We start from the raw sequence: 57,671 nt of genomic DNA on the forward strand, positions 1-57,671 counted from the left end.
CTTCCCGAACCAGCGCGCCAACGCCGGCTCATGATCGGACCTTCGGATATTCAGATCATCCTCGGGAAGGTGCGCCCACTTTCACGCCCCCTCACCGAGGCTCATCCACAGGTTCTGATCATTGCTCACGCCGCCGGTGGGTTCGGTAGATCCAGCCAATCCCATTGTGTCTCTTCACCGGGCGGATGTTCGATGACGGCGTTAGGTCGCTCGGTCGCGGTCAGGCAGGCCTGGCACACCGGGCGCAGCTTGCGGTCGCGGATCTGGCGGGTCACCGTCTGATACGACATCGTGTACCCGAGCTCTTCGAGTTCATCGCACAGCGTGCGCACCCAGAGGTGCGGATCGTCGAGCAAACGTGCGGTGATGTAAGCGACGAACACCTCGAACGCGTCCACCGCGGAGCGTTTGCGCACTCCAGGGGTGCTGGTGCCGTTCAGATACGCCCGGACGGTCTTGCGGTCACGCTTGGTATGCCTGGCGATCGCCGAGATCGTCCAGCCTCGTTTGCGCAGGGCATGTACTTCCACATCTTCCTCCCATGTCAGCATGAGAAAGCGGGTCTCCTTTGATAGCAGATGCGTGGTCAGAGACCATCAGCATCAAGGGAGACCCGCCCTCATTGGCGGTGCCACACAGGTGGGGAATTTCAATGAGCGTTACTGGGGAATTTCAGCGAGCGCCGTCAACGCCACGGCCTCGCCGGCACACCGCTGGTGGTGGCTGCTGATGCCGGGATGCTCTCCGCGGCGAACCTCACAGCCCTCGATGAGCTGGGGCTGTTGTTCATCGTCGGCTCCCGAGTGACCAAGGCGCCCAAAGACTTAGAGTCCCACTTCCAGAGCAATGATCAGAACCTGTGGATGAGCCTCGGGATGGGGGCGTGAAAGTGGGCGCACCTTCCCGAGGACGGTATGAAGGCCTCTGGGAAAAACTCCACGCCACGCTGCCGAAACTTCCTCCGTCGAGATTCAGATCGTCAAATCTTGGCGGAGGATCGACGAGAGTGCCTCGAGAGGGATATGGGTTTGAACGGCCCCGCCGTCCATCGACCACACCAACTGGTTGTGTGGCATCGGGTTCTCGCGCGACATCGGTCGATCAGGCATGAAAAGAATCAGTTCACTCGATGTCAACGCAAATGCTCGGTAATTCTCTGAGTAGCCTGAGCCATCAACCTGCGGTTCGAACCGGTCGACGATGAAAGGGTATGCGCCGACAACGTGTGGCGGCCGTGCCGTGGCGAGCGATTCTTCGAGAAACGGCCGGGCCAGGGGCGGTAAGGCCGTGAGCGGGTCGATTCCGGGCTTGAACAGGTCGGCAAGCGATAGTTGATTGCCGGTGCCGAGGTCAAAAACGAAACTCCTGACAGCATTGTTTGCGTTGTTGCCTACGGTCTGCTGAGTCTCGCGAAATACGACGGACCTCAGAGCTCGATGGGAGTGCGCGCTGTAGTCTATTGAGACATCGCTAGCACGAACCATGCTCGAACCCGCTGTGCGCCAGGACAAGACGCGATCACGCAAATACTCTACGATTGGTGGCCCCATGTGCGGATGGCCGACCAGGTCTTGTGGAACCACAACTTTCAGAGCGAGGACAGCTTCCCGTTGCGAACGAATGAAGGTCGTACAGTTGTCGTCCTGCGCTTCCCATTGGCCTCCGAACACCGCGTTGCACAGGGTGTCGGCGTGAGCTGATGATGCGCCGGCAACCGCAGTGACGCATGCAATAGCGAGCGCGATCCGTAAGCCAGTTGTACCCATTGCGCTACTTGATATCCACTTTACTTGCGAGCCAGCGGTTATCGATGCGTTCGAGAACGATCGTAACCCGGCTACGGTCGATCCGCGGCTCTGGGTTGACTGCATTGCTTATTGATTGATCTATGAAGAGGAGCACTTCCACCTTGTCAGGGGTGACTGACTTGACCGCTGAATCCACGACCACGCCGTGGCTTACAGCTTTGTTGTCGATAAGCAACTGCCGAAGTTGGGCAGCCGACTGGGTGTAAAGATCCTTGAACTCGCCAGTTGCACCCTGGAGTACCTTCGCGTAGTTCTCATCGACCTTGGCGCTGTCGATACTCGTCAGGGTAACCCCATAATCATTGGCAACTGCGAGTGCTTCACGACCCGTCGCGACTAGATCGTGTTGGCGTTTGACCTGCCACCCAAAGAAAGCCGCCGTGCCCACTGCGAGGAGCAGCGCCACTAGCAACACGGCGCCGATGAGGGTCGTCCGGGAACCCCGACCAAGCCGACTCTCGGTAGCAGGGTCGTCTAGGTCGACAGATTGGTGTTGATCATCGGGATCGTCCGTGGGATCAACGCCTGTCACCTCACCTGCATCGTGGTTCTCGGGTGATTGATCGACGTCCTTGTCGCCGGAACTATGCTCATTCTCGTCACAGTCGTTGCTCCCGTTGATCTGATCGAACACATCCTTGGTTCTGGTCCGGCTGAACATCGTGCCTCCTATGCGTTTTACTTCGGCGGTGGCGCCAGGTTCTTGGGCGGCCCCCCATAGGGTGTCGGGATAGTGTTGGGCCCCACGGGTGCTGGGTCGGTGGTTGCGAGGGGATCGTGGCCTGGCGGTGGCCGATCAGTGTCGTCGCCGGGAGGCCGCGGCGCATTGCGCGCGCCCCGAATAAGTACCGCGGGATCAGGATTATTGCAGTACGTATACCTGTACGGCTCGGGAAAGTCCGCCTGTGATGGGGGACGTCGCGGCAGGTTGTAGTCGCAGGAATAGCGTGGGTAGGGGTCGACGATCTCCCAGACTCCTCCATCGCGGAAAGTCGACGCTACCGCATCGATCACCGAACCCCGTTGCTCCAGTGGCGGGAACAGAGCTTTGAGCGCAGGTACCCTCACATAGGACAACTGCGCGATGGTGGTCAGGTTGCCGAGCAACTGGACCATGGTTTCGGAGTTGTCCGCAATGACAGCGTCCAGAGCGGTGAGTGGCCGACTTCCCGTACCGACCAATTGACGGTAGCCCCCCTCCATCCGGTTGGCTCCCGCTACGATTTCACGGACGTCCGTCGCCGTTTCGAGCAGCTCGGAATTGGCGTCGGACACCATCGTGAAAATCGTACGGCTATTGCGAATGACCCGAACGGTTTCTGGGAGGACAGAATCCAGTGTCGAAATGAGGAAAATTCCGCCATCGAAGATGGCCGAAAGCTTCTCCGGTCCTGCCGCCCCTACGCCCATCTCCTTCGTCATTGCTGAGAGCTTCGCTGGATCAAGCTGTGCAAGAAGGCCTTCAGCGTCTGTCACCAGACGATGAAACTGCACGGGGATGTCAGTCTGAGTTGCGCTGACCGTGTCGCCGTCACGAAGGAACGGCCCGGTACCGTTTGCGGGCCGGATGTCTAGGTACTGCTCGCCGGCGGGAGAAAGGCCGGAGACCCGGAACGCCGCGTCCTTGGGAATCTGGAGGTCTGGGTCGATCTCGATCTCGGCTACCACTCCATCGCCATCGACTTGTACAGCAAGGACTTTGCCAATCTGGACGCCTCGCAGTGTCACATCTTGACTGGCGAGGAGCCCGCCTGACTCTGACAGCTGAATGCGCAGACCAACTGTCGCGCGGACCGGATTGTATCCGAACGTACCCAACGATATGTAGCCGAATGCAGCAGTGAGAGTGAGGAACAGGCCCGCAAGAGCGACCGCTGTACGACGGGCGCGTATGGCTTGCACTGAGTCGACGGCGGCACCGGCGCATCGCTGGAAGATATTCGGCACGCTCATCGCTGAGGCCCGTAAATTCTATTCAGCAAGAGATTCCATTGATACCGCAAACTACCGATCATCGCATGCCAGTCGGTGCCGTCCGGACCGTGCGTCATCGGATCACCTGGATAGTTCATATCTGGTAGAGCGCCAAGTGCGATCTGTTCTACGTCCCCTGCGGCATGGAGGTTGGCGCCGGAGGTCAACTTGAGAAGCCTTGGGACGATTCGATTGAAGGTCGTCAGCGACGTGTTGGGGTCGATGCTTGCGTCGTTGAATGCGTCACTCAGCCTATTCAAGTCGGCAATGAGGCTGCGGGAATCAGTGCCTTGTAACGACGGAAATCGCGATAGTTGCCGCGTAGTGCGGGCAACAGAACCGATCAAAGTCACGATCTGATCGCGGTTATCGGAGATCACTGCGATCGCTGGATCTGCAGCTGCGAGCGCAGCATTGATCGTGTGCTGACGTGCGGACAAGCTAGACGCCAGTTCGGATGTGCGGTGCAGGGCCTCTGTGATCTCATCTGAGCGTGCGTTGAGTTGTGCAATCAATCTGTTCGACTGATGGAGCAGGTCGGCGATCTTCGTTCCACTGTCCCCGACGGCCGAGCCGGCGCCGTTGAGGATGTGGGTTAAGCTGCGGATCACCCCGCCATTGACAAGCACAGCAGCTGAACTGAGCAACTCCTCGACGGTGGCACCAGCCGATGTTGCAGCCAAGGGAATGACGTCTCCGTCGGCCAACGGTGTGCTAGCCGACTGTTGGTCCGGATGAGGCTGGACTGCGACGAAGAGATCGCCGAGGGGCGTGGCCGACCTAAGCTCAACGGTTGCGCCGTCGTAGATCGAGACGTCCTCACGTATGCGCATAGTTATCTGTGCGGTGAACTCCTTGGCTTGAATCTTCTCAACCACGCCGATGTCAGCGCCACCGACCTTCACCTTCGCATGAGCCGGCAAGTTTAGTGCATTAGTGAAAACCGCAGTCAACGTGTAGGTCTCGCCACCTACTGAAGGAGAACTCAGCGGGAGGCTTTCTAGTCCGGACGAACAACCGGACAAGACCGCGATCAGCCCGATAGACAGTACGTTGCGATAGCGGCGAGTTACGTGGGTGCCCAGCAGAGACGTCATTTCTCCACTCCCGCCATGAGTTCCAGCATTCCGGTGAGGCCGAAATCGGGTCCGTAGTCGCGGAGTGTGCCTGTGGCGCAGCCGAGCTGTTTGAGGCCGATGAGATTACACATTTCTTTGCTGAGCTGGCTGTCGAAGAGAATCTTGTCGGCGAGGGCGTGCAGTCGGACGGCGCCATTGTCGGCGTCGATGGCATTCCAGACGTTGTCGAGTGTCATTGGCGCGAGGTTGAAGAACTCTGCGACCTCACGTTGGTAGTCGACCAGTGCTTGGGTGATGGCCCTTGAGTCGGCGGCAGTCGTCTTCAGTCCGTCACGTCTGGATTCCAGCACCGATGCAACTTGCATCAGAATTTGGTTGATCTTGGAGCCCGTCGTGCCAGTGCCTAGGCTTTCGTCGGCCAGGATGTCGCTGAGCTGGTGCACGTTTGATCCGAACTCTCGGATCGTCTGCTCGTTCTCTGCGGCGGATTGCGTGAGTATGTCGAGGCTGGTGGCAATCGTATTAATGTTCTCTTTGGTGCGGGCCCCGTGATCGGTCTCGAGCCGTAGGGCTGATGACAGTTCGCTCAGCGTGCTCTTGAGATCCTCACCGTTGTCCGTCGCGATCTGCGCGCCGACATTCACCAGATCGGCCAACGGCCCAGAGCCCTCGCCGTTTCCGCGGAGGGCGACTGCTAGCCGGTCGATCATGGCAAGTGTCCTGTCGAATTCCACGGGAGTACGGGTACGCCCGAGGCCGATGACGTCTCCGTCGCCTAGCTTCGGACCTCCGCGATAGGGGGGCGTAAGTTCAACATGTCGGTCTGTGAGAATCGACGTGGACACAGTGACTGCCTGAACATCAGCGGGTATGTCGACCCCGTCGTCGAGCACGAGCGTGACTTCGACGGAATCACCCTTCGTCGTGATGCGGTCAACATGTCCGACCTGCATACCTAGCACAGCAACGGTGTTGCCTTCGTAAAGCCCGATCGCGTCCTCGAAATGAGCAGTCACCGTGATTGGTTGGGTGCCAGCGCGGTTGGTTATCAAAGTCGTGGCAACGGCGAGGGCGGCGGCAATCACGGCAGTGAGCCAGACCAATGTCCTTCTACTCATGCGCAATCCTCGAAATACTCGACCAATCCGAATTGTTCGGCACGGCCGCTGATTGCGCACATCCATGAGTCGATGAGTGGGCCGGATGAAAATGTTCCATCGATTCCGGTGCCACTCCCCGTAGCGTTGGCGATGTTACGCATGGCGATCGGGAGGGCCTGCAGTGTATTGCGGAACAGCGCGTCATGCTCGGCGATCATTCGCGTGAAGTCGCGCACACTGTCTAGCATTTCGTTGAGAGCGTGCTCGTCCGTCAGGATTCGGGATAACGTGTGCGCCAAGGCAGTCGTGCCTTCGAACAGTCGTTCAATGGCCGCGCGACGAGTCGTGATCTCGCCGATCAGGTCTCGACCTTGCAGGACGAGCATCCCCAGGTTGGCTTTCTGGTCCCTGATTGTTGCGGCGAGCTTGTCGGTGCTGGAGAGTAGTGTGCCAATCTGACCCCGCCGATCGGAGATGATGCGGGACAGCGACTTCAGATTCCGCAGTGCGTCAGGCAACGCTTGAGGAAGACCGTCAAGGCTGCGCGACACAGTGGTCAATGAGTTGGCGATTTGATCGGCATCAACCTGATCGAACGTCGTTGTGGCATCGGCTAAGGCAGTCTGTAGGTCATAAGGCGCCGACGTATTGGAGAGAGGGATCGTGTGGCCTTGGAGGCTGCCCGAACGGCCGGGAGTCAACTCGATGTAGCGGGACCCCAGTAGGGTAGTGAGTTTGATAGCCGCCTTCGTATCGCTGCCCAGGTAGACGCCCTTGTCGATCGACAATCTCATCTCAACCCGATCGCCGGCCAACGTGAGGGCATCGACATGGCCGACGGAGATACCGGCGATGGTTACCGGGTCGTCCTCGCGTACAGAGGCTGCTTGAGCGAATTCGGCACGATATATCGTCTTGCCGAGATTCAATGCGCCCGTTAAGGCAACTGCGCCCACTACCGCAACCATGACGACCAGTGCGACCGTGCCGATGGCAATCTTGTTGTAGTCCTCAATGGGGCGCGTGAGGCTTAGGCGCCCGAGTGCTCGTCTGATGATCATTCTGGACCTACCTGCAGATCGGGGTGTTCTTGATGGTGTTGCCGGGGGTCGCAGCTCGCACGATTCGAGGGACGAGCCGACCGAGGAAATCGAAGATCGTTATATTCATGTCGCACGCATACACGTCGACGTAGGCACCGGATTGCATAGAGCGAGCGACACCTTTAAGCATGGCTGGCAAATTTGCGCCGAAGTATGAGAACCGCTCACGAGCGTCGGCGGTGAGGTGTGCGGAGAGGCCGGGCTCTCGTGTCATCATTGCGCTGAGGTCTGGCTGTATGCTGGCCGATATCGCCCCAAGTCTGTTCACAGTTGTGGCGATAGAACCGACCGCTGCAGCCAAATCTGCGCGCCGGTTCCCCAGCCCTACCATCAACTCGCGGGTATGGGTGATGATCGATTGAAGATTGGCGTTTTGGTTCGCCAGCATGGTCATCGTGTTATTCAGATTGGCGATGACCTCGCCCAGGAGCTGATCGGGGCCAGCGAACAGCTCAGCCAGAGCGGATGTCTGCGTGATCAATGCAAGGACCGAGCCACTATCCCCTTGCAAAGCTTGAATAATTCCGTTGGTGAGATTTTCTACTTGACTCGGATCGAGCAGTGCGAAGAGCGGTTCAAATCCACGCAATAGGTGAGTAATGTCAAATGATGGCTCGGTTTGCTCGACGGGTATCTGACCGTGATCACCGAGGATGCGCCGACTAATGTCCTGGCCAGGAGACAGGCCCATATAACGCTGTCCGACGATATTTTGGTAGGTGACGGATGCAACGGTGTCGGTGTAAAGGGTTTGCTCCCGCTGGACGCGGAACGTTACTTTTGCCAGGGCATCTTTCTCCAGTGAGATTTCATCTACACGGCCGACGCGTACACCCGCGACTCGAACGTCATCTCCAGGATGTAGGCCGGCGACATTCGTGAATATCGCCGAATAGGTAGCGACTGGCCCGCTGACCTGGCGCAGCAACGTCACAGATACGAGCCACGTGGCCGATATGCACAAAACCAGAAAGATGACAAGACCGATCGATGACTTTCGGATGCTCAATCTTCTACCTTCCTGTGTCCGGAGTGATGTGTACCGCCGCGCCCCGCAACACCGGTCCGAGTAGAAGTTGAACTGCCGAATCGGCCTCGCGGCCTACTACTTGGCTCAACTGGGAGTTCTCGGCGACGCTGCCGACCGGGCCGACACTCCCTCCGTACTCCTGTTCGTAATTCTGTGGCAGCCCGAACGTTTCGGACGAGGCCTCCTCGGGCTTATCAGAAGGAGTCGTAATCACTGTTTCTGGGGCCGATGCTTCCGTGGGCGCGAGCGAACTGCCGGGATCTGAGATTGGCGGGCCAGGGGTGGGGTGAGCGCTCGGAGGAATCCCGCCAGGTACGTCGCCGGCGTGCCGAACCGAATCACGCGGTGGAGCAAGATTCGGTCGATTCTCCGTGATCCCATTCGGTGGTGGGATTCCCATTGATCCTAATGCCGGCAACAGATCGGGCGCAGTCGGTACCTCTGGCGCTGTTTGACAACTTGGCCCCTCGAGTTCTCCGTAACGGGGGCAATCAGCGCGGACGTATTGTCGGAAAGGCGCCAGACTGACGATTGCCTTGATGACGTAGTTGTGTCTTTCGGTGTCGTAATTGGCCTCGACGCGTTCGGCCGTTCTCGTCATCCTGGTTGCGATCGGTGTGAATTCATCGGAGTTGTCGGCGAGCGTGCCGATAACAGGGGTCAACTGGGTGGTAATGGCAATAAGACGGTCGGTGTGGTTATCGAACGCCTCACCAAGTGTTGTAGTCGTATTGGTGCCTGCCGAGATCAAGTTAGTCAACTGAGATCGCGTTTCGGTCAGTGCACGCATGGGTGCGATCGCCTCGTCGAGAGCGTCGCTCAGAACTGGCTCAGCTTGTCGTAGCGCATTGGCCGCAGTCGCGAGTGCCGATATGGTGGTGGGGTCATTGTTATCGCCGACAACATTATTCAGCTGCGTAACAATGTGGTGGAGGTCGCTGCCCGCCGCACGGATGCTACTGCCGCGGCTTTCGGCCGCGCCGCTGAGAGCTGCGAGCACACCGATGGTGTTGTCGTTGTCATCTCGGCTCACTGACTTGAGTAATTCGCGAACTTTGGTTAACAAAGACTGGAACAAAACCGTGGGTAGGGTGTGATCCTCGCGTATCACTGAGCCAGAGCGCAGCGGAGACAGGTCCAGCCCGTTCGAGACCAATTGCACCGACGAAACCGCGAAGACGTTGGACGGAACAACTCGCGCCGTGACCGTGTCGGGGATGCTGGATGCATGATTGGGTTTGAGGTTGATTCGAACAATGTACGGTCGTCCTACGCCGGAAAGCTCGACGTCGCTAACTTCGCCTACAAGTACGCCTCGAAACTTGACATCTGACTTCGCAGGAAGACCGTCGCCCACGTTCATCAGCTCAGCGGTCACACGAACTATGTTGTCGAGCCTTCCTTGAGACTTCATGAGACACAACGCGATGACGCTACCGATGACGGTGAGAAAGCAAACTCCCGCGACGAACAGACGCCGATTGGATGGGCCGCGGGAGTCAGTGTCGAAGGAATTTGTCACGCTACCCTCCGAACCTGGCGCCAGAGTCGACGCTCCAAAGCGCCATAGTGAGAAGCATGTTCACGATGATCACGACAGTGATGCTGGCGCGCATCGCCCTCCCGGCGGCGACACCGACGCCGGCTGGGCCACCGCTCGCGTAGTAGCCGTAGTAGCACTGCATCGTGGATGCTGCGAAGACAAACACCACGGCCTTGACCACGGCAAAGAAGACGTCACGTCCGCTTGCACCCAGACTGAAGTAGTGCATATAGGTACCGACAGAGTGGTCGCTTACCGCCGCCGCAACCATTTCAGCCGAAACGTACGCCGCCGCAAGACATACGAGAAACAGCGGAACGGCGGCTGTGACAGCCGCGGCCACTCGGGTTGTTACCAGGTATGCAACTGAGTTGACGCCAAGGGTGTCAAGGGCATCGATCTCCTCGTTGATGCGCATTGCGCCTAATTGTGCGGTAAATCGACAGCCTGCCTGGGTCGCGAATGCCAACCCAATCATCACAGGCGCCAGCTCACGGGTACCGACAAACGAGGAAATCAGCCCGGTGGCTGGGCCCAGCCCAAGCAGATTCAAGGCGTTGAATCCCTCCACGCTGATCAGCGCGCCCGCTGTGGCGCCCAACACGATCGCAACGCCTATGGTCCCGCCACCAACCACAATCGAGCCGTTGCCCCAGCTGATATCGACCAGTACCCGCGTGAACTCTTTTCGATAGCGGCGCACGACAAGGGGGATCGATAACAGGATGTTGCGGAAGAAGTAGCTGATGTGGCCGGCTTTTGCCACGACCAGTCCTGCGACGAGCGCGGAGCTTGCCACCATCTGCGTCACTGGCGGGCGGAACCGGGTGGGTGCCGTCATGGGCTAGAAACTCGCTTTGGGGAAAACGATGATATACAGCTGGGTCATGACCACGTTGACAGTCATCAGTAGCAGTATCGACTCGACGACTGCTGCGTTCACCGAGTTGGCGACTCCGGCGGGCCCACCGCGAGTGCTCAAGCCTTTGTGGCAACTCACGATCGCCACAATGGCGCCGAAGACCACTGCCTTGGCGAGCGCCAACAGCAAGTCGCCGATCGTTGCGAACGAGGAGAACGTCGCGACAAAAGATCCCGGCGTGCCGTTTTGCATGTAGACGTTGAATGTGTAGCCGGCGAGGAAGCCTACAAAGCTGGTTAAGCCAGTCAGTGCTATTCCCACAATGATCACAGCCGCAAAACGCGGAACTACCAGGCGGTGGATCGGCGAAACTCCCATCACCGTCATCGCGTCGATCTCTTCACGCATCGTTCGGGATCCCAGGTCTGCGCAGACTGCCGAACCTACCGCGGCTGCCAACAAGACAGCTGCAACGAGTGGCGCACCTTGGCGGATGACTGCGAGCCCTGTGGCAGCTCCCGCCAGCGACGTTGCGCCCACTTGTCCTGCCAACAAGCTGAACTGGATCGCCAGTGTTACACCGATCGGAATCGTCACGAATATTGTTGGGACAAAGGCTGTTGAGGCCATGAATGCGGCCTGCTGTATGAACTCTCGGAACTGGAAGCGGCGAGCGAGTGCATCGGTGAACAAGCACTGAACAGTGCGCACCGCTAGTACGGCCTGTCCGCCCAATGTCCCCAACGACATCAACGGGTGGGACGCAATGTACCTGCGCGCCCCATCCGCAACCTCGCCTATGGCATCGCGGGTTCCCGTTGTCGCGGAGCCGGATTCGGAGAATGTCATAGGAAGCCGCAGCGTAGACCAAACGGGGTGGAAGTGAACATTGTTGGATCCTCCTGATTGCTACGCGGGGCATCAATGCCTGCGCGTCGGGGACGTCCGCGAGACCAATTGCCCGAGTACCGACCGTGCGTACGGTTAGTATGCACAGGTGCTGTTGGGCATGCAAGCGTTACGGCAAATATCTACATGCTGGAACCGCCGCGACTTTGATCCGCCTCGGCGGGGGTGAATGCTGTCGACCTCGGAGTGGCGCCGACATTCGGGCTATGCCAAGGAAGGTCTAGAGTTTGGCTTCAGCGGTGACAATTACATTCGAAACGTAGTGTCCCGCATGGCTGGTGGTCGAACCATTAGTGACAACGCGCGGGTGATATACGGCCTGCCCTTCACTGCGATGGCACCGCGACTCCAGTGCCTCAAATGACCGGTTGGTTCCGTCATTGAACAGGCGTCGAGGCGCAGGCGGCGGGTAATGATGGGATCGCCTCGCGCTCGCCAAAGTCGGGAGAGCAACCATCTCGCAGCAAGTGATTGCAAACGCGAAGGCTATCGCAAAACCACATAGGCCGTGGCCCGATGAATGGTCGCCACCGCTACACGGCGCGTATTCAGGTGACGCCTCCTGGTCAAGCAATGCCGCGCAATCCGTGCAATCCGCGACATCACCATCGCCAGCGATGTCGAACTCGCCTCTACCACCACGGATCTGACGAAACGGCCATCGGTGAGAACTAACGCCGCCGTCATGTGGGGACTGAACCACAAGTGCGACGTTGTCGAACTCGATCTCGATGGTCCCTATTGCGCTGCGGGTACCGCGTCGATGCCGATCTGCGCCAGGAATTCGATTCTGTCATAGATCACCCGGTACTCGCTGACCTTACCTTCGGTGAACTTCCAAAACTCGCTGATAGTCAGTTTGAGTGCGCGACCGGTCGGCGGGAGGACGTTGCCGTCAGACAAGGCCAGTGAGCCGGTGTGGTTGCCGGTTATCTCGATGAGGAATGCGGCTTGGTCGTCGTCTGCGAGGATCTGGAATGGCCTGTGCTGCATGTCGGGAAACGCCCGCATAAAGCTGGACATCCAGTCCACGACTGCTTGGGGTCCGCGCGCGCACATGCCGGGGTCGGCGATGAGGCAGTCATCGGCGAGTTGCGCCTTCACCCAGTTGAACTCCTTGGCGTCCACATGGGAAAAGAACTCTGGGATAAACGCGGAACGATCCATCGCGCGCTTGTGCGTCATCCGGCGCCTGCGCCGGGCCGGCCCGGCGCGCTGAGCGCAACCGGCACACCAGCCCGGGCAACAATTCCCTCAACCGGGTTCGTCCGGGGAGGACGGAGCCACGGGCGCCGCGATCTCTTTCACGGGCACATCACGCCCAGCCGAAAACCGCCGCTGTCTTCGGCCCCTCTCCCAGAGCCCACCGTGGTCGCCGGAAACCGGACACGAACAGGGGGGCCACTTCAAGAGATACAGGCCAGTTTGTCCGCGATCGCGGTGTTCGACTCGCACGCCGAAGCCAGCAGCACGATCTGGGCGCGCTGCGCCAATCCGGCACGGACTCGAAGACCCCGTCAAGCGGGATAGTTCCCCAGGATCACCATCAACGACGCGTCGCATAGCTGGCGCTGCGACGGCCTGCGTAGTCCGCCAGGATTCGAACGAAGTCCTCGGTTCGCTCCGCGAAGACGTTGTGGCCCGCGGTTCCCAGGATGTGCAGGCTCGTGGTCTCCGAGACGAGGGCGAGCTTCTGGTAGAAGGCGATGCCCAGGTCAACCGGCGCCGAGCGATCGTCGCGGCCCCAGACGACTTCGACGGGAATATTGACCTCGCCGGCGAAGAGGCGAGCGCGGATGTCGTCCTTCGCCGCCTGAAGACTCGGCTCCCAGTATTTCTTCTCAACCATCGGGTAGGTCTTGAGGGCGTTCTGGTGGTTCTCCTTGACGTACTTAGCGGCGGCCGCATTGATTTGTTCCTGCGGCACCGGGGTCACGTACAGCGCACGGAAGTAGGCTCCGCAGATCTCCTCCGGAGACGCGTCCGCCGGAAGCGAACGCGTGATCGCGTCGTAGAACTCAACGTCGCGGAACTTAGCGTCGGTGCCAGCGAGCGTCGCGCTCGACACGATGAAGAGACCTTTGGTCGACTCCGGCATGTCAAGAGCGAGCTTGCTCGCCAGCAGGCCACCGCGCGAGTGCCCGACCAGAATCATGTCCTCGAGTCCCAGAGCGTCGATGAAGCCCCTGGCGTGCTTGACCACCGCATCGAACGTCCACTCGGCATGCGTCGGCGCGAGGTCAGTCTCTCCCTGCCCCAGCTTGTCGAAGGTCACGACGCGGAAGCCCTTGTCGACCAGAGGAGCGATGACGGGAGCCCAACCATCCCCGCCGCCCGGCATGCTCATACCCGAGTGGCCACCGTGGATCAGGAGGATGACCGGACCCTCGCCCTGATCGATATAGCGCGTCCTGATTCCGCCGACGGATATGTAGTTCACGGACAGGTCTGTGTTCAACTCAAGCCTCCTGATCAAAGCAACTGGCTCGCCTATGGGGCGAGTATCTGCCATTTCTGTCACACAGAGAAGCCTTCTGTCAAGAGGGATCCGTGATTCAACGCCGGTGACAAGTTGAACGCCCGCGATCGCCGTCGACATCCCGGTCGTCGGTTGACGCTCGTTGTGCGCCAGCTGCTGATGGGGCCCGCCGAGCCCATCCCGATTGGTACGCCTTGGTTGACGTGAATACACGCCGATACAACAGCAACCACAACCGGCTGGCTGCCAGGCGCCATACCAACATCCGTGCGCCTACTCGACATTGGCTCTCCACGGCTCCACTGGGCCGCCTGGCCAGCGTCAACGCGATCGAGTAGGCGGGCGACCGCCACGAGCTGCGAAGCCCGGATTGAGCGGAACCATTGACGAACGACGAGCGAGTGGATAGCACCCATCAGAGTCACTCTCTGCCTAACAGAGGGCAGTGGCCCACAGGCCATCATGCTCCAACTGGAATGCAGCGCCAGGTCAATCTCCCCCAGGAAGAGAGATTGACCTTCGACGTGAAAATGCTCTCGAGCGAGACAAAAAGCTTCTGCGACGCGACATGCCGTCGCGTGTTCGACACAACTTCGCTTCAAGTGGTCGGATGCATCAGTGATCGCGAATTAGACACATGGAGAAGTTCGACATTCTCACCCTCCGCCTATTAGAGAAGGAAGACTGACCAATGAAACAAACACTGTCCAAATTCGAGTCTGAGTCGGTACGTACCCACTCTCGCCGTGCCGCCATCGCCGCCGCAGCCGGTAATGTCTTGGAGGGTTATGACATCGGGATTTATGGCTATTCGGCGGTTATCCTCGCCAAGCTCTTCTTTTCTGACAACGGAACCGGCGCGTTGATCTTAACCTTTGCCGTCTTCGCCTCCGGCTACCTCACGAAGCCACTGGGCGCCGTGCTGTTTGGCCACATTGGAGACCGTTACGGCCGGCGCTTGGCTCTCGTTACTTCAGTCCTGCTCATCGGTATTTGCACGGTACTTATTGGTGTGCTGCCAACCCAGGCCTCCATCGGAATTTCTGCGCCTATCCTACTTACAATTCTCCGCCTGCTCCAGGGCATCGCAGCTGGAGGCGAATCATCTGGCTCGGCCATCTTTATGGTTGAGTCGGCCCCGCCCGCGCACCGCGGCCTCTACGGAAGCTGGCAGCAGGTAAGTACAGCTGGAGGTCTATTGCTTAGCTCGGGAGCGATTGGTGTCCTGTCAGCCGTATTCACTCAGGAAGAAATTTTCGTTTGGGCATGGAGGATCCCCTTCCTTCTCGCCATATTCACAACTCTCGGAGCCCTGTGGCTGCGCCTCGGAGTCGAGGAGACCCCCACGTTTGAGGCACTCGAAAAGAGTGATGCAGTTGTGCACAACCCATTGATGGTTAGCATCAAAAAATTCTGGAGAGAGATAGTCGTGACCATCGGGGTCGCGAGAGCAATGATCAGAACCTGTGGATCCCGGGCGGGCGTGCCTTCCCGGAAGATGATCTGCAAGGAATCCGAATTCTGATCAAGACCAGCGTTGGCGCGCTGGCGGGAAGGCACGCCCGTGCTCACGGTAGTAGACAACAACGACGACTCCAACGAGACCCGCAATGCGGCCGGTGCGGGCCGGTCGTTGCTCGACCAGATCGTCCGCGACGGTGCCCGGCAGATGCTGGCCGCGGCGTTGCAGGCCGAGGTCGCCGACTATGTAGCCCGGTATGCCGGTGAGGTCGACGAACACGGCCACCGACTGGTGGTCCGCAACGGATACCACGCCGAACGTGAGGTCGTGACCTCGGCGGGTGCGGTGGCGGTGAAGGCGCCCCGCGTGAACGACAAGCGGATCGACCCCGATACCGGCGAGCGCAAGCGGTTCTCCTCGGCGATCCTGCCCGCCTGGGCTCGCAAGTCCGAGCAGGTATCGGAGGTGCTGCCGCTGCTGTACCTGCACGGCCTGTCAACCAGTGACTTCGGGCCGGCGCTCGAACAGTTCCTCGGCACCGGCGCCGGACTGTCCGCATCCTCGATCACCCGGCTCACGGCCCAGTGGCAGGACGAGGCGAAGGCCTTCGGCACCAGGGACCTCTCGCAGGTCGACTACGTGTACCTGTGGGTCGACGGCATCCACCTGAAAGTCCGGCTCGAGCAGGAAAAGCTCTGCCTGTTGGTGATGCTCGGGGTGCGGGCGGACGGCCGCAAGGAACTCGTCGCCCTGGCCGACGGCTACCGAGAGTCCACCGAGTCCTGGGCGGACCTGCTGCGGGATTGCCGCCGCCGCGGGATGCGCGCGCCGGCGCTCGCGGTCGGGGACGGAGCTTTGGGATTCTGGCGGGCACTGCGGGAGGTGTTCCCCGCCACCCGCGAACAACGCTGCTGGTTCCACAAACAAGCCAACGTTCTTGCTGCACTCCCGAAATCGGCGCATCCGGGTGCGTTGGCGGCGATGAAGGAGATCATCGGGGCCGAGGACATCGACAAGGCGCAGTTGGCGATCGCAGCGTTCGAACGTGACTACAGCGCGAAGTACCCGAAAGCGGTGAAGAAAATCGTCGATGACGCCGACGTGCTGCTCGAGTACTTCCGGTATCCCGCCGAGCACTGGGTGCATCTACGCACCACGAACCCGATCGAATCGACCTTCGCGACGGTTCGGCTTCGGACCAGGGTGACCAAGGGCCCGGGATCACGGGCGGCGGGCATGGCGATGGCCTACAAGCTGATCGAAGCAGCGCAGTCGCGGTGGCGGGCGGTCAACGCACCACACCTGGTGGCGTTGGTGCGGGCCGGCGCAGTGTTCCACCAGGGCAAGCTCCTCGAACGTCCGGTCGACATCACCCCGGAACCATCGCCCGACACCCCAGTGTCCGAGGTCGCCTGACGACCCTCGATCCACAGGATTTGACTATTTCTCCGCTTGTCGACCCTGCCGACTGCCGATTGGTGAGCATCGACAATCTGGCCGGTGAGCCGCGCGACGACCTGGCTGCCGATGAAGTCCGGATACCCCGCTCAGCGCTTGCCGAAGTTCCGCCAGGCACCGCGGGCCACCTGCGCCGACTTGGTGCGCTCGCCCGCGCGGTCCAACTCTCCGGTGCCCTGGATGCAGTGCTGGACGCGACGGTGCGCTACGCCGGGGAGCGGGTCCAATTTGGTCGGCCCATCGGGCAGTTTCAGGCCGTGGCCCATCAGATCGCGGAGTTGGCCTGCCTGGCTGCGGGTGCCGGCGCTGCCGCCCAGGCAGCGGTCGCCGCAGTGGCTGCCGATCCGCACAGCGCGACCTTGGCCATAGCCGCGGCCAAAGCGCGTACCAGCGCCGCGGCCGGACCAGCGGCCCGGATTGCCCATCAGGTACACGGGGCGATCGGGTTTACCCAGGAACACCGCCTACATCACCTGACCCGCCGGCTGTGGGCCTGGCGCGAAGAGTGCGGCTCCGCCGAACACTGGGCCCGAGAGCTGGGCCGCGCTGTCATCGCGGGCGGCGGCGACGGGCTGTGGCCGACGATCACCGGCATGTAACCCGCCTGAACGGAGGAACATGGAGATCGAGCTCACCGTCGAAAGCGGCGTGGCCACCCTCACCCTGGCCGCGCCCCAGCGGCGCAACGCGCTGACACCGGAGATGTCCCGGGAACTGGTCGCCGCCGCCGATCGAATCGACGCCGACGACTCCATCGGCGCGCTGGTGATCCGCGGCTCCGGCGGATCGTTCTGCGCGGGAGCGCACACCACGACGCTCGGCGACGCTGGATCAGACCCCGCCGAAGAGAGCACCTATGCCAGCCTGTCCGCCATCTATGCCGCGTTCACCCGGATCGGGTCGATCCGGGCGGTGACGATTGCCGCCGTGCGCGGCCCGGCCGTCGGCGCGGGCCTGAACCTCGCGTTGGCCACCGACCTGCGGATCGTCGCTCGCACCGCGCGGCTGATGTCGGGCTTCCAGCGCATCGGTCTGCACCCGGGCGGGGGACACTTCGTGCTGCTCTCCCGCCTCGCCGGCCGCGAAGCGGCCGCCGCGATGGCGCTGTGTGGCGCGGAGATCGATGGAGACCGCGCGGCGCAATTGGGCCTTGCGTGGGAATCGGTTGCCGACGAGGCCGTCGAGGAACAGGCGTTCGAACTTGCCCGCGAAGCGGCGAAAGACCCTTCGCTTGCCCGCGCCATGGCGCGCACCTTCCGGCTGGAGACAGGGCCGCCGGCACTGGGCTGGGACGTGGCTGTACAGACCGAGCGCGCCCCGCAAATGTGGTCAATGCGCCGACGGTAGACGTAAAGCGAGCACGAAACCGGAGTTGGATCCATCACGTCAGAGGTGATCATCACAATGCTTATTAGAGATTATTCGGTAATGGGTATGGGAGGTTGGCATGCCTGAGGCGGTGATCGTCGAAGCGATACGGACGCCCATCGGCAAGCGGGGCGGTGCGCTGGCAGATGTGCACCCAGTAGATCTGTCCGCACGGGTGCTGGAGGCGCTGGTCGAGCGCACCGGGGTGGACCCTGCCCTGATCGACGACGTCATCTGGGGTTGCGTGAACCAGGTCGGTGACCAGTCGGCGAACGTGGGCCGTTCCGCGGCGCTGGCCGCCGGCTGGCCCGACACCGTGCCCGGCACCACCGTCAACCGGGCCTGCGGCTCCAGCCAGCAGGCGCTGGATTTCGCGGCCGCCATGGTGATGTCGGGCCAGTACGATCTCGTCGTCGCCGGCGGCGTGGAGTGCATGAGCAGGGTTCCGTTAGGCGCCGGTCGCGACGTCGGGCTGCCCTACGGGCCACGGCTGCTACGCCGCTACGAGACGGCCCTCGAGGGAGGGACCTTCCATCAGGGCCGTGGAGCCGAGATGATCGCGGCGAAATGGGGCTTTTCTCGGCGCACACTCGACGAATTTGCCTGCGCGAGCCACGCCAAGACCGCGGCGGCTATCGACGCCGGCGCCTTCGACGGCCAGCTCGTCGCGGTCCCGGAAGCCCCCGGCCTGGCGGCCGACGAAGGGGTGCGCCGCGGCAGCACCGTCGAGAAGCTGGCGAAACTGACACCGTCCTTCCTCGAAAACGGGGTCATCCATGCCGGTAACGCCTCCCAGATCTCGGACGGGGCCGCCGCCGTGCTGGTCAGCTCGCCGGAGCGGGCCAAAGAACTCGGCCTGTCCCCCGTCGTCCGCTACCATGCCGGCGCGGTGGCGGGAAATGATCCGGTCGTGATGCTGACGGGACCGATCCCGGCGACGGCGAAGGTGCTCCGCCGTGGCGGGTTGTCCATCGGTGATATCGGGGCGTTTGAGGTGAATGAGGCGTTCGCGGCGGTGCCGCTGGCCTGGCTGGCGGAGACGGGTGCCGATCCGGCGCGGGTGAATCCGCTGGGCGGCGCGATCGCGGTCGGGCATCCCCTGGGCGCGTCGGGGGCGATCCTGATGACCCGGCTCGTGCACCACCTGCGTGATCAGGGCATTCGTTTTGGGCTGCAAACCATGTGTGAAGGCGGCGGCATGGCCAACGCGACCATTGTCGAGCTCATCGACTGATCAACCGCGCGCGGATGGGGCGTCGGTCTCGGCCGGCGGGTGGTCTGTGGTCGGGTTAGCTGTCGAGCAGCGCCTCGGGGATGTCGACTATGCGGCTTCGTAGGTACTCCCCCAGCCCCTTGGCCTGCGGGTCGGGCCTGGTGCAGGAGGCCACCCCGTCGCCGAGCAGGCCGTGCACAACGATGTTGATCGCGCGCAGGTTGGGCAGGTCGAACCGGTCGATCTTCAGGTCGGCGACCTCGGGGCCGAGCAGCTCGCGTATCCGCTGCACGGTGAGGTACTCGCGCAGCCACGCGTACCCGTTGTCGTGGCGTGCCCAAAGCCCGATGTTGGCGTCGCCGCCCTTGTCACCCGAGCGGGCGCCGCAGACCCGGCCGAGCGGGGCGCGCCGGGTCGGCCCGGCCGGCTGGCACGCCGGCGGGGCAGCAACGGGGTCCACCACGAGCGCGGCGGCTGCGGGTGGATCGGGCACTACACGGCGCTCGCCGTCGGGCAGCACCACGACATGCTCGACCATCGCGCGGGGCACCGCCGCGGGCCGGTAGACCCCGTAGGCCGACTCCGAGGTGGGCGGGCTGGTGGTGTGGAAACCTGCGTAGCCGGCCAGCGCCAGTTCCATCACCGCGTTGGAGAAGCGGCGGCCCACCTTCGCGGGGTCGTGGTCTTTGACGGTGACCCGCAGGTGAGCGGTGGCCTGCTCATTGGTCGGCGCGTCGGCGGTGTCGAAGCGCAGCAGCCGCACGTCGACCTCGGCAAAGCGGTCGCGTCCACCCAGTACGTCGAACAGCATCGCTTCCGCGCGGGCGGCCTTGTCCTCGATGTCCAGCCCGGTGAGCACCATCGTCATGGTGTTGCGGAACCCGCCGGCGTCGTTGAGCGCAACTTTGAGGGTGGGCGGTGGGGGGCTGCCCCGGGTGCCGCGGATCGCGACCCGGTCCGGGCCGGCCTGGGTGAGGGTGATGGTGTCGAAGTGCGTGATGACGTCGGGCCCGAGGTAGGCGGGCGGGCCGATCTCGTAGAGCAGCTGCGCGGTGACCGTGCCGACCGACACGAGGCCGCCGGTACCCGGGTGTTTGGTGATCACCGACGACCCGTCCGCGGCGACCTCGGCGATTGGAAAACCCGGATAGCGTGAGTCGGGCAGGTCCTCGGCGAACGCGTAGTTGCCACCGGTCGCCTGCGGCCCGCACTCGATGACGTGCCCGGCGACGACCGCGCCGGCCAGCGCATCCCAGTCGTCGCTTCGCCAGCCATGCCACCACGCCGCCGGCCCGAGGACCAGCGACGCGTCGGTGACCCGGCCGGTCACCACCACATCGACACCCGCGTCGAGGGCGGCCGCGATACCCCACCCCCCGAGGTAGGCGTTGGCCGAGACGGGCTCCCCGCCCACCGGCGGGGTGATGGCCGTCAGTTTGCCGCGCAGGTCGTCACCTTGCACGTGGGCCACCCGCGCGTCGAGCCCGAGCTCAGCCGCCACGTCGCGGACAGCGCCGGCAAGGCCCGCCGGGTTCAGCCCGCCGGCATTGGCCACGATCCTGATGCCGCGATCCAGGCAGGTGCCGAGCACCTGCTCGATCTGGGTGAGAAACGTCTTCGCGTACCCGGCGCCCGGATCCTTCCGCTGCGCCTTGGCGAGAATGAGCATGGTCAGCTCGGCCAGATAGTCCCCGGTCAGCACGTCGATGGGGCCGCCCTCGACCATGTCGCGCGCGGCAGCGATGCGGTCGCCGTAGAACCCGGAACAGTTGGCGATCCGCACCACCGAGGCACGATCGGTTGTCGCCGTCATCGGAACTGTCCCCTCTTCCGGCCCGCTCCCGCGGGTCCGGCGAACGCCTGGGCGATGGCCATCCACTCCCCCGCCGCACACCCGCTGATCACCAACGCGGTGTCGTCGCGGTGCCGCCGCTGGGTCACCACCAGACAGAAGTCCAGCGCAGGCCCGCTCACCCGATCCACGGCGTCCTGGGGGCCCCAACTCCACATCGCGCCACTTGGTGCGGTGAGCTCGACCCGCACCGGCAAATCCGGCGCCTGACGCCCGTTGGCCGTATAGCTGAACGCCCGCGCGCGCACGCCCAGGTGGGCGACGTGGCGCAGCCGGTGGGTGGGTTCGCGGCCGATGCCGAGCGCATCGGCGATGTCCTGGCCGTGCGCCCAGGTCTCCATCAGCCGAGCGGTCAGAGACGACGCGGCGCTCATCGGTGGGCCGAACCACGGCACTCGTGTGGACGGGTCGAGCGAGCTGTACACGGCCAGCAGGCGGCTTCGCGCCTGGTCCAGCCAGGCCAGCAGCTCCTCGCCGGACATCTCGTGATAGCGCGTGGCGATCGAATCCGGGTTGACCCCGCCGTCGGCGTTCAGCCGGGCCAACTCGGCGAGGAAGCCGTCTGCGTCGGTCGCCGCTTGCACGGCGACGTCATCGAAGTAGGCCAGGTGCGATACCTGGTCGCCGATACACCACCCTTCCGCTGGCGTAGACCGGCGCCAATCGGCGTCGCTCAGCGGCAGTAGCAGGTCGCGCAGGTCGGCGGTCTCGGCGGCCAGGTCATCGGCCAGCGCATTCATCGATACCGCCACGCTCAGCGTCCCTTCCACACCGGTGCCCGCTTCTCCCGAAACGCCCGCGGCCCCTCCTGCGCGTCTTCGGAGTGATACACCGGCGCCCAGATCTGCTCGGCGCGCGCGTAGGCCTCATCGAGCCGGTGGTGCGCCGACAAATAGGCCGTGCGCTTTGCGGCCAGCACCGACAGCGGCGCGTTGGCGGCGATCCGCTCCGCGAGCTCCTGGGCGCGCTCGCGCAGCCGGGCTGCCGGCACCACCTCGTTGACCAGCCCCACCTCGTGTGCCCGGTGCGCGCTGAGCGAATCCCCGGTGAGCAGGACCTGCAGGGCGATCCTCGGCGGCACCAACCATGACAGCGGGGCGGCCCAGGGCGCTCCCCTGCCGACCTTGACCTCGGTGATCGCGAACGTCGCGTGCTCGGCGGCCAGCACCAGGTCGCACTGCTGGGCGAGCAGGAACCCACCGGCGAACGCGACCCCGTTGACAGCGGCGATGGTCGGCTTGGCGACATCGATGTTGCGGCCGAACTGCGGGGCGAAATCCGGCGGCGGCACGGTCAGGCCGCCCTGGGCCATCTCCTTGAGGTCCCCGCCCGCGCAGAACGCCTTGTCCCCCGCCCCGGTCAGGACCAGAACCTGGGCGTTCGCGTCGTCGTTGAACCGACGGATCCCATCCCACAGGCCCTCGCGCACGGCGGCGTTGAGCGCGTTGCGCGCCTCGGGCCGGTTGATGGTCAACCAGGCCACGCCGTCGACGACCTGGTAGGTCACCGGATCGCTCACTGCTGCCCTCCGTCACTGGCCGCGCTGCTGTCCTCGACAATGGCGAGTGTCTGGCCGGCGTCGACCTGATCACCGGCCGCCACACAGACGTCGACGACGGTCCCGTCGGCGGGCGCGGTGACGGTGTGCTCCATCTTCATCGCCTCCAACACGATCAACCCCTGCCCGGTGGCGACATCCGCGCCGGGGGTAGCCAGTACCCGCACAACCGTTCCCGGCATCGGGGCCACCAGCGAGCCGGCGTGCCGCGCCGACGACGGATCGGGGAACCGCGGCACCTCGACCAGAACCGTCGAACCCAAAGCGCTATCCACATACGACACACCGCAAGCGCGATGCACACTGATCGAGCGACGCACGCCATCGATCTCCAGGACGACCCGCTGCGGCGCCGCCGCCTGCACCCGTACCCCAGACAGCGGCTCACCGTCCACCTCGATCAGCACCCGATCACCGACTTGGCGGTGGGCGACCCCGATAGCACGCTCACCGCAACGGTAGCTGGCGCGTTGGGACGTCCTCACAATGTTGCGCCACGCCGCAGGAAGGGTCCGCAACACCGGGCTCGACAACCTGTCTAGCACCTGGGCGGCCAGCGCCGCCGCGGCCGCATGCACGGCCAGCGCGCCAGGCACGCGCGCCGCCAGCACCGACGGGTCATGGCGAGTGAGATAGCCCGTGTCGGTGCTGCCAGCCAGGAACTCCTCCTCGCGCAGGATCCCGACGAGCAGGTCGCGGTTGGTGGTCACGCCGTGCAGCTGAGCGCGCGCCAGCGTCCGCGCCAGCCTTCGTGCGGCGTCGGCCCGGGTGGGTCCGTGCGCGATCACCTTGGCCAGCATCGGGTCGTAATGCGGGCTGACCACCGAGCCGTCGGCCACGCCTGTGTCCACCCGCACGCCCGGGTCATCCGGTACGGCGAAGCGGTGCAGCACGCCGGTGGCGGGCAGGAAGCCGGCGCAGACGTCCTCGGCATACAGCCGCGCCTCGATCGCATGCCCGCGAATGCGGGCATCGAACGCCTCCGGTGGCAGCGGCTCGCCGTCGGCGATCCGCAGCTGCAATTCCACCAGGTCCAGGCCGGTGATCAGCTCGGTGACCGGATGTTCCACCTGCAGCCGGGTATTGACCTCCAGGAAGGCGAACCCGCCCGCCCACAACACGAACTCGACGGTGCCCGCGCCGACATAACCGATTGCCTTGGCCGCGGCCACCGCGGCCGCACCGAGTTCGGCGCGCAGTGTGTCGTCGACGGCCGGCGACGGGGACTCCTCGACGATCTTCTGGTGGCGGCGCTGAATCGAGCAGTCGCGCTCGAACAGATGCACCACCGCCCCGTGTGTGTCGGCAAGGATCTGCACTTCCACGTGCCGCGGATTCACGACGTAGCGCTCGAGGAACACCGTCGCATCGCCGAAGGCCGAGGCCGCTTCCCGGCGGGCAGCCGCCACCGCGTCGGCCAGCGCGTCGGCGGATTCCACGATCCGCATGCCGCGCCCGCCACCGCCGAACGCCGCCTTCACCAGCAGCGGGTAGCCCACCCGCTGACCCTCGGCGGCCAGATCGGAGTCCTCGTCCAGGGTTGCGCCGGGCAGCACGGGCACGCCGGCCTTCTCCATGAGCGCTTTCGCCTCGACCTTTGAGCCCATCGCGGCGATGACCGCCGGCGGTGGCCCCACGAACGTCAGCCCGGCCTCGGCGCAGGCGGCCGCGAACCCGGCGTTCTCCGAGAGGAACCCATAGCCCGGATGCACCGCATCGGCCCCCGTCAACCGGGCCGCATCGATGATCGCCTCGGCGTTGAGGTAGGTATCCGACGGCGCGGCGCCCGCCAGCCGCACAGCCTCATCGGCCAGGCCGACAAACGGCGCGTCGGCGTCAGGGTCGGAATAGACCGCGACGGTCCCCAGACCCATGGCGTGCGCGGTGCGCATCACCCGGGCGGCGATCTCGCCGCGATTGGCCACCAACAGTTTCTGGATCATCTGCCTCACATCCGAAAGACGCCGAAGCCGCGGCGGCCGGCCACGGTGTTGGAGTGCACCGCCGACAGCGACATGCCCAGCACGGTGCGGGTGTCGCGCGGATCGATGATCCCGTCGTCATACAGCCGGGCGGTGACAAAGAAACTGTGCGACTCCGTGTCGATCTGGGCCTCGATCGCCGCTGTGCGCTCGCGGTTGGCCTCCTCGTCGAACGGCCGCCCCATCGACGCCGCCGACTCCCGCCCGACGATCGACATCACCCCGGCCAACTGCGCCGCGCCCATCACCGCCAGCTTCGCCCCGGGCCAGGCGAACAGCAGCCGCGGATCATACGCGCGCCCGGACATGCCGTAGTTGCCGGCACCGAACGAACTGGCCATGGTGATCGTCAGGTGCGGCACCGTGCTGTTGGTCACCGCGTTGATCATCTTGGCGCCGTCCTTGATGATGCCGCCCTGCTCGTAGCTCGCACCGACCATGTAGCCCGTGGTGTTCTGCAGAAACACCAACGGCGTATCGGTCTGGTTGGCCAGCAGGATGAACTCGCTGGCCTTCTTGGCCTCCTCGGAGAACAACACGCCTCGATGGTTGGCCAGGATCCCCACCGGATAGCCGTGCACCTGCGCCCACCCGGTGACCAGCGATGTCCCGTACAGCGGCTTGTACTCGTCGAACTCCGAGCCATCCACCACCCGCGCCAGCGCCTCACGCGGGTCGAACGGCACCTTCACATCGGCCGAGACGATCCCGAGAATCTCCTCCGGGTCATACAGCGGCGCCGCCGCGCACCCCACAGGAGCGGGGCCGAGTTTGCGCCAGTTGATCCGCGACATGATCTGGCGGCCAATCCGTATCGCATCGCGCTCGTCCGCGGCGAAATAGTCCGACAACCCCGACACCCGACTATGCATCTCGGCACCGCCCAGCGCCTCATCGTCGGCCACCTCACCTGTCGCCATTTTGACCAACGGCGGACCACCCAGAAAAACCTTGGCCTGCCGGTCCACCAGGACCGCGTAGTCACACATCCCCGGCACATACGCCCCGCCCGCCGTCGAATTCCCGAACACCAAGGCGACCGTGGGGATCGCCAGCGCCGACAACTCCGTAAGCTCGTGAAAGATACGGCCGGCCGGCACAAACAGGTCGGCCTGCTGGGGCAGGTCCGCCCCGCCGGACTCCACCAGGTTGATCACCGGCAGCCGGTTCACCCGCGCGATCTCCAGCGCGCGCAGCGTCTTTCGCAGCGAATACGGGTTCATCGCCCCACCCCGCACCGTCGGGTCGTGCGCAATCACCATGCACTCCACGCCCGACACCACCCCGATGCCCGTCACCACGCTGGCGCCGACGGTGAACCCGGTCCCCCAGGCAGCCAACGTCGACAACTCCAAAAACGGGCTGGCCGGGTCCAGCAACAACTCGATACGCTCCCGGACCAGAAGCCGCCCCCGCTCACGATGCCGCCGCCGATACCGCTCACCACCCCCGGCGACCGCAAGTGCAACCTGCTCGTCGAGCTGTGCAAGCAGCGCCAACTGCGCCTCCCGGTTGGCCTGATAAGCCTCGCTCGACGTATCGAGCTGCGATGTCAGCACCGGCACAGTGTTCCCTCGAGAAGCACGGTATGTGATTCACTGTTCACGTAGGAGACTGTACGACATGCACGGCGAGGAGGGCCAGATGGGGGACGGTGCGACGCACGCACGGCAGCGCGACCCGCAACGAAAGGAGCGGATCCTGACCGCTTCGGCCGAACTGGTCGCCGAGCGCGGGTACCACGGCGTGGCCCTCGTCGACATCGGAGCCCGGGCGGGCATCGTGGGCTCGGGGATCTATCGCCACTTCCCCAGCAAGGACGCGATCCTGGTAGCACTTCTCGACAGGGTGATGCGACGGCTCAGTCACGGTGCCGGGGCGATCATTTCGACAGCGCCGAGCGATGCCGAAGCCCTGTCGGCGCTGGTCGACGACCATGTCCGGATAGCCGTCGAAGACCGCGCGGTGCTGGCCGTCTACCACCGCGAGGGGCACAACGTTGCGCCGGAACAGCAGCGAAGACTGCGCCGAGACCAACGACACTACGTGGAGGAGTGGGTCCACGTGCTCGGCCACCTGCGTCCCGACCTGGCCGACGCCGAGTTGCGGGTCGCGGTGCATGCCGCCATCGGCGCCATCCAGTCGACCCTGTTCTTCCGCAGCGGACTACCGCCAGTTCGGCTCGCCGAGCTGCTCAGGACGGCCGCGCACGGCTGTCTCGGGGTGGCGCCAGCACCAGACATTGTGAACCAGGAGTAACTAGAGCATTGATCGCGCGGCATCGGCGTGACATTCTGAACGTGACTCGCGCACAAGGAGCTGCAATGGACCCGGATGTGACCACCCTGCGAGGCAGGCGAGCAACGCGCCGCTGGGAACGGACATCGGTAGGTGATGTGCTCGAACGGCTCACCTGGAGCTATCCCGACCAGATCGCGATCGCCGGATGGCCCGGTGCCTATGGGGACCGGCGGTTTGCCCGGCTGACCTATCGTGAGGCAGACCAAACCGCAAACCAATTCGCGCACGCGCTCGCCAGCGCGGGGCTCCAACCTGGCGCGCGGGTGCTGCTGTTCTGCGAGAACTCCGTCGAAGCCTGTCTCGCCAAGATCGGCATCGCGAAGGCGGGAATGGTGGCCGTCCCCCTCAACCCCAACCTGGCTCCCGATGTGGTTGAACACCTCATCGGACAAACCGAACCGGCCTTCGCGGTGGTGGACGCCGAGCTATGGCCCCGCGCCGAACGCGGATTCAGCGCGGCCGGCCTGCGCCCAGGTGTGACGATCACCATCGGCGGCGCCCCTGTGGTTGGCTCGCCAAGTTTCGCCGAGCTGATCGACAGCAAACCCGACACCGAGCCCGACGTGGAGATCCACGGCGACGACATCTGGGAGCTGTTGTTCACCTCCGGCACCACATCGATGCCCAAAGGCGCAATGATGTCCCACCACTGCACCTACCTGGCGGCGATGAACTTCGCACTCTCGCTGACTCGCGGTCTCACCGTGGAATCCGACCTGCGCCTTGCCACGTTCCTGCCGGTCACCTATCACGTCGGCGACCAGATCTTCATGTTCTCGGCGTTTCTCAGCGGAGGCCGCCTGCTCATCGGCCGAAAGCCTGTACCCGAGGTGGTAGCCAAGGCTGTCGACGCCCGGCGGATCACGGCGCTGTGGGCCGGCTCACCGCAGTTCGTTGCGTCCCTAGCCGACGAGTTCGAGGCCCACCCGGAGTTCGACCCAACCAGCCTGCGCGTGCTGGTGTACGGGTGGGGAGCACTGGCCCCGGAGCTGCTCGACCGGCTGGTGCAGCGCTGCGGCCCAGAACTGGTGGCGATGGGCATCTTCGGTCAGACCGAGGCGATCGCATGTCACCGGTTCTGGCCCGCAAAATGGCCCGAGGCGCACCGCGCCACCGCGCCGCAGGCCAACTACGTCGGTGTGCCCAGCCCGCTGCTGGCCTCCGACGTCGTCGACGAATCTGGCCAACCTGTGCGCGGGCAGCCCGGTGAGGCGGTCTACCGATCGCCCATCATGACCGCCGGCTACTACCGCAACCCAGCCGCCACCCGCGAGGCATTCCGCGGCGGTTGGTTTCACTCCGGCGACAGCGCATCGATTGACCGCGACGGGCTGCGGATCATGGTCGATCGCTACAAAGACATCGTCAAGACCGGTGGAGAGAACGTCTCGAGCATGCGCGTAGAGGCTGTGCTGCACACCCACCCCGACGTAGCGCGTGCGGCGGTCATCGGACTGCCCCACCCCCACTGGGGTGAAGCCGTCACAGCAATCGTCACGTCCCACGCCGGGCGCGCGCCCACCGAGTCGGACATTGTCGCCTTCTGCCGCCAGCGGCTCGCCGGTTTCGAGACCCCTAAGCGCGTCGTGTTCGCCGAAAAGCTACCCGAGACCGTCGGCGGCAAAATACTCAAATACCAGCTCCGCGAGCAGTTCGCTGCGCTCTACCAAGCTACCAAGCCGGTTAGCGCCAGCCGCTGATTCTGCGGTCTACAACCGCTGCCAAGCGAGCAGTAGAAGTGCCGGCCCGACCGCCGACGGTCGCCGTCTGACCACGGCAGCGGGGTAGCATCCGCGACGGTCATGCTCGTATGCCTCGTTTATGTGTGCCTCGGTTCGCTGTAGGTCCGGCCAGGCGGACCACCGCGGTTCTGTTCCGCTGCTTCGCGCCCGGTGAAGTTACGGGACGGCATGCGGTGATTCCCCTACCTGACCACTTCGCTGACATGACAAAAAACGCAATCCTATACGCGGAGGGCTGTAGAGGGTGACGATCAGTCCACCATGCTGTAGCCACCGCTGACGCTGAGGATCTGACCGGTGATCCACGAGCTGAGATCCGAGCAGAAGAACAGGATCGCGTTGGCCTGGTCGATAGGTTCGCCGAGTCGGCCCAGCGGGTAGGCCTTGACCAAAGTCTCCTCACCACCCCACTTTTCGATCAGTGCGCTGGCGCCTGGGGTCTTCGTGGTGCCCGGCGACACCGCGTTGCATCGGATGCCGTAGCGGCCGGCTTCTTTGGCGAATGCCTTCGTAAAGCCGACGACCCCACCTTTAGCGGCGCTGTAGGAAACGAGGAATGGTTCGCCGATCCGGCCGGCGTCTGAGATCAGATTCACCACCGTTCCCGATTTCTGCTCACGCATGTGGTCGTAGGCCGCCTTGGTCATCACCATCGTGCCGATCAGGGTGACGCCGACGTCGAGTTGGTACTGCTCGTAGGTGAGGTTCTTGAAGAGATCCACACTCCAGGCCGCGGCGTTGTTGACGAGGATATCCAGACCACCGAACTGCTCTACCGTGGCGCTCACCGCATCGCGCGCGCGCTGGGGGTCGCGCACATCCACCGTGACGGCGATCGCAGTGCCGCCCGCCTGTTCGACGATCGCAGCCGTTTCCTTGGCGGCAGCCTCGTTGACATCCGCCGCCGCAACTTTCGCGCCGGCGCGCGCGAGAAGAGTTGCTACCTCGCGCCCGATTCCGCTGCCCGCGCCGGTGACGATCGCGGAGCGCCCGGTCAAGTCGATCTCGACTGCCATGATTGTTCCCTTCATCCCTGTTCGATGTGCCTCTTGATGTGACCATCCCGCGCCCGGAAAAGCGCGAACGTTGCTGTGCCGCAGTACTCTCGGATCAGTCGGCAAGTCCGAGTTGGGCGGCGATGATGTTCTTCTGAATCTGCGACGTGCCGCCGAAAATTGTCATGACCAGAGCGTCCCTGACATAGGACTGCATCTCGCTTTCCATGCTGTACCCCATACCGCCCATGAACTGCATACCTTGCAGTGCTACGTCCTTTGCGGTCTCCGTCGCCTGCAGCTTCGTGATGGAAGCCTCACCCGGCGCTGGGTCTCCGGCTGCGAGTAACGCGGCGGTGTGCTCCACCAGCAACCGGGTGGACAGCAACTTCGTCGCGCTCTCGGCAAGGCCGTGTTGGAGTGCTTGGAAGCGACCGATAGGTTGGCCGAACTGGCGCCGCTCCTTTACATAACGGAGCGTGTCGTCGAACGCGCGCTGCCCGATGCCGAGGGCCTCGGCCGCGATGATGAGCCGCTCGCTGTTGAGGCCGCGTACCAGCACCCGCCACCCTTGGTCGATTCCTCCGACGATCTCGTCATCGCCGGCATCGACATCCTCATAGCGAGTGATGTTGGTGTCGATATGGCCGAGCATGTCGAGCCGTTCGAAGCTGATGCCGTGCCGGTCCATCGGCAGCAGAAACAGGCTCAGCCCTTGATGCTTGGGCGCTTCGGTGTTGGTGCGGGTCACCACGAGTACCCAGCGGGCATGGTTGGCGTTGCTCGTGAAGGTCTTTTCACCGCTGAGCGTCCACCGCGAGCCCTCCTTGCGGGCACGCGTCTTGACCGCAGCTGCGTCAGAGCCGGTGTCGGGCTCGGTGATCGCGATGGACAGGATGTCGCCGGCAGCGACGCCGGGCAAGACGGCACGTTTCTGCTCTTCTGACCCGTACTTGATCAGCGCCTGCAGTGTGATCACCGTGGTCAGGTACCCGCCGACCGGGACGCGATGGTAGGCCAGGCGCTCGGTCAGCAGCGCGACCTCTGACAGTGTTCCCCCGACCCCGCCGTACTCCTCGGGGATCGTCAGTCCGAGCCAGCCGGTGCTGGCGAGCTTGCCGTACAGCTCGTCATTGTGGGCGACGGTCCCGCCCTTGGTCAGCTCGCGGAGCTTGTGCGGTGGGCATTCGCGCTGGCAGAAGCCATCGACGGCTTCGACAAATGCCGACTGCTCCGGTGTCGGCTTTCCGCGGAACGTGAGCATTCGGAACTCCCTTGTTTCGGTCATGACGACCACCCGGCGACTACACGCCCCCTGGTGTGGTGCAGCTGGCATGCGTGCAGTCCTGCGCCTCCCGGTTCAGTAGGCGGCGCGGATAGCCACATTGCCTTATAATCAGTACTACGATAAGGTCTGGCGTGCAAGGGTGCAAGCGTCAGCGCTACTGGAGGTTCGATGGTTATCGCCGTAGGCGACACGAAGTTCGTCCGCGTCGAGGTGGATAGAGGTGTCGCGCTGTTGACGGTGGACCGCCCGCCGGCTAACGCGCTGGATCTGCAGGTGGTACACGAAATCAGCAGGGCAGCCTCGGAGACAGCGTTGCAGCCTGAGGTCGGCGCCATCGTCGTTACCGGACACGGAAAACAGTTTGTCGCCGGCGCCGACATCAAGGTGATGCGCGACATCGATCTTGCCGGATTTGCGTATTTCGTCAACGCGATTCAACGGGCCCTCAACGATCTGGAAGCACTGCCGTTGCCGGTGATCGCAGCGATCAACGGTAACGCCATGGGCGGTGGCCTCGAACTCGCCCTCGCGTGCGACCTGCGGTTCGCAGGCGAACACGTGCGGCTCGGCGTTCCCGAGGTTCGTCTGGGCCTGCTTCCCGGCGCCGGAGGAACGCAGCGGCTGTGCGAGACGATCGGCAAGGGCCGCGCCCTGGAACTGCTCTACACCGGCCGGCAGGTGAGCGCTGCCGAAGCGCATGCGCTCGGCCTGGTCAACCGAGTCGTGGAGGGCGACCGAGTCGTTGGCGAAGCCGTCGAGTTCGCTCGACAACTCGCGTCGGGCGCGCGCCAGGCCATGCGCCGCATCAAATCGTGTGTGCTCGCACGACTGGACGGGGGGCGTTGCGCGGGCTTTCGGGCCGAGTCCGCTGGGGTTGTCGACCTCTTCGCCGGGGAAGAGGCCCGGGTGGGCTTCGACGCCTTCATCAATAAGCGGCCACCCGACTTCGGCTATGGCTAGGCGACAGTCGCGTTTGCTGCGGGGCGTGCCGAGAACGTGCAACGTCTCGGTGTGACGGCAGGGCCGCTGTCCCCCGCGTGGCAACCCAAGTCCTCTGCATATCGGTAACCGAGGCCAAGTCCGAGGCCCGGAAACGTTGGGAAGGAGCAGTTGTTCAATGAGCAGTTCAATGGTGGAGTTCTCCGACATCCGCTACGAAGTCAAGGATGCCGTCGCCCGGATAACGATCAATCGTCCCGACAAATTGAATGCATTCACGCCGCACACCCTCAGGGAGTTGACATCGGCCGTGCGACGTGCCGGCGAGGACGGCGACGTCGGGGTGATCGTGCTGACCGGTGCCGGCGAACGGGCATTCTGCGCGGGTGGTGACGTCAGCGTGGAGGACGAGAGCACGTTCAACGCCGGCGATGACTCCTTCGACGAGTTGGTCAAGCAGCTCTACCGCGCGTTTCGTGAATGTCTCAAGCCGGTGATCGCCCGGGTGGACGGCTACGCGATCGGCGGGGGACACCACATGGCCTACGCCTGCGATTTCACCATCGCGTCTGATCGCTCGGTGCTCGGACAGAACGGTCCGCGCGTCGCCAGTCCAGCCGAGGGGTGGCTGGTGAGCTACCTGTGGACGGTGGTCGGTATGAAGCGGGCCAAGGAGATGTGGATGTTGTGCCGGCGCTACTCGGCCAAGCAGGCGCTGGACTGGGGGCTCATCAACGCGTGTGTGCCGCCGGAGGATCTCGATGCCGAAGTCGCGCGTTGGTGTGACGAGTTGCTGGCGCTTAGCCCGACCGTGCTGAAACTGGTCAAAAAGTCCTTTGACGACGCGGTCGCGCCCATGCGGGAAGCACAGGACCGGTTCAGCATTCTCAACCAGGTGAACCCCGGCTTCTTCGTGTCCGGAGAGCAATCCGAAGGCGCCGATGCCTTCATGAACAAACGCAAGCCCGACTTCTCCCCTTGGCGTTGACGATGCGCTCAACTCGCAACGGCGGTGTGGGCGAGAATCCGGGGGGACGTTGACGATGGAATTGTCGTACTCCGATTCAGAGCTGGCGTTCCGCGATGAAGTACGCGCCTGGCTGACGACCAACGCGCCCACTCACCCCTTACCGCCGCCCTACACGGCCGAGGGTGTGGCCGCACATCGGGAATGGGAGAAAGCGCTGTACACCGCGGGCTACTCGGCGCTGCATTGGCCGCGAGAGTACCGCGGCGGAGGTGCCGACTTCATGCGCCAGATGCTGTTCGACGAGGAGTACCACCGAGCCGCAGCTCCGCAGCGGTTGAACCGTCTCGCCCTCGGACTAGCGGGCCCCACCATCATCGAATTCGGCACCACCGAGCAGAAGCAGCGCTGGCTGCCGGGGATGCTCAGCTGCGACGAGTTATGGTGCCAGGGATTCTCCGAACCGGGCGCGGGCAGCGACCTGTCCGCCGTGCGAACTCGGGCGGTCCTTGACGGAGACGATTTCGTCATCAATGGCCAGAAGATCTGGACATCACTGTCCGCGTTCGCCGAATGGATGTTCGCCCTGGTCCGCACGGACCCCGGCCAGACTCGGCATCGGGGCCTGACATACATCGTGCTGCCGATGGACACTGCTGGCATCGAGTTGCGGCCGATCCGCCAGTTGCACGGCGAGCCGGGTTTCTCCGAGGTGTTTTTCACCGACGTGCGCGTTCCCGCGAAGAACGTCATCGGTGCGGTCGGTGACGGGTGGCGCGTTGCCATGGCGACGCTGGGCTACGAGCGCGGCACCGGCTTGGGCAACCACGTGCGTCTGTCCAACGACGTGCGGCAATTGGTCGACCTCGCCACACGTATGGGCATCGCCGACGATCCCGCCCTCCGGGACGAGATCGCCTCGCGCTTCGCCGAGGCCGAGCTTTTCCGCCGGTACATGCAGCACATCGCCAGCCAACTCGCCGCGGGCACCGGCGTCGGTTCCAGGTCCAGCCTCGTCAAGTTGTATTGGTCGGAGCTCGACAGCAGAATCCAGGAAACCGCTCTGCAGATCCTGGGTCCCTTCGCAGAACTGGCGGATTCATCCGGCTGTGCCGCTGGAGCCGGGTTTCATCGCCGATACTGGCACGCTCGGGCGTCGCGAATCTTCGCCGGCACCAACGAGATACAACGCAACATCATCGGCGAGCGCCTGCTCGGACTTCCACGGGAGCCGCGGTGAACATCGACCTCACGCCCGACCAGAAAGAGCTGGCAGCCGCGGCACGGGAATTCTTGCGTGCCGAGTACCCTGCGTCGCGGGTTCGTTCGGCCTGGGATGCCGACTGCGCCGTCGATCGCGCGGCGTGGGCTCGACTGGCCGAGATTGGGTTCCTCGGTGTCGTAGTGCCAGAACGGTTCGGCGGCCTGGGGCGCTCTGATGTGGAGCTCGCATTGCTGCTCGAGGAAGCCGGCCGGGTCGCGCTTCCCGACCCGCTGCTGGAGACCGCGGTGGCGGCGCTGACGATCGCAGACATGGGCAGCGACCGCCAGATCGAGCGGTGGTTGCCCGCCATCGCAGCCGGCGAACTAATCGCCACCATTCAGCCGCCGGGTGCACCGTTCGCTGTCATCGACAGCTCGTTCGACCTCATCGTGGTGGCGAGCGAGGACTGTCTGCATGTCGTACCCGTGAGCAACTGCGACATCGAGTCCCACGAAGTCGAGGACGGCGCCCGCCGCCTGGCGACTATCCGCGCCGAAGCCACCTCCGATACCTTGTTGCCCGGCAGCACCGGACGGGCGGACCTTTTAGCCGTACGCGCCGCCGTGGCCGCCGCTGCCACGCTCGTGGGCATCGGGGCGTACTTAGTAGAAACCACGGTCGATTATGTGCGGCAGCGGGAGCAGTTCGGCAGACCGGTCGGATCGTTTCAGGCCGTCAAGCATCAACTCTCCAATGCCTATCTCGCGGTCGAATTCGCCCGGCCGGCGACGTGGGTCGCCGCGCACTTGGTCGCCATTGGTTCGGATGAAGCGCCGACGGCCGCGGCGGTTGCCAAGAGTTGCGCGTCGGAAGCGGAAAAGACCGCCAACGACAGCGCTTTGCAATGCCACGGTGGGATCGGTTTCACCTGGGAGCATGACCTGCACCTGTGGCTCAAACGGGGGAAGGCCATGGAACAGGCGTACGGGACCCCGCGCCAACACCGTGCCCGGATAGCCGAGACCATCTTCGGCTCCTCGGCCGTGTGAAGCGCACGGCCCCGTTCTGGCAGGTACCAGCCTACGGTCATCCGCCACGTCCAGCGTGACGTCGCAACGGGGTTACATAAAGAGTAGAGAAAGGTGAATCCGTGACTTATGTGATTACCGAGGCATGTGTCGACGTTCTCGACAAGACGTGCATCAAAGAATGCCCGGTCGACTGCATATACGAAGGCGAACGGATGATGTACATCCACCCCGCCGAGTGCATCGATTGCGGGGCGTGCGAACCGGTCTGCCCCGTGGAGGCGATCCACTACGAGACCGACCTCCCCGACGGTGTACGGCACTATCAGCAGATCAATGCCGACTTCTTCTCCGAAATCGGCTCTCCCGGTGGCGCCCGCCGCGTCGGGAAGCTCAGCGCCGATCCCCCTATCGTCAAGAACCTGGAGCTAAGGAGCGGCACCGGGGGGCGGTAGCGTTCCCGGCGCTGCGGCCGTCGGTCAGAGCTACGCCATGGTTCAGAGCTACGCCATGGTAAGGCCGCCGCTCACCGACAGCGTCTGTCCGGTGATGAACCCCGCGTCGTCGGAAGCGAGGAACGCGACCGCGGCGGCGACCTCCTCCGGCCGGCCCAGACGCTTCATCGGCACCGCCCGGGTCATCGCACCGATCACCTTGTCTGCATCGGCTTGGCCGCGGACGATCTCTTGTAGCAAAGGGGTGTCGGTCGGGCCGGGGCACACGGTGTTGGCGGTTACCCCCGCGCGGGCGACCTCGCGAGCGATCGTCTTCGTGAATGCGATCACAGCGCCCTTGGCCCCCGAGTACACCGACTCCAGCGACGAACCGACACGACCGGCGTCCGAGCCGATGTTGACAATCCGCCCCCACCCCGCCTCGATCATCGCCGGAAGCACGTCGTGCGTGGTCCGAAGCACGCCCTTGTAGTTGATCTCGATGACGCGCTGCCAGAACTCCTCGTCGGTATCGACAAAGGGCTTGAGCTCGTCCCACCCAGCGTTGTTGACCAGGATGGAGATCGATCCCAGCTTCTGGCGAACCTCGTTGAGGCCCTCCTTCACCGACGCCGGGTCGGTGACATCCACGGCGACGGGCACGGCGGTGCCGCCGGCTGCGGTGATCGTCGCCGCGGTCTCCTTAGCCTCGTGGTCGCGCAGATCGACCACCGCGACGTGGCGGCCTTGCCGGCCTAGCGCTAACGCGATCTCGCGTCCGATTCCTCTAGCGGCGCCGGTGACGACGGCGACACGTGCCTGCATGCTCATTCTCCGATCGTTTCTCCGTTACGACGTCCAGAGTCCATATACTTTACAATGACGATGATCATCCCGATTTGGATCGTCCTCGCCGATTTCACTCCGTGACCGCGCCGGTCGCCCGCAGCGTTTCGATCTCGTCCGGGGAAAGGCCGATCTCGTCGAGAATTTCGCGAGTGTGCTGCCCGGGCCGGGTAACGACCGATCCCGCGGTTGGCTTCCACGCGCTCATGCGCGGCAGCGGGCCAACCACACCCGGCGCGTCCAGCAACCCTCTGCGCTGCGCTGCGTCGAACGCGTCGGGCAGCGACCTCACGGGAGCCACCGCGGTGTCGACCTCTTCCAGCCGGGCCAGCCATTCCGCGAGCGAGGCAGCGGAGAAGGTCTTCTCGAATGCGGCCCGCAGCTCGCCCCATCGAGACTGGTCGGCATAAGCCGAGATCAGGTCGGGGCGGCCGAGTGCTGTGCAGAGGTTCGCGAAGAACTTCGGCTCCAGAGCAGCCACCGACAGCCATTGCCCGTCGGCCGTGCGATAGCAGTCATAGAAGGGGACCGCCCCCGACAGCAGGCCCCGGCCCCACGACGGATCCGGCGCCGACGCCAGCGTCCACGACTGGACCACCTGCAGCAGGCCGAGCAGCCCCTCATACATCGACACGTCGATGTGAGTTCCCCGGCCGCTGGCCTGGCGGCCCAGGAGGCCGGCCAGGATGCCGAACGCGGCCAGCAAACCTCCTGCGGCGAAGTCGGCCACCACGTTGACGGGTATGCCCGGACGCTGGCCATCGCGTGTCGTCGCCGACAGCAGGCCCGACTCGGCGATGTAGTTGAGATCGTGACCGGCGCGCATCGCCAGCTCCCCGGATTGCCCATAGCCGGTCAGCGAGCAATAGACGATCGCCGGGTTCCGCGCGGCGACCGTGTCGTAGCCCAATCCGAGCCGCTCGCAGGTTCCCGGCCGGAATCCCTCGACGAAGACGTCACTGCGCTGCGCCAGTTGCAGGGCGATCTCCAGGGCTTGCGGTTGCTTGAGGTCCAGCACGAGTGATCGTCGGGAGCGATACAGCGGATTGATGCCCTGTCGGCGCGCGCGCTCACCACCGTAACCGGGTAGCGCGCCAAGACCGCTGCCGCTTCGCGCGGCGGCCGGGGCTTCCACCGTGATCACCTCCGCGCCGAGGTCGCCGAGCAGCATGGTGGCAAACGGCCCTGGGGCCAGCGCGGACAGGTCGAGGATGCGTACCCCGGACAGCGGGCCGGTCGGATCGCTCATGCCGTTCCCTCAGCTGCGCGTTCTGCGGTTGACGGTGCGGTGTCAGCCGGCGTACCTGGCGCCGGCGGCCGATGGCGAGCTGAGGTCCCGTCTTCGTTACGCGCGTGACCTGCCAGGTCCTTGATGGCGATGTCTCGAAGGAGCGCTTTGTCGACCTTTCCGCCGGCATTGGTCGGCAGCTCATCGAGCACGATGAATCTTTCGGGCAGCTTGGCCTTGGCGAGCTGGCGGTCGAGCAGAAACGAGCACAGATCGTCGAGCCGGGGGTGAGAGCCTAAAGCGGGCACCACTGCGGCGCAGGCCCGCTCGCCCAGCCGCTCATCGGGGATTCCCACGATCGCTACGCCAGCCACGTCAGGGTGCTCGAGCAGCAGCTCCTCGACTTCCCGCGGGAAGATGTTGGTGCCTCCCCGCAAGATCATGTCCTTGATGCGCCCCACGATGCGTAGGTATCCGCGGTCATCGAACTCACCGACGTCACCGGAGTGGAAGAAACCCTGATCATCCCAAGCCTGCCGGTCGTAGTCGGGCTCGTTGAGATAGCCGTATGACTTGTTGGGCCCACGCCAGCACAGTTCACCAGCGTCGCCCGGCGGCACGGGGTTGCCGTCCGCGCCGAGCAACACCACCTCGACACCGGGGCAGACCGAGCCGACGGTCGTGTGGCGTAGCTCGTCTGGATCGTCGATCGACGTGATGGCGGGCACTCCCCCATCGGTGGCGCCGTAAATGGTTTGCACGCGGCAGCCCATCCGTGATTCGAGGTCGCGCGCGGTGGACTGTGGCAGCGGGGCGCCCGCGTTGTTGAATCGGGTGAAGTGGGACAGGTCATACTGCTCGAGCGGGAACTCCAGCATCATGATCATCTGGGTGGGCACGGCGGTCGCGTAGGTGCACTGCTCCCGGATGATCAGGTCCAGTGCGGCCTGCGGCTTCCAGGTTTCCAGCAGCGCGGTCGTCGCACCCACCAACAGTGGTGCCAGCACGGGAAAGACGTAGCCGGTCGAGCCCGTGCTGGCCGGTGCGATGGCGGCGGCGACGTCGTCGGCACCGAGGTGGAGGCGGCGGCCCATATGGTGGACGAGCAGGGCGACCAGGTCATTCGAACTCCACACCGACGCCTTGGGGATACCGGTCGTTCCCGACGAGGACATCACGTGTGCGGGCGCATCGGCGCTCGGCCGATGCTCGTCGAGCTCGCCGGCGGTCAGAGGCGCCGAGTTGGCTGCCAGCGATTCCAGCGAACCGCTTCGGGCGGTCAACACGTGTTTGAGGTCGGGCAGCCCGTCACGCAGCGTTTCCGCCAGGCCGACGTAGTCGAAGCCGCCGTTATCGTTGAGGACGATCAGCATCGAAGCCCGTACCGTGCCCAGCAGAGACCGCAGCTCGGCGCCGCGCCAGCCGGTGCTCACCGGCAGGAACAGCGCGCCGATCCTGTTGCACGCCAGGTGCAGTGCCGGCAGCAAAACGCAGCCGGGCAGGTGGATGGCGACCGGGTCGCCGGGCTCGACACCGTGATCGAGCAGGACCCGCGCAAGGCGCAGCGACAGGTCCCTGAGTTGGGCGTATGTCAGCTTTTCGCGGGAATCGATGACCGCAGTCTTTTCGGGATGCCGTTGTGCGTGGTCGTCGACGACGTCCGCGATCGTCTGGTCGCCCCACACGCCGATCTCACGGAAGCGGCCCGGGGCCGAGGCGGGCTGCATCCAAGGAATGTGGCGGTCGATCATATCGTGGCTCCTTCGCAGAGACTGTGTTGTGGACCTGAGTTGGGATGTCGACTGTGCGTGCCGGTGTCGGCGGGCTCCCGGGCGCACCACTCGATACGTGCGGGTCATCCTGGTGTTCGCCCGGCCGGGCTCGGGGTGCCGGCCGCGGCGTCCGTCGGGGCGTCGTGTGCCAGGGGGTGGGCGTGATCGAGCATGGCGGCCAGATCCGGGGTTTTGACCCGGGGGCTTCCTCGGCGCCGACCTGCTTGGATTTCGTGGGAGTCCAGCCGTAGCCATCCCGCCCAGTCCACGACGTTGACTGCGCGGTGCTCGAGCAGTTCGATGACCGTCCGGCGGTGGTCGTGTCTCGGCGGTGCGAGGCCGGGCAGGTCGGCCAGCAGGTTCTTGACGGTCTCGGCGGCGTCGGCTCGATTGGTGCCGATCACGCCACTGGGGCCGCGCTTGGCCCAACCGGTCACGTACTCGCCCGGCAGGAAATGGCCCTGTCCGTCCACTAGGCGGCCCCCTTGGTTGCGGATGGTTTGCGTACCGCTGTCGTAGGGCAAGTCGGCTACCGGACGCACCTGGTAGCCGACGGAATGCAGCACCAGGTTCACGTCGAGCACCTCGTACTGGCCTGAACCGCGCGCCTGGCCGTCGTCGGTCAGTTCGTTGCGTTCGACAACCAGGGCATTGACGTGGTCGTCGCCGAGGATAGCGACAGGGCTCCGGAGGAATCTCAGGTGCAGTCTCCTCGGTTTGCCCTGCAGCGGCCGATCCGCCCACTGCCGCAGCGTTGAGACCATGCGTTCGAGCTGGGGCCTTCCCAACAGCTCGGCTCGCTCGCTTTCGCTCAACGCCAATTCGGTCGGATCGATGATGAGATCGGCGTTGGACAGCTCGCCGAGTTCGCGAAGTTCGACCGGTGTGAATTTCATCTGCGCGGGGCCGCGTCGGCACAGCAGATAGATGTCGGTGATGGCGCTGGAGCCAAGTGCGGTGACGACCCGGTCGGGCACGTCGGTGGCGGCGATCTCCTCGGCGCTGCGCGCGAGCACTCGCGCGACATCGAGGGCGACGTTGCCGGCCCCCACCACGGCCACGCCCCGACCGTGCAGTGGGAAGTTGCGGTCGGCGGCGTCGGGATGTCCGGAATACCAGCCGACGAATTCTTTGGCCGCAAAGCTGCCCGGCAGGCGGCTACCGGGTACGTCCAGCACTCGGGCGTCTTCCGCGCCAAAAGCGTAGATGACGGCGTCGTAAAATCCTCGCAACTCGTGTCGGCTGATATCACGGCCGACAGAGACGTTCCCCAGAAAACGGACCGTGGCTGAATGGGCGGTGAAGGGTGCGCCCAGAACGCGGGCGACCGACTTGATCTTCTGGTTATCCGGCGCGACTCCGTACCGGACGAGCCCGAACGGCGAGGGCAGCCGTTCGAACACGTCTATCTTCACCGGGTGACCCGACTCCACAAGTTCGGTCACCGCGTACAGGCCGGCCGGCCCCGCACCCACCACAGCGATGCGTGCCGGTCCGCGGGCCTCGCCGCCGGGGGCGACGGTGTGCGTCACGCCGACCTCGGAGCGTGCTGACCGGTCTGGCTGCGCGTCAGAGCCGTACATCGATGTGGGGAACCGCATCGGAGGCTAATTGTCATCACGTTATTGAGGTACCTCTTCCCGTTCTCTTCTTCCCGTCCGGCGTACAAAACTCCTGGTCCGTGGCCAGTGAACTGGCAAGACTGCTTGCCGATGATCGGCGGTGCGACAGAATCCAGGAATCGTTTTCCTTGCCAGCGGTGTGGGTATGACCTATGATCATAGTGCTTAATGACATGAGTCACATCAACGATGACTTGTGTCAACACCGACAACGGCGACGGGGCCCTTCGATCGACACAACAGTCTGGGCAGCCGGCGTCGACGCGCGGATCAAGATCGATGTGATTAGGTCGACGAAGGGAGTTTCGTGAAGACTCGGGCAGCCGTGCTCCATGGGCAGAACGAGCAGTTCAAGGTGCAGGAGGTGGATCTCGACCCGCCGGGCCCGCACGAGGTGCGGGTGCGCCTGGCGGCGACCGGCCTCTGCCACAGCGACTACCACCTGGTGACAGGCGATCTTCCGATGCCGTATCCGGTGATCGGCGGCCACGAAGGGGCCGGGGTCATCGAAGAGGTCGGCGCCGAGGTCACGGCGGTCGAACCGGGCGATCATGTGGTGTTGTCGTTCATCCCCGCGTGTGGGCACTGCCGCTCGTGTGCGGTCGGACACTCCAACCTTTGCGACCTGGGTGCCAACATCCTGGCCGGTCCGCAGCTCGACGGGACCTACCGATTCCACGTGGGAGCGCAAGGCGCTGGCCAGATGTGCTTGCTGGGAACGTTTGCCGAGCACACCGTGGTGCCTGATGTTTCCGTCGTCAAGATCGATCGGAGCGTTCCGCTGCGCACCGCAGCCCTGATCGGGTGCGGCGTGCCCACCGGCTACGGGGCGGCAGTCAACAAGGCCAAGGTGCGGCCCGGTGAATCCGTGGTCGTCTGGGGCGCCGGGGGAATCGGCATGAACGCGATCCAGGGGGCCGCTACGTCGGGCGCCCGCGTCGTCGTGGCCGTCGAACCGGACGAGGCCAAGCGCAAACTCGCCTACGAAGTGTTCGGCGCGACACACGTCGTCGATCCGACCGCCGTCGACCCGGTCGACGCGGTGTTGGAGGCCACCTGGAACAGGGGGGCCGACGTGTCCATCGCCACGCCCGGCGTTCTGACCCAGGCGATCCTCGCACAAGCGCTGCAGGCGCTGGGGAAAGGCGGGCGGGCCGTCCTGGTCGCCGTGCCGCCCGCCGGCGCCGACCACCTACCCATCGCTCCCTTCGACGTTGTGATGTTCGAACGCCAGATCCTGGGCACCGTGTATGGCAGCAGCAACCCGTTCTCCGACATTCCCCAGCTGATCGACCTCTATCAATCCGGCAAATTGAAACTCGATGAGCTGGTGACCAACACCTACTCGCTTGATCAAATCAACGAGGGGTACGAGGCCATGCTCGCGGGTCGCAACATCCGCGGGTTGGTCATTCTGTCGGACGACTAGCAGCCCAAGTGGAGAGCTGATTCCGCCCTGCAGTGCAAAGTTGTCTCGGCCACGGCCGCGACGCAAAACCGATAGCCGTTCGTGAAGATTGGAGCGAATTCAACAATGACGACACAACAGCGCAACACCGATATCGATGACGAACGACCCACGCGGCTCAACGCCGAAGCGGCCGACAAGTTCATCGAGCATCTGAGCATGCACGACCGGGAGGTTCAACGCCACCGACTGGCGATCTACGACCGGATGCGTGAAGCATGCCCGGTCGGGCACTCCGTCGAACACGGCGGCCACACCCGAATACCGGCTGGATCCCGACAAGCCACCGGTGTGGCACACCGGTGACACCTGGGGTGTGAAGTCTTTGCCGGTGATCTTCGAGGCCAGGTCGTGACGAGTCCCGTGACCAGCAAATCCGCAGAGGTCACCGTCGATCTCAACCGGTGCATGGGCCATGCCCGCTGCCACTCACTGGCACCTGCGGTTTATGGCCTGGACGACGAAGGAAAGTCCGTCGTGATCGTCAATCCCGTTCCGCCAGAGTTGGTCAACGAAGCAGAGGAAGGCGCGCAGGCGTGCCCCGAACACGCGATCACAGTTCGCTACCACGATTGACAGCTCGTCACCAGCTGACCAAAACCGTCTTACAACCAGCAAAGCGAGACCCAAGATGACAATGACGGCACCGCTGAAATCCGATGTGCGATGGCGCTTCGAGCAATACATCGGCGGGACATGGCGTCCCTCCGTCAGTGGCAAACGCAGGCAGGTCATCGACCCGGCCACCGCGACCGTCGTCGGCGATGTCGCCGACGGAGGGATCGCCGACGTCGAGGCGGCGGTCGCGTGTGCCCGCACGGCCTTCGACGAGGGCCCCTGGGCCGGCCTGGACGTGCGAAGCAGGGTCCGAGCGCTGCAGCCAGCCATCGACTACCTGGTCGAAAACCAGGACGCCCTCCTGGAAGCGGAAATCGCCGAATGCGGATCTCCGATCAAGACGGCGAGCGCTCTGCACGTCGGATTCGCCTTGGCCCACAGCCAGTACTTCCTCGATATGGCCCCAAGCGTGCGTCTGGAGCAGCCATTGGGGTTCCATTCGCCGCCGTTTAGCGTCAGTCACGTCGTACGGGAACCCGAGGGCGTCGTCGCGGCCATCACCCCGTTCAACTTCCCGCTCTTGTTGGCCGTGTGGAAAGTCATTCCCGCACTGCTGATGGGCAACAGCGTCGTGCTCAAGCCCAACCCACGCACGCCGCTGTCGGCGATGCTACTGGCTGAAGCATTGTCGCGCACAGATCTTCCCCCCGGGCAATTCAACGTCGTCACCGGGGACGTCGAAGTGGGCCAATACCTCGTCGAAAGCGCTCTGGTGGACCATGTCACGTTCACCGGCAGCACCGGGGTCGGGCGGAGCGTCGCCGCCGGGGCTGCGCAAACGTTGAAGAACGTCACCCTAGAGCTCGGCGGAAAGTCGCCGTCAGTCATCCTGCCCGACGCTGACTTCGATCTCGTCGTCGACGGCGTGCTGTTCGGCGTCAACTTCTACGCCGGGCAGTGCTGTGAAGCGGGCAGCCGGGTCTTCGTGCCACGCGGGCGCGAAGAGGAACTCATCGACCGGCTGGTGCGGCGGGCCGCCACGATCAGACTCGGAGACACGCGCAACCCGCAGACCGACCTCGGCCCGGTGATCTCGGCCGAGAAAGCCGCCGAGCTGGAGCGCGTCGTCAATGACGCCGCGGCCGCCGGCGCCACAGTGGCGTGTGGTGGTCGTCGTGCCGACATCGGCGACGGCTACTTCTTCCAGCCGACAGTGATCCACAACGTCAACAACGACATGCCGATCGCCCGTCAGGAGCTTTTCGGCCCCGTGCTGTCGGTCATCGGGTACGACTCCGTCGACGACGCGGTGCGCCTGGCCAACGACACGATATACGGCTTGGCAGCGACGGTGTGGTCCACCAACATGGTCAACGCCTACGAAATCAGCCGCCGGTTACGCGCCGGCACGGTCTGGATCAATGACCACCACCAGTTGCGCCCCGACGCACCGTTCGGCGGATACCGGCAAAGCGGCATCGGCCGCGAACTCGGAGACGACGGATTCCTCGATTTCACCGAAGCCAAACACATCTACATGAGCCTGACGAATGATCGCCAGTCGCGCTTCTGGTCCCTAATCCTGCCCGCTGAGGAATAGGAGCGGGGGCCGCCCACCGCCTAGCGTCGCCGACCGCGGTGCAGGTGTCGCTTCCCGCTGGCCCGGTCGACCAACACCTCGTCGGCCAATCATCGTCAGCAACCGCTTCGCCTCGTCCGCGCCAATTCGCTACCCGGCCCTGCAGCGTGTTAACCGCTGTTAGCATTGCTGTTGGCCGCGGTGGGACCACGCGAGTTCAGGGCACAAGCAGGCGACGCCGGCCCATGTGGTTTCACCCAAGAGGAAGGGGCACGGTGAGCGGAGCGATCGTTACTCAACGGACTCGGGGAAGCGAACGTCGTGAGCGGATTCTGGCCGCGGCCGCCGAGCTCATCGCCGAGCGGGGATATCACGCCGTGTCGATGACGGATCTCGGTGTGGCGGCTGGAATCGTGGGACCGGGAATCTACCGGCATTTCGACAGCAAGGCCGCCGTGCTCGCGTCGCTGTTCGAGCGGGTGATCGACGCGCTGCTGGAGCGGGCCTCGACCATCGTGGACCAGGCTCGTGATGAGCGTGAGGCGTTGACTGGGCTGGTCGCCGACCATGTCTCGCTGGTGATCAACGATCGGGAGCTGGCGATTGTCTATTACCGCGAGTTGCATAACTTGTCCGATGAGCAGCGGCGCCGCCTGCGACGTAAGCAGCGACTGTATCTCGAGGAATGGGTGCACGTGGTCGCGGAGTTGCGGCCGGAGCTTGATGAGGCCGACGTCCGCGCGGTCGTACATGGTGCGATCGGCGCGATCCAGTCGATCCTTCACTACCGCGACACCGGCCTGCCCCCCGAGCGGGTCGCTGCCCGTCTGGCCGCCATGGGTTACGCGGTGCTCGGCATAGCAGCCAGCGACGACCTGCCCAGGATTGTGAACGATGACTAACATTTGTGCGTGTGACGGTGTGCGTCGGGACCGCGACAGGAGGAACACAGCCATGGCCGAGGCGCCGGGGGCCGTTCAGCGGCAGGCCTGGGTCGACGGCGTGTTGCCGCCGGTCGAGCAGGTGCGACCGGGATTGTGGTCGATCCCGGTGCCAATCCCGGACAATCCGTTGCGATACGTGCTGGTGTATGCGTTCGAGCTGCCTGACGGGGTCGCCATCGTCGACGCCGGCTGGGACACCGAGGAAGCGTGGACGGCCCTCGTCGAGGGACTGTCCAAGGCCGGATGCGACATCACCGACGTCTCTGCGGTGCTGATCACGCACGTCCACCCCGACCACTACGGATTGGCTGGGCGGGTGCGCGAGCATTCCGGAGCATGGGTCGGGGTGCACCCGGCCGATGCCGCGGTGTTGCCCACCCGCTACGGCGAGGTAGAACCTCTCGTGGCGAGTATGCGGGACCTCTTGGTGGACTGCGGGGTGCCCGAGGTCGAGTTGGACGAACTGAGCTCGGCGTCGCTTGGAATCCGGCAGTTCGTCCGGCAGGCCGAACCGGACCGGTTCATCGACGATGGCGATCGTCTCCCGTTGCCGGGCTGGAACCTGCGCGCGATCTGGACGCCCGGCCATTCGCCCGGGCATCTCTGCTTCGCCGAGCCCGACCGCAGGCTGATGCTGACCGGCGATTGTGTGTTGCCGCGGATCACCCCGAACATCTCCGTGCATCCCCAGCAAGCCGCCAATCCCCTCGCCGACTTCCTCGCCTCGCTGGCCAAACTGCGTGGATATCAACCCGACGAGGTGCTTCCCGCCCACGAATACCGCTTCGACGCGTTCACAACCAGGCTGGACGAACTTTTCGCCCATCACCGCACGCGCCTTGGTGAGATCGAACGCGCGGTGGCCGACTGCCCTGGGGCAACCTGCTGGCAGATCACCACCCGCCTGGGGTGGTCGCGGCCCTGGGCTCAGGTACCCAACTTCATGCGCCGGGCCGCCAACGGTGAAACACTGGCCCATCTGGCGCTCTTGGCGGCAGAGCACCGCGTAGAACCGATGCGTGACACCGTCACCACATGGTGGCCGAAGCAGTGACCCGCGATCCTGTATCCGACGGCCTCGACATTGCGCCTTCAGGCACCGCCCATGTCCGTGGCTGTGCCGTCAGCTCCGACAACACCACAGGCGTGAGGCCGACGGCCGATGTACCGTGTCGCTTCGATGTGCGGGATCTGGCCCGCTCTGGCTACCCGTAGTCGGCGACCACGACGGTGCGGTCGAAACTGTTCTCCGACCACACGCCGATGTGAGTGTGGGCGCAATCGGACATGATGGCGAGATATGCCGCGTTGTCATACCACCGGCTAATCAACTCCACACCGCTGATCGCTAGGGCCGGATTGATCGCCACCGTTTCGGCCACCCGACCCTGGAAACCGGCTGCGTCGGCGCGGTCTTGCGGCGTCGAACCGTCAGACCCGATATCACCGTTGAGGTCGCGATTGTTCAGCACATCCCGGGCGTGCCATTCGGCGGCACGTTGCAGTTGCGGGATGATCGTGACGTCGTTGGTGCAGCCTGCCTGGTGCTGAATGGTGTACACGTTGGCGACCACCGCGTCGTTGAGTCGTTTGTTGTCGCCGTGTGCGATCGGCATGCCAACCACAGCACCGACGGCGACGACCACCACGGCCGGCACGGTCAACAGCAAATGCCGCATGTTCATCTCCTCGACGTCAGCCGTCATCTCTAGGCGGCGGCCAGTCGTGTGCAGCCGAGTTCCTCAGGCGCCAGATCAACGCCGGGCAGAGTTCGTTGACCGACTGGGTGATCAGATAGGAGGCCTGATAGTCGTCGGCGGTGTGGAAATCAGCCTGCAGATCGCCGATAAGCTGCCCGTAGCCTTCGCCGCCGGACAGCTTGTCGCAAATGCCGTAACCGTAGCCTAAGGCCGCGTCGGCGTTCGGAAAGCCGTAGCCGGGCCGCACGGTCACGTTGACCAGATAGGCCACCGGGTCGGCATGAGCGTGAGGTGCCTGCGCAGTTGCCACACCGAGCCCTGCCGCCCAGCACATCGCCATGCATACGGTCTGAATGTTGCGCGGCGCTGTGAATCGAACCCCGATCATGTTGTCAAATCGGCTCGAATTGGGAAATGAGCCATCGGCCATCGTGTTTGTCCAGCGTCACTCGCACGCATGAGGTGGTGCTGGTGGGTGCGTCCGTGCCGACGATGACGGTCTGGTTGACAAAAACAAGGACGACCGCGTGGTTCGCGGTGGCCGACACCGACGCCGCGGCCGGAACGTTGGCGACCGCGGAGATCTGTTTTTGCTTCGCCCCGGGGATCACCACGTCATGTGTTAGCGAGGCATAGGAATCCTTGAATTGTCCTGTCAGTCGGTTTTGGGCGGCGGTCAGATCCTTCTCGGCGGTGTCGGGCTTGTAGGACAGCATCGTGATTGTTCCGTCGGTGGCGGCCCGCACGGACTCGACGCTGGCAAGCTGGGCCTCACGCAGGGAACCGACCTGCCATTTCAGCCCGCCGGCGGCCGCGGCCAGCAGCAGCGCGAGGCCGGGCAGCATCCCGTAGGCGAGCACACGTGACCAGCGGATGCTTCGTTTCATCGTAGCCGGCGTGTGCTCGCAGTCGTCCTCGGTCGCGGTGGGTGTTTCCTGGGCCGAGTCGGTGTCGGTGGGATCGCCGGTACGACGCGATTTCGGCCACCTCACGGCACGAACTCCACGTTAGACACCTTGGGCTGATCGCCGACTTGCTGCACGAAGATGCGCATCCGCCAGGCCCGTGGCCGTTGGTCGGGCACAGCGGCATTCGTCGTCTTGACGGTCACGGCGACGAGCACCTGGGCGGTGCCCGCGGTCTTCGACTCCAGCGCGGCCTCGGTGACCGTGCCGATGGTGGTCGATTTGGTCTGTTTGACCACGGCGATGAACGGCTGTGATCGCTTCGTGAAGTCGTCGTAGAACTGCCCGGTTGCCCCGTCGATGATGCGGCGCACATCGGCGTCGGCGTTCTGCCAATCGATCGTCGTCAGGTTCAGCGCCGCCTGCCTGCCCACCTGCACATACGCATTTCGCTCGGTCTGCGCCTCGTGCAGGTGGTGGAGACGAAATCCCAGCCATCCCGCCAGCGTCGCCAGCGCGATGACGACGGCCACCCCTACCAGCATCGCGGCCCGCAGCGGCGAGCGGGTCGTCCTCGGCTCGCCCGGGGGTGCGGTGTGTGTGTCCTTGCCGTCGGGTCCGCTGCTGGCGTCTTCGGCGGTGCCGGCATCGCCGCCATGCGTCGGTTCAGCACCGATCGGCGCGGACGCGGCGCGTTCATCCGGCATGAGCGTCGAGGTGCGGCCGGCGGTTCTCAGCTGCCCGGTGGTGTCAGCATCGTCTGCCACGTCTTCTCCTTCGGGCCGGTCTGCGCGAGGTCGGATTGGGTGTATTGCTGGCCATCGGGTCCGATGTAGGTGCCCGTGGCGGGGTCGTACTGGGCGGCCGCTACCGGTGGTGGGGGTGGGCTCACGGCAGCGGGAGGCGGCGCTCCGGTCGGCGGTGATCCGGGAGCTCCCTGGGGGATGTCCTGCCCGGACAGGGTGGCGTTGGGGTCGCCCTTCCAGTTGAAGCCGTCGTTGAGCGGCACATACTGCTCGTCGCTTTCGCACATTCGCACCGTGGGTGCGCGTTTGCCGGGGACGGTCTCGCAGGGGATGTTGCGCGCTCCGCGGACGTTGAACGGTGAATCTTGGGGCACCCGGCAGTACACGTCGCCGGCGGGACGCTCCGGGCTGTCCTCGAAGGACGGTGGACGCCGTTGCTGGGTGGGTAGGAATCCGGTGGTGCAGGCCGGTGGGAGGTTGATGTTGAGGTTGAAGCTGATCCACTCGCCACGGTAGTCCTGCTTGGTGTTGGCGTTGGCGACGACACTTCCGCCGCGGATCGCTGCGGCTTGCGGCAGCAGCACGAGGAGTTGTTCGAGGTCGTTTCGGTAGGTGAGGGCGACCTGGCCGACGCTGACCAGGTTGGCCAGCAGGATCGGCAAGGTCGGCTGGAACCGCTCGAAGAGTTGTCGCACCTCGCCGGCGGCGGGGCCGCCGTGGTCGATGATTCCGGCCACCGCGTTGTCATGGGTTTGCAGTTCGGCGGTGACCGTGGCCAGGTTGGCCGCCCATGCCTGGATCGCATCGGAGGTATCGGTCTGCGAGTCGAGCACCGGCTGGGACTGGTCGATCAGCGACGTCAGTGAGTCGAGGTTGGCGCGGGCGTCGATCGACAGCCGGGTGGAGGCCCTGACCAGCCGGGCCAGTTCTGGGCCCAGCCCGCCGACGGCGGTGTATGCCTCGTCTACGGCGGTGTTGAGGTTATCCCGCGGTATCGCCCGCAAGCCGGTGTTGACGGCGGTGAGCAGCTTGTTGATGTCAGGTGGCACGGAGGCGTCCCGCAGCGGGATGACGTCGCCGTTCTTTAGCGGCGGTGCGGTGTCACTGCGGGGCAGCAGGTCGACATATTGTTCACCGATCGCCGACTGGCTGTGTACCTCAGCTTTGACGTCGGAGGGGATGTCGATGCCGGATTTGAGCGACAGCACCGCGGCCACACCGGTGTCGGTGAGGTGCACCGACTGCACCCGCCCCACTTCGGTGCCGCGGTAGGTGACGTTGCCGGTCGCATACAGCCCGCCGGTCTGCGGCAATTCCATCGTCACCGTGTACCGGCCGACACCGAAGAGCTTGGCCGGCAGCTTCATGACGTGCAGCGTCATCAACGAGATCACGACGACGGCAAGCACCGTCAAGATGGCCAGCTGAACCTTCACGCGTTTGTGCAAATACATTTAGCGTCCCTGGTCCCAGCGGTACGGAATGATCAGCGGGTTGGATTGGGTGTAGGGGCTCGGGAGTTGCCCGATGGTGCGGCCCCATTGCAGCTCCAGCTCGGTGAGGTTGCCCTCCCAGCGCGTACCGGTGAAGAGCGCAGAGTCGATGCGGCTGAGCGTGAGGTCAACGATCAGGCTGAGGTTGCCGTAGTCGCCGCGCATCCACTTCTCGACGGTTTCGTTGGGGAACGGATAGGTCGTGTAGAGGCTGAGCGCACGTGTCAGGCTGGGGCCGGCGTTGGCCAGCGCTTCCAACACCGGCCCGATGTCCTTGAGTTCCTTGACCAGATTTTCTTTGGTCTGGTTGACCGTGTCGACGGTCAGTGCGCTGAACTTGCCGAGCTGATCGGCGGCCTCGATGAGGTTGTCCCGCTCGCTGTTGAGCTCGGCCAGCGCATCGGGGATTTTGCGCAGCGCGGTGTCGAGAACGGGTTTGTTGTCGGCGAACTTGCCGACCAGGGTGTTGAGGCTGTCCGTGGCCGCGATGATGTCACCGGTCTGGTCATTGGTGAGGGTGGCGAATTTGTCGAGTTGCTCGATCATGCTGCGCAGGTCGTGTTCACGCCCCCGGAACGCGGTGGAAAACGCCCGGGTGATGTCCTGGACTTGGCCCAGTCCGCCGCCGTTGAGCAGCATGGAGATCGCGGCCAGGGTCTGTTCGGTGGTCGGGTAGGCTCCCCCGCGCGCCAACGGGATCAGCGATCCGTCACGCAGTTTGCCGTCCGGTGGCGCGTCCGCTGGCGGGGCGAGCTCGACGTGCAGCGAACCCAGCAGGCTGGTTTGGCCGAGCTTGGCGGTCGCGTTGGCGGGCAGGTCGACGTCGCCGTTGAGCCGCATGCTCACCAGGGCATGCCAGCCTTGACGCTCGATTCTCGTCACGGTGCCGACGGTCACGTCACCGACCTGCACGCGGGAGTTCGGTTGGATATTGCTGACCTCGGGCATCTGCGCCTGCACGACGAAGGAACCCGGCCCGGCGCCCTCGGTGCCGGGCAGTGCAAGCGAGTTCAGCCCGCGCCAGCCGCAGCCGGGCAGCCCGGCCAGCGTGAGGATGATGAGCAGTTTCACCGCGACGCGGGAGGATTGTCGCGCTGTCATGAGCCGCCTCCGGGGGGGACCATGAGGCCGGGGAGGCCATCGGATGGGTTGGTGGTGACCGGCGTGGGCGGCGCGGCGGCATCCGGCGCAGCAGCCTCGGCGGCCAGCGGCGCAGGCTCGGGCGGGTGGGGCGCGGCCGCCTCGACGGGGGGCGGCACGTAGTCGGGTCGCATCCAGTCCTCGCTGTAGGTGACCTCGTTGGGCCGTGCCGATGCCCCGACGATGAGGTTTTCGCCCAGTGGCGGGAAGTTGTACTGGCGGTTCTTCACGATCGGTGCGAGGTACTGCACGCACAGTTTCGCCGCCTGTTCGGCGCCGAGACGGGAGGCCGCTTGGATCGCGCCGCACAGGAAACTGATCGGGTCGGCGAAGTTGTTGACCGCGATGGCGCCGGTCATCGTACCGCCGGCCGGTTCGTAGATGAAGATGAAGTTCTGCAGCGTCGAGGGCAGGATGTGCAGGGTTTGTTTGATGTCGTCGAGGCTGTCGACCATCGCCGTGGTGACCGAGGCCAACTTGTCCGAGGTGGTGCCCAGCGCATCGCGATTCTCCGCAACGAAACTCTGCACATCGGCGACCACGTCGTTGAGCATCCCGGCCGCCCGACCGACCTTGTCCGGATCGTCGGCCAACAACCCTGTGACGGCGGCCAGGTTCTCATTGAGCTGTCCGAGCAGGCCACTGCTGTCGTGCAACGCCGACACCAGCGTCGCCAGGTTTTTCAGGGTGGAGAAGATGTCGTCGCTGTGGTCGCCGAGGGCCGACAACGCCTGCGACAGTTTGACGACGGTGTCGCGGATGTTCGCACCTTGGCCGCGCAGGTTGGCGGCCGCGGTGTTGATGAACGCGCCCAGCGTGCTGACGCCTCCGGGCTGGGTGGGCCGCAGCAGTTCGGTCAGCCGCTCAACCTGCGCCCGGAAGTCGTCCCACTCGACCGGGACCGCGGTGCGGTCCTGCGGGATCACCGCGCCGTCGCGCATCACGGGTCCGCCGGTGTAGGCGGGGGTCAGCTGGATGGCGCGCCCGGTCACCAGTTGAGGCGACAGGATGACCGCCTTGGCGTCGGCGGGAACCGAATATTTGCGGTCGATCCAGAAGGTGACCTTGACCCGCTGCGGCTGCGGTTCGATCGTGGCGACGCGCCCGACGGGCACACCCAGGATCCGCACATCGTCGCCGGCGAACAGGCCGTTGCTGTTCTGGAAGAAGGCGACCACCGTGGTCTTGGCCGCCGCGCCGGTGCGGCCGAGGGCGACGAATAGCCCGCTGACGAGCACCGCCACGAGGACGGTCGCGGCGGCTGCGCGGATGAGACGCGCCCTGGTCATGGCTGTCCTCCGGGTTGTGCGGGCACCTCACCCGGTGCTGGCACGTAGACCGGGGAGGGTGTCGGCTCGGGTGTGTTTTGCACGCCGGGCGGCGGCGGTGCGGGCGGTCCGGGCGGGGGTCCACCTGGCGGCGGGGCCGGCGGGGGCTCCCGGTACGGATAGCGCGGATCACCCGGCTTGCCCGTGATCGCGTCGGGCAGCGTCAATCTGGGTTCGCCGCCCTGCCCGGTCCGCGGGTAGGGCACCGGCAGCGCCGGGGTTGCGGGCTGGCCGGTGGGGGGGTCGATACGCTCGGAGGGCAGCACGGTGGCCGGGTCGAGCCCGAGATCGGAGAACGCAGCGTCGACGAAGGGCTGCACGAACTGGCCCGGGAGCAGGTTCGCCAGGTATGCCTTGAAGAACGGCCCCGATGAGACGGCTTCGCCCAGCGAAAGCGCGTAGGCGTTGAGCCGCTTGATCGCATCCTGGATGCGCTCTTTGCGGTTATCCACGATGGCCAGCACCCCGTTGAGCTTCTCCAGCGCCGGCCGCAGTTGCTGCCGGTTCTCGGCGATGAACCCCTTCAGTTGCTGGGCGACCGCCGAGATGTTGTTCCAGATCTGATCGATTGCGCTGCTTTGGGTTCGGAGCTCAACCAACAGGGCATTGGTGCTCTTGACCAGGGTGACGATCTGATCGGTGCGCTGGGCCAGTACCGTTGTGGCTTTTCTGGCGTTGGCGAGCAGGTTGCGCAGTTGCGCGTCGCGTTCGTTGAGTGTCTGGGAGAACCGGGCAACCCCTTGCACCGCGTTCCTCAGCTCTGGTGCGGTGCCGGAAAAAGTCTGCGCCAGGGTGGCCAGCGAGTCCGACAGCTGGTCGGTGTTCAGCCCGCTGATCGTGGTGGCCAGGTCGCCGAGGGCGTCGGGCAGCTGGTAGGGCGACACCGTCCGCTCGATCGGGATGGTGGTGGTGAGCTCGCCGTCCCCGCGGGATATGACGTCGAGCACCTTGCTGCCCAGCAGGCTCTTGGTCTTTATCGCCGCCTCGGTGCGATCGCCCAGAAAGATCTTCCTGTCGACGCTGAACGTGACGAGCACGCGTGCCCCGTCGAGTTCCATGCTGGACACTTTTCCCGCGGGAAAACCGGAGACATCGACCGAGGCACCGGTGTGCAGCCCGCCGGCGTCGGCGAAATAGGCCGAATACTCGTTGGCCTGGTTCAGGAAGGGGAGTTTCTGGAAGTTGAGCGCGGCAAGGACGATGGCCGCGACGGCTGCGACGCCGATGGCCCCGATCAGCGGGGTATTGCGTTCGGAGAAGGATTTCATTTCGGCGCACACCGCCCCGTGCTTTGTCCGGCCACCTTGACATACACCGGCTGCCCGCCCTTTCCGTTGAGCTTCAGGATCAAGTCGCACAGGTAGAAGCTGAAGAAGTCGCCGTAAATCCCTTGCCGCGCCAGCGCCTTGTACTTGTCTGGCAGCGTATTTAGGAGGTTGTCGAAGTAGTCGTGATCGGCGACCACGATCCCAGCGGCGCGGTCGGTCTCGTGCACAACTTTCTGGAACGGCTCCCTGACCTGCGTGAGCAGATCGGCCACCGAACCGGCGGCCGCGTTGGTGTGGGCCACTGCGTTAGCGATGTCCTTCTTGCGGCCGGCCAGCCCGTCGATCAGGCCCGACAGCGAGGTGACCGCCTTGTCGAGCTGGTCTGACTGGTCACCCAGTGACCCCAGCACCACGTTGAGGTTGGTGATGACCTGCCCGAACAGCTGATCGCGGTCCGCCAGTGTGTTGGTCAATACCGCGGCCTGGTTCAGAAATGATCCGATCGCGGAGCCTTCGCCCTGAAACGCTTGGATCAGCTGGCCGGTGAGGGCGTTGACCTGATCTGGGTCCAGCGCGCGAAACAGCGGCCGGAAGCCGCCGATCACCGCATCGAGGTCCAGCGCGGGTTCGGTGCGGGCCAGCGGAATCATGTCACCGGGCTGCAATGTCTTGACCCCCCCGGCGCCTTCCTCAAGTGCTAGGTAGCGGTCGCCGAACAGGTTGTCGTACCTGATCACCGCGCGGCTTCCCTCGGTCAGGACGACCGAGTTCTCGGCGGAGAATTCGACTCGTACGGTGGAGTCCCGGTTCACCGAGATGCTGCGCACCTTGCCGACCTCCACCCCGGCGATGCGGACGAGGCTGCCCTTTCTCATATTGGACACGTTGCTGAACTGGGCGAAGTAGGTCTTGCCCACGTCGAACCGGAATTCCGCGAAGACCGCCAGCAGGGCGAACGTGCCGAGGGCACAAACCGACAGGAAGACGGCCAGGCGCCAAATGGTGCCCTTCAGCTGTTTGCTCACACTCTCTCCTGTTCCCTGTCGTTCACGGTCGGGTCACCCGGGCGGCGGCACGGGAGCCGGTATGGCCGCGGTCGGGGCCGTGCCTGGTGTCGGTGGTGGCGGCGGCGGGGGTGGCACCCCGGGCCACAGGGGTGTTCCGCCCGGTCCGTACAGCGGCGCCCCGTAGGGCGGCGCCCCCGGGTAGGGAACCGGGCCGGGCGCCGGCCCGGGCAGGCAGGGCCGGATGCTCGGGGGTTCCGGGACGGCGCGGGTGACCGGGAAGAAGTCGACCCAGCAGGGGTGTCCGATGCCGGGGTTGGGCCGCCAGTCCAGGCCTGTCCCCCAGCCGACGTTGGTGATCAACTGTCGCACCGGCCAGTTCTTGGTCGGGTCGGGCATCGAGCCGCATCCCGGCTTTCCGCCGGGGCCGCCCTTGGCGGCGACGATGGGCAGATTGTCCGGATAGAGAAACGGGTCGTTACCGAACATGAGCGCCGCATCGAACTGGGCCGACCGCCCGTCGGCACCCGCCCACGCCGTGTAGCCGCCGTTGTTGAGGTACCACGTCGCGCCCTGCAGCGCACAGGCGTAACTGGGACTGTACTGCAGCAGCAGGTCCGTCGTCGGCTGGAGAACCTCCACCGACCGGACGAGATTGTCTTTGCTCGCACCGAGCAGGTTGATCCCGGCGGTGGACATGCCGGTGACGTTGAGCAGCAACGCGTCCAGCGCTTCTGCGTGATCCACGATGGTCGTGCTGGTGGTGCTGGCCGCATTCAGAACCGCCACGATGTCCTCTGCGGCACTGCTGTAGGTGTCGTTGAAGCTCTTGAACGAGCGCCAGTCTTGGCGGAGGGTGTCGCTGCGGGCGTTGAGCGCCAGCAACACCTGGTTGAGGTCGGTGGTGGCCTCACCGATGCGTTCGCCTTGTCCGCGCACGGCCTCTGCCACCGCGGTCAGCACGGCGTTCAACTTGGCCGGGTCGATAACCCCGATCAAATCGACGATGTTCTCGAACACGGTGTTGATCTCCGTGGCGACGTTGATCGAGCGCAGCACCGCGCCGGCGGCAAGCCGCTGGACACTCGGGTGCTCCGGCGGGATCAGCTCGACGAACTTGGCGCCGAACGCCGTGGTGGCGTTGATCTGCGCCTCGACGTTGGCGGGGATGTACCGGATTTGATCCGGCTCAATCTCCAACGTGAGGCTCACGGAGTTCTTGCCAGCGGTGATCTGGGCGACGCGGCCGACCTGAACACCGCGCATCTTCACTTTCGCGCCGGTCTCCATCACCACACCCGCGCGATCAGACGTCAGCGTCACCGGCACAAAGGACCTGAAGGTGCCGGCAAAGGTGCTCGAAGTCACGAAGACAAACGCGGCGATCGCCACAAACAGAATCAGCGTCCACCACGCGGAGTGGAACCGGTTCTCACCCGGCCTGGGATTCATCCCCGGTCACCCCGCCAGGTTGAAATTGCCGGACTGGCCGTAGATAGCCAGCGAGACGAATACGATTTCCACCGCCGCGACCACCATGGAGGTGCGCACCGCACGCCCCACGGCCTCCCCGACACCGGCGGGACCGCCGGTTGCGGTGTACCCGTAGTAGGTGTGCACCAGAAGGATCACCACCGTCATCGCGACCGCTTGAAAGAACGACCAGATCAGGTCGGTGGGATTGAGGAATGTGTTGAAGTAGTGGTCGTACACGCCCGAGCCCTGCCCATAAATCGCCGTGGTGCCGGTGCGCGCGGCGAGAAACGCCATCATCACCGCCACGCAGTACAGCGGAATCACCACGATGACACCGGCCAATACCCGGGTGGAGGCCAGATAGGCGACGGTGCGAACACCGAGCACCTCGAGCGCGTCGATCTCCTCGTTGATGCGCATCGCTCCGATCTGAGCGGTGGCGCCGGCGCCAATGGTGGCCGAAAGCGCCACCGCGGTGGTGCCCGGCACGATGAGCCGGACGTTGAAGAAGGCCGAGGCAAACCCCGTCAACGCCTCCACCCCGACGGACGCAAACTGGTTGTAGCCCTGCACCGCGACCAACGCGCCAGTGGTCATCGTCAAGAAGCCAACGATCGCGACCGTGCCCCCCACCACGGCCAATGCCCCAGAGCCCAAACCCATCTGGGCGATGAGCCGCAGCAGTTCGGTCCTGCAGTGGACAACGGCGTCCGGGATGGAACTCAGGGTCGTGACGTAGAACCGTGTCTGTGCGCCGATGCTGTTCCACCCGGCGATCAGCGACTCGAGGGCGCGCCGAAGCCCCGGGTGCAAACTCGAGACGACACTGCTGCTCATGGATCGCCCTTACTGCACCGTGAACTGGATGCCGACGGCAGTGACGATGACGTTGATGGCGAACAGCACCATAAAGGTG

At 64.5% G+C, this 57,671-nt stretch carries 51 protein-coding genes and 4 pseudogenes (1 of these 55 running past the window's edge); 19 read left to right on the plus strand and 36 right to left on the minus strand.

What is annotated here, in order from left to right; all coding sequences use genetic code 11:
- Positions 1–128: 128 nt before the first annotated feature.
- Positions 129–551 (minus strand): annotated as a pseudogene (locus tag E0T84_RS22105) (IS21 family transposase); the annotation flags it as partial.
- 135 nt (positions 552–686) lie between these two features.
- Between E0T84_RS22105 and E0T84_RS31910 the strand changes: the two are divergent.
- Positions 687–848: pseudogene (locus E0T84_RS31910) on the plus strand (IS1634 family transposase); the annotation flags it as partial.
- Between the two features lie 123 nt (positions 849–971).
- On the opposite strand, the gene E0T84_RS22110 reads toward E0T84_RS31910, so the two are convergent.
- From E0T84_RS22110 to E0T84_RS22165, 12 genes are all read right to left on the minus strand, one after another.
- On the minus strand, positions 972–1,766 hold the full coding sequence (locus E0T84_RS22110) for an RsiV family protein (RefSeq protein ID WP_064895154.1): 795 nt from the start codon (positions 1,764–1,766) through the stop codon (positions 972–974).
- 4 nt (positions 1,767–1,770) lie between these two features.
- Entirely contained in the window at positions 1,771–2,469 is a 699-nt protein-coding gene (locus tag E0T84_RS32400; RefSeq protein ID WP_064895156.1) for a hypothetical protein, read from the minus strand.
- A 17-nt stretch (positions 2,470–2,486) separates the two neighbouring features.
- Complete coding sequence (locus tag E0T84_RS22120) at positions 2,487–3,761, minus strand: MlaD family protein (RefSeq protein ID WP_081281629.1); 1,275 nt, start codon at positions 3,759–3,761, stop codon at positions 2,487–2,489.
- Complete coding sequence (locus E0T84_RS22125) at positions 3,758–4,879, minus strand: MCE family protein (protein ID WP_138745566.1); 1,122 nt, start codon at positions 4,877–4,879, stop codon at positions 3,758–3,760. Before E0T84_RS22125 ends, E0T84_RS22120 begins: the two co-directional genes overlap by 4 nt.
- Positions 4,876–5,979 carry an MCE family protein gene (locus tag E0T84_RS22130; RefSeq protein ID WP_138745567.1) on the minus strand — a complete coding sequence of 368 codons (1,104 nt, stop codon included), beginning with the start codon at positions 5,977–5,979 and terminating at the stop codon, positions 4,876–4,878. The genes E0T84_RS22125 and E0T84_RS22130 overlap by 4 nt, the downstream gene beginning before the upstream one ends.
- Entirely contained in the window at positions 5,976–7,022 is a 1,047-nt protein-coding gene (locus E0T84_RS22135) for an MCE family protein (RefSeq protein ID WP_064895163.1), read from the minus strand. The genes E0T84_RS22130 and E0T84_RS22135 overlap by 4 nt, the downstream gene beginning before the upstream one ends.
- Positions 7,023–7,029: 7 nt before the next feature.
- Positions 7,030–8,073, minus strand: coding sequence for an MCE family protein (locus E0T84_RS22140; protein ID WP_064895165.1), 1,044 nt, complete (start codon positions 8,071–8,073; stop codon positions 7,030–7,032).
- A 4-nt stretch (positions 8,074–8,077) separates the two neighbouring features.
- On the minus strand, positions 8,078–9,616 hold the full coding sequence (locus E0T84_RS22145; RefSeq protein WP_138745568.1) for an MlaD family protein: 1,539 nt from the start codon (positions 9,614–9,616) through the stop codon (positions 8,078–8,080).
- A gap of 1 nt (position 9,617) precedes the next feature.
- Complete coding sequence (locus E0T84_RS22150) at positions 9,618–10,478, minus strand: ABC transporter permease (protein WP_064895167.1); 861 nt, start codon at positions 10,476–10,478, stop codon at positions 9,618–9,620.
- Positions 10,479–10,481: 3 nt separating this feature from the next.
- Positions 10,482–11,348 (minus strand): ABC transporter permease, encoded by an 867-nt coding sequence (locus tag E0T84_RS22155; RefSeq protein WP_064895169.1) that lies wholly within the window; start codon positions 11,346–11,348, stop codon positions 10,482–10,484.
- A gap of 798 nt (positions 11,349–12,146) precedes the next feature.
- Positions 12,147–12,593 (minus strand): ester cyclase, encoded by a 447-nt coding sequence (locus E0T84_RS22160; protein WP_138745569.1) that lies wholly within the window; start codon positions 12,591–12,593, stop codon positions 12,147–12,149.
- A 361-nt stretch (positions 12,594–12,954) separates the two neighbouring features.
- A complete protein-coding gene (locus E0T84_RS22165) occupies positions 12,955–13,848 on the minus strand; it encodes an alpha/beta fold hydrolase (protein ID WP_158230643.1) in 894 nt (297 codons plus the stop codon).
- Between the two features lie 730 nt (positions 13,849–14,578).
- On the opposite strand from E0T84_RS22165, the gene E0T84_RS22170 reads away from it, so the two are divergent.
- The 5 genes from E0T84_RS22170 (at position 14,579) to E0T84_RS22190 (ending at position 19,409) form a co-directional block, all read left to right on the plus strand.
- Positions 14,579–15,412 carry an MFS transporter gene (locus E0T84_RS22170; protein WP_052773276.1) on the plus strand — a complete coding sequence of 278 codons (834 nt, stop codon included), beginning with the start codon at positions 14,579–14,581 and terminating at the stop codon, positions 15,410–15,412.
- 39 nt (positions 15,413–15,451) lie between these two features.
- The gene (locus tag E0T84_RS22175) at positions 15,452–16,765 is read left to right on the plus strand and encodes an IS256 family transposase (protein WP_019344575.1); all 1,314 of its coding nucleotides are present in this window, start codon (positions 15,452–15,454) and stop codon (positions 16,763–16,765) included.
- 62 nt (positions 16,766–16,827) lie between these two features.
- Positions 16,828–17,406: an acyl-CoA dehydrogenase family protein gene (locus E0T84_RS22180; protein WP_171055140.1), complete on the plus strand. Its 579-nt coding sequence runs from the start codon at positions 16,828–16,830 to the stop codon at positions 17,404–17,406.
- Between the two features lie 19 nt (positions 17,407–17,425).
- The gene (locus E0T84_RS22185; RefSeq protein ID WP_095785383.1) at positions 17,426–18,154 is read left to right on the plus strand and encodes an enoyl-CoA hydratase-related protein; all 729 of its coding nucleotides are present in this window, start codon (positions 17,426–17,428) and stop codon (positions 18,152–18,154) included.
- A gap of 100 nt (positions 18,155–18,254) precedes the next feature.
- Entirely contained in the window at positions 18,255–19,409 is a 1,155-nt protein-coding gene (locus E0T84_RS22190; protein WP_099250707.1) for a thiolase family protein, read from the plus strand.
- 55 nt (positions 19,410–19,464) lie between these two features.
- On the opposite strand, the gene E0T84_RS22195 is transcribed toward E0T84_RS22190, so the two are convergent.
- Genes E0T84_RS22195 through E0T84_RS22215 form a run of 5 tightly spaced genes read right to left on the minus strand, consistent with a single transcriptional unit; the run spans position 19,465 to position 26,345 of the window.
- A complete protein-coding gene (locus E0T84_RS22195; RefSeq protein WP_095785381.1) occupies positions 19,465–21,201 on the minus strand; it encodes an acyclic terpene utilization AtuA family protein in 1,737 nt (578 codons plus the stop codon).
- Positions 21,198–21,992, minus strand: a complete 795-nt coding sequence (locus tag E0T84_RS22200; protein ID WP_095785380.1) for a TIGR03084 family metal-binding protein — start codon at positions 21,990–21,992, stop codon at positions 21,198–21,200. The genes E0T84_RS22195 and E0T84_RS22200 overlap by 4 nt, the downstream gene beginning before the upstream one ends.
- A gap of 2 nt (positions 21,993–21,994) precedes the next feature.
- Positions 21,995–22,759 carry an enoyl-CoA hydratase/isomerase family protein gene (locus E0T84_RS22205; protein WP_095785379.1) on the minus strand — a complete coding sequence of 255 codons (765 nt, stop codon included), beginning with the start codon at positions 22,757–22,759 and terminating at the stop codon, positions 21,995–21,997.
- Positions 22,756–24,741 carry a biotin carboxylase N-terminal domain-containing protein gene (locus tag E0T84_RS22210; RefSeq protein WP_095785378.1) on the minus strand — a complete coding sequence of 662 codons (1,986 nt, stop codon included), beginning with the start codon at positions 24,739–24,741 and terminating at the stop codon, positions 22,756–22,758. Before E0T84_RS22210 ends, E0T84_RS22205 begins: the two co-directional genes overlap by 4 nt.
- Before the next feature lie 5 nt (positions 24,742–24,746).
- The gene (locus tag E0T84_RS22215; RefSeq protein ID WP_095785377.1) at positions 24,747–26,345 is read right to left on the minus strand and encodes an acyl-CoA carboxylase subunit beta; all 1,599 of its coding nucleotides are present in this window, start codon (positions 26,343–26,345) and stop codon (positions 24,747–24,749) included.
- A 58-nt stretch (positions 26,346–26,403) separates the two neighbouring features.
- Between E0T84_RS22215 and E0T84_RS22220 the strand changes: the two genes are divergently transcribed.
- Both E0T84_RS22220 and E0T84_RS22225 read left to right on the plus strand, forming a co-directional pair.
- Positions 26,404–27,039 carry a TetR/AcrR family transcriptional regulator gene (locus E0T84_RS22220; protein ID WP_233211444.1) on the plus strand — a complete coding sequence of 212 codons (636 nt, stop codon included), beginning with the start codon at positions 26,404–26,406 and terminating at the stop codon, positions 27,037–27,039.
- 65 nt (positions 27,040–27,104) lie between these two features.
- Positions 27,105–28,781, plus strand: a complete 1,677-nt coding sequence (locus E0T84_RS22225; protein WP_095785376.1) for an AMP-binding protein — start codon at positions 27,105–27,107, stop codon at positions 28,779–28,781.
- A 293-nt stretch (positions 28,782–29,074) separates the two neighbouring features.
- Here E0T84_RS22225 and E0T84_RS22230 read toward each other — a convergent pair whose 3' ends face one another.
- Together E0T84_RS22230 and E0T84_RS22235 are read right to left on the minus strand one after the other, a co-directional pair.
- On the minus strand, positions 29,075–29,839 hold the full coding sequence (locus E0T84_RS22230) for an SDR family NAD(P)-dependent oxidoreductase (RefSeq protein ID WP_158230623.1): 765 nt from the start codon (positions 29,837–29,839) through the stop codon (positions 29,075–29,077).
- Between the two features lie 94 nt (positions 29,840–29,933).
- Positions 29,934–31,106, minus strand: a complete 1,173-nt coding sequence (locus tag E0T84_RS22235) for an acyl-CoA dehydrogenase family protein (RefSeq protein ID WP_171055141.1) — start codon at positions 31,104–31,106, stop codon at positions 29,934–29,936.
- 168 nt (positions 31,107–31,274) lie between these two features.
- Between E0T84_RS22235 and E0T84_RS22240 the strand changes: the two genes are divergently transcribed.
- From E0T84_RS22240 to fdxA, 5 genes are all read left to right on the plus strand, one after another.
- Positions 31,275–32,066: an enoyl-CoA hydratase/isomerase family protein gene (locus tag E0T84_RS22240; protein ID WP_099250704.1), complete on the plus strand. Its 792-nt coding sequence runs from the start codon at positions 31,275–31,277 to the stop codon at positions 32,064–32,066.
- 157 nt (positions 32,067–32,223) lie between these two features.
- Entirely contained in the window at positions 32,224–33,033 is an 810-nt protein-coding gene (locus tag E0T84_RS22245) for an enoyl-CoA hydratase-related protein (RefSeq protein WP_233211443.1), read from the plus strand.
- Positions 33,034–33,088: 55 nt separating this feature from the next.
- Positions 33,089–34,252: an acyl-CoA dehydrogenase family protein gene (locus E0T84_RS22250; protein WP_099250703.1), complete on the plus strand. Its 1,164-nt coding sequence runs from the start codon at positions 33,089–33,091 to the stop codon at positions 34,250–34,252.
- Positions 34,249–35,265: an acyl-CoA dehydrogenase family protein gene (locus E0T84_RS22255; RefSeq protein ID WP_158230621.1), complete on the plus strand. Its 1,017-nt coding sequence runs from the start codon at positions 34,249–34,251 to the stop codon at positions 35,263–35,265. The genes E0T84_RS22250 and E0T84_RS22255 overlap by 4 nt, the downstream gene beginning before the upstream one ends.
- Positions 35,266–35,366: 101 nt before the next feature.
- Positions 35,367–35,699, plus strand: coding sequence for a ferredoxin (fdxA, locus tag E0T84_RS22260; RefSeq protein WP_047040134.1), 333 nt, complete (start codon positions 35,367–35,369; stop codon positions 35,697–35,699).
- A gap of 48 nt (positions 35,700–35,747) precedes the next feature.
- Here fdxA and E0T84_RS22265 read toward each other — a convergent pair whose 3' ends face one another.
- The 4 genes from E0T84_RS22265 to E0T84_RS22280 all read right to left on the minus strand — a co-directional run bounded on the left by E0T84_RS22265 (position 35,748) and on the right by E0T84_RS22280 (position 41,125).
- The gene (locus E0T84_RS22265; protein ID WP_047040173.1) at positions 35,748–36,503 is read right to left on the minus strand and encodes an SDR family NAD(P)-dependent oxidoreductase; all 756 of its coding nucleotides are present in this window, start codon (positions 36,501–36,503) and stop codon (positions 35,748–35,750) included.
- Positions 36,504–36,597: 94 nt separating this feature from the next.
- Positions 36,598–37,773: a CaiB/BaiF CoA-transferase family protein gene (locus tag E0T84_RS22270; RefSeq protein WP_047040135.1), complete on the minus strand. Its 1,176-nt coding sequence runs from the start codon at positions 37,771–37,773 to the stop codon at positions 36,598–36,600.
- Positions 37,770–39,503 carry an AMP-binding protein gene (locus tag E0T84_RS22275; protein WP_158230620.1) on the minus strand — a complete coding sequence of 578 codons (1,734 nt, stop codon included), beginning with the start codon at positions 39,501–39,503 and terminating at the stop codon, positions 37,770–37,772. Before E0T84_RS22275 ends, E0T84_RS22270 begins: the two co-directional genes overlap by 4 nt.
- 104 nt (positions 39,504–39,607) lie before the next feature.
- Positions 39,608–41,125 carry an FAD-dependent oxidoreductase gene (locus E0T84_RS22280; RefSeq protein ID WP_198419699.1) on the minus strand — a complete coding sequence of 506 codons (1,518 nt, stop codon included), beginning with the start codon at positions 41,123–41,125 and terminating at the stop codon, positions 39,608–39,610.
- Positions 41,126–41,453: 328 nt separating this feature from the next.
- Between E0T84_RS22280 and E0T84_RS22285 the strand changes: the two genes are divergently transcribed.
- The 6 genes from E0T84_RS22285 to E0T84_RS22310 all read left to right on the plus strand — a co-directional run bounded on the left by E0T84_RS22285 (position 41,454) and on the right by E0T84_RS22310 (position 46,749).
- Entirely contained in the window at positions 41,454–42,575 is a 1,122-nt protein-coding gene (locus E0T84_RS22285) for an NDMA-dependent alcohol dehydrogenase (RefSeq protein WP_047040138.1), read from the plus strand.
- 105 nt (positions 42,576–42,680) lie between these two features.
- On the plus strand, positions 42,681–42,920 hold the full coding sequence (locus E0T84_RS22290) for a hypothetical protein (protein WP_064895177.1): 240 nt from the start codon (positions 42,681–42,683) through the stop codon (positions 42,918–42,920).
- A 57-nt stretch (positions 42,921–42,977) separates the two neighbouring features.
- Positions 42,978–43,190 carry a ferredoxin gene (locus E0T84_RS22295; protein WP_064895175.1) on the plus strand — a complete coding sequence of 71 codons (213 nt, stop codon included), beginning with the start codon at positions 42,978–42,980 and terminating at the stop codon, positions 43,188–43,190.
- A gap of 61 nt (positions 43,191–43,251) precedes the next feature.
- Positions 43,252–44,772, plus strand: a complete 1,521-nt coding sequence (locus E0T84_RS22300) for an aldehyde dehydrogenase (protein WP_047040141.1) — start codon at positions 43,252–43,254, stop codon at positions 44,770–44,772.
- Between the two features lie 254 nt (positions 44,773–45,026).
- On the plus strand, positions 45,027–45,653 hold the full coding sequence (locus tag E0T84_RS22305) for a TetR/AcrR family transcriptional regulator (protein WP_232530502.1): 627 nt from the start codon (positions 45,027–45,029) through the stop codon (positions 45,651–45,653).
- Positions 45,654–45,705: 52 nt separating this feature from the next.
- On the plus strand, positions 45,706–46,749 hold the full coding sequence (locus E0T84_RS22310; RefSeq protein ID WP_047040146.1) for an MBL fold metallo-hydrolase: 1,044 nt from the start codon (positions 45,706–45,708) through the stop codon (positions 46,747–46,749).
- 154 nt (positions 46,750–46,903) lie between these two features.
- Here E0T84_RS22310 and E0T84_RS22315 read toward each other — a convergent pair.
- The 12 genes and pseudogenes from E0T84_RS22315 to E0T84_RS22370 all read right to left on the minus strand — a co-directional run.
- Positions 46,904–47,311: pseudogene (locus E0T84_RS22315) on the minus strand (CAP domain-containing protein); the annotation flags it as partial.
- Between the two features lie 79 nt (positions 47,312–47,390).
- The gene (locus E0T84_RS22320; RefSeq protein WP_047040178.1) at positions 47,391–47,735 is read right to left on the minus strand and encodes a DUF732 domain-containing protein; all 345 of its coding nucleotides are present in this window, start codon (positions 47,733–47,735) and stop codon (positions 47,391–47,393) included.
- 52 nt (positions 47,736–47,787) lie between these two features.
- A complete protein-coding gene (locus E0T84_RS22325; RefSeq protein WP_232530501.1) occupies positions 47,788–48,387 on the minus strand; it encodes a hypothetical protein in 600 nt (199 codons plus the stop codon).
- Positions 48,384–49,067, minus strand: coding sequence for a hypothetical protein (locus E0T84_RS22330; RefSeq protein ID WP_047040148.1), 684 nt, complete (start codon positions 49,065–49,067; stop codon positions 48,384–48,386). Before E0T84_RS22330 ends, E0T84_RS22325 begins: the two co-directional genes overlap by 4 nt.
- The gene (locus E0T84_RS22335) at positions 49,034–50,500 is read right to left on the minus strand and encodes an MCE family protein (protein ID WP_047040150.1); all 1,467 of its coding nucleotides are present in this window, start codon (positions 50,498–50,500) and stop codon (positions 49,034–49,036) included. Before E0T84_RS22335 ends, E0T84_RS22330 begins: the two co-directional genes overlap by 34 nt.
- Positions 50,501–51,640 carry a virulence factor Mce family protein gene (locus tag E0T84_RS22340; RefSeq protein WP_047040152.1) on the minus strand — a complete coding sequence of 380 codons (1,140 nt, stop codon included), beginning with the start codon at positions 51,638–51,640 and terminating at the stop codon, positions 50,501–50,503.
- The gene (locus E0T84_RS22345) at positions 51,637–52,968 is read right to left on the minus strand and encodes a virulence factor Mce family protein (protein WP_047040154.1); all 1,332 of its coding nucleotides are present in this window, start codon (positions 52,966–52,968) and stop codon (positions 51,637–51,639) included. The genes E0T84_RS22340 and E0T84_RS22345 overlap by 4 nt, the downstream gene beginning before the upstream one ends.
- Positions 52,965–54,275: an MCE family protein gene (locus E0T84_RS22350; protein WP_047328217.1), complete on the minus strand. Its 1,311-nt coding sequence runs from the start codon at positions 54,273–54,275 to the stop codon at positions 52,965–52,967. The genes E0T84_RS22345 and E0T84_RS22350 overlap by 4 nt, the downstream gene beginning before the upstream one ends.
- Complete coding sequence (locus tag E0T84_RS22355) at positions 54,272–55,300, minus strand: virulence factor Mce family protein (protein WP_047040659.1); 1,029 nt, start codon at positions 55,298–55,300, stop codon at positions 54,272–54,274. Before E0T84_RS22355 ends, E0T84_RS22350 begins: the two co-directional genes overlap by 4 nt.
- Before the next feature lie 33 nt (positions 55,301–55,333).
- On the minus strand, positions 55,334–56,731 hold the full coding sequence (locus tag E0T84_RS22360; RefSeq protein WP_047040657.1) for an MCE family protein: 1,398 nt from the start codon (positions 56,729–56,731) through the stop codon (positions 55,334–55,336).
- Positions 56,732–56,737: 6 nt separating this feature from the next.
- Positions 56,738–57,592, minus strand: coding sequence for an ABC transporter permease (locus E0T84_RS22365; RefSeq protein WP_082131860.1), 855 nt, complete (start codon positions 57,590–57,592; stop codon positions 56,738–56,740).
- Between the two features lie 9 nt (positions 57,593–57,601).
- Positions 57,602–57,671, minus strand: a pseudogene (locus tag E0T84_RS22370) (ABC transporter permease); its annotated part runs 500 nt beyond the window's last position; the annotation flags it as partial.

Source organism: Mycobacterium sp. DBP42 (assembly GCF_005924235.1).
Classification (GTDB): Bacteria; Actinomycetota; Actinomycetes; order Mycobacteriales; family Mycobacteriaceae; genus Mycobacterium; species Mycobacterium syngnathidarum.

Coding starts and splice junctions, on each gene's coding strand:
- E0T84_RS22110 (WP_064895154.1), bottom strand. CDS start 1,766: ATGGGTACAACTGGCTTACGGATCGCGCTCGCTATTGCATGCGTCACT.
- E0T84_RS32400 (WP_064895156.1), bottom strand. CDS start 2,469: ATGTTCAGCCGGACCAGAACCAAGGATGTGTTCGATCAGATCAACGGG.
- E0T84_RS22120 (WP_081281629.1), bottom strand. CDS start 3,761: ATGAGCGTGCCGAATATCTTCCAGCGATGCGCCGGTGCCGCCGTCGAC.
- E0T84_RS22125 (WP_138745566.1), bottom strand. CDS start 4,879: ATGACGTCTCTGCTGGGCACCCACGTAACTCGCCGCTATCGCAACGTA.
- E0T84_RS22130 (WP_138745567.1), bottom strand. CDS start 5,979: ATGAGTAGAAGGACATTGGTCTGGCTCACTGCCGTGATTGCCGCCGCC.
- E0T84_RS22135 (WP_064895163.1), bottom strand. CDS start 7,022: ATGATCATCAGACGAGCACTCGGGCGCCTAAGCCTCACGCGCCCCATT.
- E0T84_RS22150 (WP_064895167.1), bottom strand. CDS start 10,478: ATGACGGCACCCACCCGGTTCCGCCCGCCAGTGACGCAGATGGTGGCA.
- E0T84_RS22155 (WP_064895169.1), bottom strand. CDS start 11,348: ATGACATTCTCCGAATCCGGCTCCGCGACAACGGGAACCCGCGATGCC.
- E0T84_RS22160 (WP_138745569.1), bottom strand. CDS start 12,593: ATGACGCACAAGCGCGCGATGGATCGTTCCGCGTTTATCCCAGAGTTC.
- E0T84_RS22170 (WP_052773276.1), top strand. CDS start 14,579: ATGAAACAAACACTGTCCAAATTCGAGTCTGAGTCGGTACGTACCCAC.
- E0T84_RS22185 (WP_095785383.1), top strand. CDS start 17,426: ATGGAGATCGAGCTCACCGTCGAAAGCGGCGTGGCCACCCTCACCCTG.
- E0T84_RS22190 (WP_099250707.1), top strand. CDS start 18,255: ATGCCTGAGGCGGTGATCGTCGAAGCGATACGGACGCCCATCGGCAAG.
- E0T84_RS22195 (WP_095785381.1), bottom strand. CDS start 21,201: ATGACGGCGACAACCGATCGTGCCTCGGTGGTGCGGATCGCCAACTGT.
- E0T84_RS22210 (WP_095785378.1), bottom strand. CDS start 24,741: ATGATCCAGAAACTGTTGGTGGCCAATCGCGGCGAGATCGCCGCCCGG.
- E0T84_RS22220 (WP_233211444.1), top strand. CDS start 26,404: ATGCACGGCGAGGAGGGCCAGATGGGGGACGGTGCGACGCACGCACGG.
- E0T84_RS22225 (WP_095785376.1), top strand. CDS start 27,105: ATGGACCCGGATGTGACCACCCTGCGAGGCAGGCGAGCAACGCGCCGC.
- E0T84_RS22230 (WP_158230623.1), bottom strand. CDS start 29,839: ATGGCAGTCGAGATCGACTTGACCGGGCGCTCCGCGATCGTCACCGGC.
- E0T84_RS22235 (WP_171055141.1), bottom strand. CDS start 31,106: ATGACCGAAACAAGGGAGTTCCGAATGCTCACGTTCCGCGGAAAGCCG.
- E0T84_RS22240 (WP_099250704.1), top strand. CDS start 31,275: ATGGTTATCGCCGTAGGCGACACGAAGTTCGTCCGCGTCGAGGTGGAT.
- E0T84_RS22245 (WP_233211443.1), top strand. CDS start 32,224: ATGAGCAGTTCAATGGTGGAGTTCTCCGACATCCGCTACGAAGTCAAG.
- E0T84_RS22250 (WP_099250703.1), top strand. CDS start 33,089: ATGGAATTGTCGTACTCCGATTCAGAGCTGGCGTTCCGCGATGAAGTA.
- E0T84_RS22265 (WP_047040173.1), bottom strand. CDS start 36,503: ATGCAGGCACGTGTCGCCGTCGTCACCGGCGCCGCTAGAGGAATCGGA.
- E0T84_RS22270 (WP_047040135.1), bottom strand. CDS start 37,773: ATGAGCGATCCGACCGGCCCGCTGTCCGGGGTACGCATCCTCGACCTG.
- E0T84_RS22275 (WP_158230620.1), bottom strand. CDS start 39,503: ATGATCGACCGCCACATTCCTTGGATGCAGCCCGCCTCGGCCCCGGGC.
- E0T84_RS22280 (WP_198419699.1), bottom strand. CDS start 41,125: ATGCGGTTCCCCACATCGATGTACGGCTCTGACGCGCAGCCAGACCGG.
- E0T84_RS22290 (WP_064895177.1), top strand. CDS start 42,681: ATGACGACACAACAGCGCAACACCGATATCGATGACGAACGACCCACG.
- E0T84_RS22300 (WP_047040141.1), top strand. CDS start 43,252: ATGACGGCACCGCTGAAATCCGATGTGCGATGGCGCTTCGAGCAATAC.
- E0T84_RS22310 (WP_047040146.1), top strand. CDS start 45,706: ATGGCCGAGGCGCCGGGGGCCGTTCAGCGGCAGGCCTGGGTCGACGGC.
- E0T84_RS22320 (WP_047040178.1), bottom strand. CDS start 47,735: ATGGCGATGTGCTGGGCGGCAGGGCTCGGTGTGGCAACTGCGCAGGCA.
- E0T84_RS22335 (WP_047040150.1), bottom strand. CDS start 50,500: ATGTATTTGCACAAACGCGTGAAGGTTCAGCTGGCCATCTTGACGGTG.
- E0T84_RS22340 (WP_047040152.1), bottom strand. CDS start 51,640: ATGACAGCGCGACAATCCTCCCGCGTCGCGGTGAAACTGCTCATCATC.
- E0T84_RS22345 (WP_047040154.1), bottom strand. CDS start 52,968: ATGACCAGGGCGCGTCTCATCCGCGCAGCCGCCGCGACCGTCCTCGTG.
- E0T84_RS22350 (WP_047328217.1), bottom strand. CDS start 54,275: ATGAAATCCTTCTCCGAACGCAATACCCCGCTGATCGGGGCCATCGGC.
- E0T84_RS22360 (WP_047040657.1), bottom strand. CDS start 56,731: ATGAATCCCAGGCCGGGTGAGAACCGGTTCCACTCCGCGTGGTGGACG.
- E0T84_RS22365 (WP_082131860.1), bottom strand. CDS start 57,592: ATGAGCAGCAGTGTCGTCTCGAGTTTGCACCCGGGGCTTCGGCGCGCC.